The organism is Paludibaculum fermentans (assembly GCF_051172195.1).
Lineage (GTDB): Bacteria > Acidobacteriota > Terriglobia > Bryobacterales > Bryobacteraceae > Paludibaculum > Paludibaculum fermentans_A.
Map to the genome: position 1 here is coordinate 2,077,000 of NZ_JBPJAQ010000001.1, position 56,815 is coordinate 2,133,814.

Sequence of the window (56,815 nt, forward strand, 5' to 3'; positions counted from 1 at the left end):
TTTTGCAGCCCCCCACTTCCAGGTGGTCCTGGGTGGACAGTGGACCGAAAACGCCGGCTCTTACGGCCTGGCGATCGGCGCCGTCCCCTCCAAACGGGTACCCGAAGCGGCCGACCGGATCCTCGCCCGCTACACCAAAGAACGTAAGGAAGCCGAGAGTTTTCAAGCGTTTATCCGCCGTATCGGCAAGGCCGAGTGCAAGAAGATGCTGGAAGACCTGATGGTGATGCCGCTCCACAGCGAGGACACTTCGCTCTACTCGGACTGGCACGATCCGCGCGAATACACCACCGGCGACATGGGCATTGGCGAGTGCGCCGGCGAAGTCGTTTCCCCGCTCGAATTCCAGATGACCGCGAGCGAACGCGAAGTCTTTGAAGCCCAGTTGGCCTTCGAAGCCGGCGACATGCCGAAGGCTTCGAAGCTCGCCTACGACTCCATGGCGCGTGCCGCCACGGCCCTGCTGGTGTGGCACAAGTCCTTCTATATCAATAGTCCGGACGGAATCGTCGAGGCCTTCCGCAAGGAGTTCCACGACACCCAGCTGTTCTTCGACCCGTTTGCGGGCGGCAAGTTCGCCCACTACTATTTCCACGCCCATGAGCTCCTGGGCCAGGAGCGGACGCCGGAATCGGCCCACCGCCTGATCGAGGAAGCGCAGTTGTTCATCGAGGCCTGCCATAGTTGCGTGGGCCGCATGACAGCAGCTCCGGTGAAGGGATAACGAGATGGAGCACGTAAACATCAAGATTTTCGCCGAGCCGGGCACCCAACTCTCGCTGGAAGACGCCATCCCGGTGTTTCATCGTTGGATCCAGAAGCGCGACCTGCCTGAATTGCTCATCGACGTGACCGATTATTCGCACGTCATCGCGGGGCCGGGCGTGCTGCTCATCGGGCATGAGGCGAACTATAGTTTGGACAATGCCCGCAATGAGTTAGGGGTTCTCTACAACCGCAAAGCGAGGGTCGAGGGCGACAGCCTGAAGCAGGCCTACGATGCGGCGCTGGCGGCCGCCCAAAGGCTGGAGCAGGAACAGGAGTTCCAAGGCAAACTGAAGTTCCGGCACGACGAAGTTGAGGTGACGCTCAACGACAGGATGCTGCATCCGAACACAGAAGAGGGCTGGACAGCGGTCCGCGGCGAGCTCGAGCAGTTCTTCGACGGGCTGTTCGAGGCCGGGCACTACAGCGTCCAGCGGGCCACCGATCCGCGCGAACGGCTGTGGGTGCGCGCCCGCCGAACCAATTGATTTGATTGGCTTTGCGATGCGCCGCGGCGAACTGGGGCTCGCACCGCGGCGTTGACTTGGGGCTGTAGTACAACCTGTTGGGATGCAAGGAGACGGCTACCATGCTCGCCAGTCCCGCCATTTTGCCGCCCTTGCGCGGCCAACATCTTCTGGCTTTGATCGGCCATACCCCGCTGGTGCGCCTGGAGCAGTCGACAGCCGACCTGCCCGGCATCGAGATCTGGCTAAAGCTCGAGTTCGTCAATCCGGGCGGTTCCGTCAAAGACCGGCCGGCCCGCAACATCATCCTCGACGGCGAGCGTTCTGGCCGCCTCAATCCGGATAAAATCATCCTGGACGCGACCAGTGGCAATACCGGCATCGCCTACGCCATGATCGGAGCGGCGCGGGGCTACAAAGTGAAACTGTGCCTCCCTGCGAACGCCAGCGAGGAGCGCAAACGCATCCTCACCGTGCTGGGCGCCGAGCTCGTCCTGACCGATCCGGGTGAGGGTTCGGATGGCGCGTTCCGCAAGGTGCGTGAGCTGTATGCTGCTGATCCTGAACGCTATTTCTACGCCGACCAGTACAACAACGACGCCAACTGGAAGGCCCATTTTCACACCACCGGGCCCGAGATCATGGAGCAGACGCACGGCCGGCTGACGCACTTCGTTGCCCTGTTAGGCACGACCGGAACCTTTACTGGAACGTCCAGAAGACTGAAGCGAGACCTGCCGCATGTCGAGTGCTGGTCGGCCCAGCCGGCGACTCCGTTTCATGGCGTGGAGGGCACCAAACACCTGCCGGCCTCGATCGTCCCTGGGATATATGACGAGAAGGTAGCGGATGGCAACCTCTGGATCGAGACGGAGGATGCCTATGCGATGGCGCGGAAAATGGCCCGCGAAGAGGGCCTGCTGCTGGGCATCTCGGCAGCCGGTAACATAGTGGCAGCACGCAAGTTAGGACAGCGCCTGGTGCGCGAAGGCAAGCGCGGCGTGATCGTCACCATCGCCTGTGATGGCGCGTCGAAGTACCTGAGCGACGGCTTCTGGAACGAAAATGATTAAATGCCGCGAGTACCATTCCAGGAGCTGCACGAGACCCTCACCCGGGTCCTGCTGAAGCAGGGCTTTACACCAGAGCGCGCCGATCTGTGCGCCCGCATCTTCGCCGAGACCACCCGGGATGGGGTCTACACCCACGGGCTGAACCGATTCCCCCGCTTTATCAACAACATCCGGGACGGAATCGTGCGCGTGCACGAGTCGCCGGAACGGCTGGGCGCGTTCGGAGTGCTGGAGCGCTGGAACGGGCGGCGCGGTCCTGGAATACTCAATGCCCATGCTTCGATGGGCCGGGCGATCGAGATTGCTCGCGAGAACGGGGTGGGGTGTGTCGCGCTATCTCAAACAAATCATTGGATGAGAGCGGGAACGTACGGCTGGCAGGCAGCGGAAGCCGGCCTGATCGGACTGTGCTGGACGAACACAATGCCGAACCTGCCGCCCTGGGGCAGTCGCGTGCGCAAGCTGGGCAACAACCCGTTGGTGATCGCCGTGCCGAGGGCAGGTGGGCACGTGGTGCTGGACATGGCGATGTCGCAATTCTCCTATGGCACGCTCGCAGCTTATAGAAAACGCAACGAGTTATTGCCCGTGGACGGCGGCTTCGACAGCGCCGGCAAGCTGACGAGGGACCCGGCGGCGATCGAGCAGTCCTGGCGTCCGCTGCCGATCGGGTATTGGAAGGGATCAGGCTTGGCGATGGTGTTGGACCTGATGGCAGCCTTGTTATCGGGCGGCCTGGCGACGCACCAGATCAGCGATAGCATGGACAGGGAGACGGGCATCTCTCAGGTTTTCTTAGCCTTACACCCCGGAGGCCTGGCCGCGGCAGAAGAGCTGACCAGGATGGCCGACAGCATAGTGGAGTCGCTGCGGGTGGGCGAAGAGGGTGGGGTGCGCTATCCCGGAGAGCAGACCCTGCGGGTGCGCGAGGAGAACCTGAAACTGGGCGTGCCTGTGGAAGAGGAGGTATGGGCTGCGGTACGTGGCATGGATCAGGCCTGATTCATCTGCATCAGGCATGCATACTGATGCATATGCGAACCACTCTGATCATTGACGATCAGCTTCTGGAACGCGCCAGGGAACTGACAGGCATTGACGAGAAGTCCGCATTGGTGCGGGCTGGCCTGGGGGCGCTCATCGCGCGCGAGGCCGGTAAACGGTTGGCCGCGCTGGGCGGATCACAACCGAAGCTTGCCAATGTGCCCCGGCGGCGTTCCGCCTGATGATCCTCGCTGATACTTCTGTTTGGATTCAGCACTTTCGCAAGGGCGAGCCCGACTTGTCGGTCTTGCTGGCGGATGGGCTGGTGGTGATGCACCCCTTCGTGCTTGGCGAATTGGCATGTGGAAACTTCACGGACCGTAGTGCGATCCTCGCCAGCCTCGGATCCCTGTCAGCGGTGCAACTGGCAACGCACGCGGAAGTACATTATTTAATTAAAGATAGAAAACTCCCTGGACGCGGCCTGGGTTGGCTCGACGTCCACCTGCTGGCGGCATCGCTGGTTTCGCATTGCGGGTTCTGGACTCTGGATCGCCGGCTGGGGCAGGCCGCGCGGGAGCTCGGCTTAGGCCGCATGTCCGCTCAGATGCGTCAGAAACTTGAAGATCGAGATCGGGGCGCCCCACTGGATCAGGTCTATGGCGACGGTTAGTCCAAAGAGAATCAGCAGGTTGCAGGCAACGCGAATGGGAATGGATGGGACCCTCGACGTGAGAAGACCACCTGCTACCAGCCCAACCAGAACGACCACTGCATTCACGACGCTCCAATTGAACACGAGAATCGGGGTGAAGAGGTCAAACCACGGATTGATCCCAAAGTTCCACGTACCCGGCTCGCCGCCGCCACCCAGGGTCAGGAAGTCGCAAAGAGTGATCACCAGCCAAAGAAACCAGAGGCTTGCCGTTACTCTGCCAACTCTGCCTGGCCCCTTCTCTTCCGGCGACCCGCCCGAGGATTCGTCCATGGCCCAGATGCTATCGCATTTCGTGACACCACGGCAGGAATGCGGAAAGGCTCGCCGGTTGCGTGGCCGGCGAGCCTCTTTGCTGGATTGGACCGGTGAAGTTACTGGTTTTCCGGGGCGGCTTCGCGCATCTTGATCGTCATCTTCTTGCGCATGTTTTCGCCGCTGAAGTCGTTCAGCTTGTAGTCGGCCGGGACCTCGAAGAGGGCTCGGGGCTGCTCGCCGCGGACGATGTTTGTCAGCTTGTAGGTCGTTTCGCCGTTGCGCGGATCGGAGTGCTTGCGGAGGACATCGAAGCCGAGTTCGGGGGAGCTCCAGCGCTCGGTGACCATCTCCAGGGCGCGTTCATTGCCGATCTGGCCGGCCGAGATCGTGACGGTGGTGCGGATGCCTATGCATTCCACACCTTCCACCACCTGCTTGCCCAACTCTTCTGTTTTCACATTGTTGCCAGTATCCGGGCGGGCCGTGGCCAAGCCGTCGACGCGGCGTTCGAAGGTCATGAGGGCCGGGCCTTCGGCGGCGGCATCGCTGGTGATCATGGCACCGGCCACACCGGCCGCGCTGCCTGCTTCGAAGTGCACCGTGGTGGAGGCTTCGTGGGTCCGCATCATCGCTTTGCCCGCCGACATCGTGCCCGCTTTGGGCATGCTCATTTTGGTGGCGACCTTTTCAGCGGAATTCAACGTGTATGATTCGCCGCTGACGGGGTCCATGATGTTCACGAAGGTCATGCTCTTGTTCTCGGGCACCCACATGGCGTTGGCGGCGATGGTGGTTTCGGTGCGGGTGCGGCCCTCGCTGTCGCGGTACTGTTTGGTGGACTGTTTGCTCGTGATGCGGTTGCCGTCGGCAAGGACCTGGACGCTTTCCGTTACCGCCTCGGCTGAATAGGGGGCGCCCTTCATCGCCTTGCTGTGCAGGAATTGAGTGGCCACGAGAGGTCCCGGGCCATTCATGACGAAGACTTGGTCACTCCTGACGGCGGACACGCCGCCGCCGACAGCCTGTGGTTCGTCCGTGCTGATGTCGAGCTGCACGTGCTGGAGGTTCGCTGGTTCGCGCGTGTGGCGGAGTTCCTGGGCGCAGGCGAGCGAAGCGGCTGCCGTTGCCAGAATGATGAGTTTGCTGTTCATGGTCACCTCTTACATTTTCCGAAATATGGCCGTTGGGACGGCGCGGTTTTACGAGAGCTGGTTAACGAATGAAGCGGATGGCGCGGGCTACGCCGTCGTCGCCGATGAAGACCTGGGCGGGGACCGCGTTGGATTCGGCTACGATGCCGAACTGGGCGGCGGTGTCGTTGCTGACTCGGATGCGGACGACCTGGCCGCGTGTGGAAACAGGCAGTCCGGTGTAGAAGTACCAGGGCGTCAAGGGGCGAACGGAGCCGGAAATGGGCTGTTCCTCTGCCGGCTCCGGAGCCGGGCGGACGCGCGGTGGCCGGGCGTAGGCGGCGGTTGTCCGAGTGACGGCCGGGATGGGCGCGGGCTGCGAGATTTCGCGATCGGTGCCGATGGCGGGGGCTCGCGAGGGAGCCGGTTCGGGCTCAGTGATGGCGACGACGGGTGGTTGGGGCTGGGCCGCCTTGCGGGGCATGCCGAGCCAGATCCCGAGAATGAGCGCAGCCGCGGCCGCGGCCGGCCACCAGGTGGCAAGGAGGCGGCGGCGGGCCCGGGCGTGAAGTTCCGCACGGAGGGCGTTGTGCACGCGGGCGGAGGCCTGAGCTCCGCTGGTTTCGCCCGCCAGCGCCTTGAGGGCGGTTTGCAGGTTGTCGTTTTCCCCTTGCATGCCGGGCATCCTTTCTCTGAAATTCATGCGCCGCACCGTTCCTGGCTGAGCCGTTCGAGCAGCAGGCCGCGTGCCCGGTGCAGGCGGGAGCGGACAGTGCCGACGGCGACGCCGAGCAGTTCAGCGACGGCGGAATAGCTCATTTCCTCCATGTCACAGAGGACAACGGCCTCGCGGTAGTGGGCCGGCATGGCGGCCAGGGCCTGGCGGACGCGCTCGATCTGTTCGGAGCGGGCGAGACCGTCGAGGGGATCGAGTTCCGTGATCATGGAATCCTCTTCCAACTCCTCCATGGGTTTCGCGCCGAGCTGCCGGAAGAGCAGGTTGCGGGCCATTCCATAGAGGTAACTGCCCAGCGGGCCGGCGGCGGGATCGTAGCCACGGGCTCCGCGGATGAGACCGAGGAAGACCTCCTGGACGATGTCGTCGGCGAGTTCACGCGAGCTGGACATGCGTAAGGCATAACGGAAGATGCGCGGCTGGTAGCGCTCGTAGAGCAGCTCGAAGGCGAGGTCTTCACCGGCCTGCAGCCGGCGCAAGAGCGATGCTTCATTCAGAGTGCTGGAAGGGCTCAGCAACGTGTCTCCGTTTGGAATTGCCGCGGGCTGGGTGGTTAGTTCCAATTTCTTTTTGGAATTGGATGGGCACCACCAGGATAGACGGGGCTGAGGTGGGTTTCGATGGGGACTCTCGGGTGGGGGACGTTCACGCTCTGTCAACCTGGGGGCGGATGGAGGTTGGAGCAGTCTTGCGTCTCGTGACAGAGATGAACGTCCCCATGGGGATTACAATGATTGTTTATGGCTGCTGTTGCACCCGCCCTGGGCACCCCTGAACAGATCGCGAAATATGAGCCGGTGATCGGGCTCGAGGTTCACGTTCAACTTGGCACGAACACCAAGATCTTCTGCTCGTGCCCGAACGAGTTTGGCTCGGCTCCGAATACCAATGTGTGCCCGGTTTGCCTCGGCATGCCGGGGGCGCTGCCGGTGCTGAACCATCAGGCGGTGGAGCTGGCGATCCAGGCATCGTATGCGCTGCATTGCGAGGTCCGGAACAAGTCGATCTTCGCTCGGAAGAATTATTTCTACCCGGATCTGCCGAAGGGCTACCAGATTTCCCAGTTCGACAAGCCGCTCTCCGAGTTTGGCTGGGTGGATGTTGTGCTGGAAGACGGGTCGGCCAAGCGGATCGGCATCACGCGCATCCACATGGAAGACGACGCCGGGAAGAACACGCATGACGGGTATAAGGACAGCGACACCTACTCCTATGTCGATTTGAACCGGTGCGGATCGCCGTTGACGGAGATTGTTAGCGAGCCGGATATGCGGAGCTCGGAGGAGGCGTTCCAGTATCTGACGGAGCTGAAGCTGGCGCTGCAGTTTGTGGGGGTCTCCAGTTGTGACATGGAGAAGGGGCACCTGCGGTGCGATGCCAATGTGAGTGTGCGGTTGAAGGGGGTTGAGCCGTTCGGGACGAAGGTGGAGATCAAGAACCTGAACTCGTTCCGGTTCCTGCGGCAGGCGATCGATTTCGAGATTGCGCGGCAGGTGGGCGTACTGGAGTCGGGCGGGCGGATTATCCAGGAGACGCGGCTGTACAACGCCGACCTGGGGGAGACGTTCGGGATGCGCAGCAAGGAGCAGGCGCACGATTACCGCTACTTCCCGGAGCCGGACCTGGTGCCGCTGCAGATCAGCGAAGAGTGGAAGGCGCGGGTGAAGGCCGCGATGCCGGAGCTGCCGGCCGAGATGCGGAAGCGGTTCATCCAGGAGTATGGCCTGAAGAAGTACGACGCCGAGGTGTTGACGGCGACCCGGCCGGTGGCTGAGTTCTACGAGACAGCGGCGCGTGTTTCCGGGGATCCGAAGCTGGCGGCGAATTGGGTGACGAGCGATCTGTTCGGGCTGCTGAAGGCCGATGGCCGGGAGATTGAAGAGTCGCCGGTGACGGGCGAACGGCTGGGCGAGCTGGTGGCGCTGGTGGCCAAAGGGGAACTGACCGGCAAGCTGGCCAAGGAAGTTCTGCCGAAGATGTTCACGACGGGGGATTCGGCGCGAGCCATTATGGAGCGCGAGGGTCTGAAGGCGATGAACGATACGGGTGAGATTGAGCGGATCATCGATCAGATTGTGGCGGCCAATCCGAAGCAGGTGGAGCAGTACAAGGGCGGCAAGACGACGGTGATCGGGTTCTTTGTGGGGCAGGTTATGAAGGCGTCGCGCGGGCAGGCGAATCCGGCTGTGGTGACGGAGATTCTGACGAAGAAGCTGGCCTGAGGGGGTTGATGGGGCCTTCCGGTGACTCCCCCGCTCCTTTTAGTCGCGGCTCTGTTACTTAGCGGCGGATTTGGTGGTGGTGGTGAAGTGGGTGAAGGCTAGGCGGGCGAAGGCGGCTATGGCGCGCTCGCGGGTGTCCTGGGAGAGCGGGGAGTCCATCACGAACACGGCTATGGCCAGGTGTTGGCCATTGGGGAGTGTAATCAGGCCTACATCGTTCGTGGCGGCCGTCACGCCGTTGACCGTGTTCGACGTGCCGGTTTTGTGGGCTACCACGGTGCCGGGCGGCAGGTTGCCCTTGAGGCGTTTCAGCCCGGTCTCGGTTTCAGTCATCCATTGCAGGAGCAGGGCGCGGCTGGCTTTGGAGAGTCCTTTGCCTTGTTGGAAGAGCTTCAAGAGCTGGACCATTGCTTCGGGCTGGGCCCAGTTGCGGTATTGCACCTGATTGTTGCTGCCCAGGGATTTCTCGGTATCCACCACTTTGATGCCCTGGATGCCGAGGCCTTTGAGCATGTTCTGGACCTTGGAGGCGCCGCCGATGACGCGCAGCAGGACGTCGGACGCGGAGCCATCGCTCTCTGAGACCGCATAGCGCAGCAGGTCCCGGAGGCTCATATTGAAGCCGCCATCGGGGTGCATGTCGCGGATGGGGCTGCGCTGGCGGCCTCCGATGAGGTCGGCTTTTTCCACGCGGATGGACTGATCGAGGCGGAGCCTGCCCTGATCGACCTGCTGCAGCACGGCCATGGCGATGGGGAATTTGTAGACGCTTTGCATGGGGAAACGGTCGGTGGAATGAAAGTCGAGGCGTGATCCGGTCTCGACGATTTCGGCGGCCATCCCGAGCTTCCCCTCGGTTTGTCTGGCGATGTGCTCGAAGTCGGAGGGGCTCTGTAGCAACAGCAGCAACAACGGCAAACCCATGTGCATCACTCGCGAGAGTAGCATGGGGCAAGTGGCTAGTCGAATCCTACTATTGCTGTTTACAGTGGCGGTGTTCGGACAGCCTGCGCCGGAGATCCGCTGGTCGTTCGGGCCGGCTCCGGTGGTGCTGGGTGGAATTGCGAGCATTCGGGCCGGACCGGGGCAGATCTATGTCCAGGGCCGGGAGATGGGGCGATTCCTGGAGGCCAGCGGAAATCCATTGACTGGGCGGGAGTTGGCGGTGGTGGGGCCGGCGGATCTGCAGTGGTTTGCGGTGATCACGCGGGAGGACCGGATCAGTGTGGAGGAGTTGCACAAGGCGATTGTGGACGGGAGTGCGGCGGCGAACCTGATCCGGGGGCGGCAAGGGCGGGAGACGCTGGATGTGCTGGGGTACCGGTCGGCTCCGCGGTTTGATGCGGGGCGGCAGGTGCTGACGTGGAGTTTGGATACTTCGGAGAGCGGCGGGCGGGCGGTGGTCAACAAGTTTGTGTACTTTGTGGGGCGGGAGACGGTGATTGGTTTGGAGATGGTGACGGAGGCGGAGGGCTTTGAGAGCGCCCAAGGGGCGTTTGACTCTTGGGTGACGGGGTTCCGGTTTGCGGGGGGGCATGAGCCGGCGGCGCCGCGGGACTGGGGGTTGTGGGTGGTGTTGGTGGTGTCGGGGGTGTCGGCGGCGGTGGTGGTTTGGCGGTGGCGGAGGTGAACGGGTTGGCTGTTGGTTGGGGCGTTTCGGGTGGGGGACGTTCACGCTCTGTCAACCTGGGGGTGAAATGCTGTTGGGGGATCTGCGGCGTCTTGTGACAGAGATGAACGTCCCCGGGGGGCGGCGTCCTGTGACAGGGATGAACGTGGCTGGGGCTTTCCTTCGATGGGCTGGTGGGCCAATCTGACGGCATTTGTAACCCGATTGGGCTCGGGCGGCGTCAACTTCAGTACGGCCGCTGCGTGCTTTCCGCCGCGGAGGGTCTGAGGAGGTTTTTCAGAATGTCAGTTTTTTCCGCCCGCAAGGTCTTTGGACGCCTGGCTATGGTAGTGCTGGCTGGGGCACTGGCTGCTCCGGTGATGTTGGCCGATACGGTTTGCGATGCCTCGTCGCTGAAGGGCGCGTTTGCGTTCCGCCTGACCGGCACGAACTTTGATAACCAGGGGTACCTGTACTTCCACAATGTGGTGGGCCGGCTGGTGAGCGATGGCACTGGCGGGCTGACGGGCAGCAACACGTATAACTACGACGGGACGGTCTTCCGGCAGACGCTGACCGGTTCGTACACGATCAGTGACGACTGCACGGGGACGATCACAATTTCCGGAGCTTCCTCGGGAACGAGTCATTTTGATATTGTCCTGACGAACAACGGGCAGGAAGCCGAGATCGTGCAGACCGATTCGGGAGTTTCGCTGAGCGGCAGCATGAAGATGCAGAATCCGCCGGTGGCGGCGACGCCCACGACTCCGACGACGCCCACGACTCCTACCGATCCGGCCGCGCAGAAGAAGTAGCGGACGGGGTTTGTCCCGGTATGGCCCAGGTTCATGAGCCATACTGGAAGCTTATCCATGCGAGTTTTAGTCACCGGCGGGGCTGGCTTTATCGGTTCCCACCTCTGTTCCCGGCTGCTGCGGGGCGGTCATGCGGCTGCCGTGCTGGACGACCTTGACGACTACTATGATCCGGCGCTGAAGCTGCGCAATCTGGAGGAAGTAAGGGCCTGCGGGCCGGTACAGTTCCAGGCTGGGGACATTTGCGACCTGGCGGGTGTCGAGCGGCTGATGCAGGAGTTCCGGCCGGAGGCGGTGGTCCACCTGGCGGCGCGGGTTGGTGTGCGGCCCTCGTTGACAGAGCCCCTGCTGTACCAGCGGGTGAATGTGGAAGGCACGGCGGTGGTGCTGGAGTGCGCGCGGCGGTGCGGGGTGGAGCGGTTTGTGTTCGCGTCGTCGAGTTCCGTGTATGGGACGGCCAACCGGGTGCCGTTCTCGGAAGACGACACGCTTTTGCGGCCGATGTCACCCTATGCCGCGACGAAGATCGCGGGCGAGGCGTTGTGCCACTCCTACGCGCATCTCTACGGCCTGAAGACGACGTGCCTGCGGTTTTTCACGGTGTATGGACCGCGGCAGAGGCCCGACCTGGCGATCAGGCGGTTTGTGGAGAACATCTCGGCCGGGCGGCCGATTCCCGTATTTGGCGATGGGGCGACGGGGCGCGACTACACGTATGTCGATGACATTGTCGACGGGATTGTGCGGGCGCTGGGCCACGATCACGGCTTTGAGATCTACAACCTGGGGAACTCGCAGCCGGTGCTGCTGCGGGACATGATCGCGACGCTGGAGCGGGTGCTGGGGCGTGAGGCGGTGATTGACCGGCAGCCGATGCAGCCGGGCGACATGCTGGTGACGTGCGCATCGATTGAGAAAGCTCGGCGGGAGCTGGGGTATCAGCCGGCGACCGCGTTTGAGGCGGGGCTGCGGGCTACGGCCGAGTGGCTGTGCGGCGCTTCAGCAGGCTGAGCACGGGCGGCAGGAAACGTCCTGAAGACTGCAGGTAGGAGTCGTAGCCGGGCAGGCTGCCTTTGAGCAGCGCCTCTTCCTGGGCGGCTTTACGCCAGACGAACCCAATCAACGGCAGGACGAGCAGGACGCCCCAGGAGTTCAGGGCGAGCTCATAGCCCGCGACGAGCAGGATATCGCCGAGATAGATGGGGTGGCGGACGTAGCGGTAGAGGCCCTGGGCGACGAGTTCCTGCTGAGGCAGGACGGTGGCGGATTCGACGTCGGACCAGTTGCGGCCGAGCTGGATGCGGGCGGCGACGGCGACCGCGAGTCCTGCGGTAAAGAGGCACAGGCCGGCTGCCTGGAGCGGGAAGGGATCCCGGGCGATGGGCAGGATTTCAGGCAGGAAGCACTGCAGCAGCAGCCCGGCGAGGACGGCGATCTTGACGGCCTTGATGAGGCGGAAGGGCTGGCGGGGGCCGCTATCGGCGTGGCGTTTGAGCACTTCCCACACGAGTTTGTGGGCGACCATGCCCGTCAACAGGTAAGCCCGCAGCAGCATTATTCTTCAGGGCCGCCGAGTTCCTCGACCGTGACGCTGCTGGGCGCGGCCTGGCTCATGCGGCCGAGGCGAGTGGCGATGGCGTCGCCGACCATGCCGATGAGCAGGATCTGGAGGGCGGAGACGAAGGCGAGCAGGGCCGAGGCGGAGATGTTGGGCTGATGGGTGAGGTCGATGGACATCTTCACGATGCCGTAGACGAGGCAGAGCAGGACGATGGGCAGGAAGACGCGCAGGGGCCGGAAGAGCATGGCGGTGCGGAGGATGAGGACGAGGAAGCTGGCGGCGTCCCAGGGCACAATCTTGGACTTGCCCTTGCGGGGCAGGTAGTCGATGGGCAAGTAGACGACGGAGTACTTGTCGCAGTGCATCGCCAGGGTGATGGTGGTGGTGAAGCTGAACTGGTTGGGGAGGATGCCGAAGTACTGGGCGGCGATTTCGCGGCGGAAGGCGCGGAGGCCGCTATTGAGATCGGGGATCTTTGAGGTGGAGAGGTAGTTGGCGAGGCGGTTGAGGACCCACTTGGCGGGGCGGCGGACGAGCGGGATATTGACGTTGGCGCCGGTGCGGGCCCCGACGGCCATGTCGGCGCGCTCGAGCATGCGGAGGAGCTCGGGGATATAGACGGCAGGGTAAGTGCCGTCGGCGTCGATGATGACGATGAAGGAGTGTTTGGCGGCGACGATGCCGGTTTTTAGGGCGGCGCCGTAGCCGCGGTTGCTGCGATGGCGCAGGACGCGGGCTCCGGTTTTGGCCGCGGCTTCAGCGGAACCGTCGGAGGAGCCGTCGTCGACCACGAGGATTTCGCCTTCGATGGCGTTTTGCGCAAGCACTGCGCGAATCTCTTCCACCACAGCGCGGATCCCGTTGACCTCGTTGTAGCAGGGGATGATGACTGTTGCCGGATTCGCCATGGGTCAGGTACGGACAAACTGCAAAAACAGCCAGAACTGGCTGGCCAGCGGCCGGATTTCGCCCTTCATGAGGCGGGCCCAGACGTAGGAGGGCCTGAGGTAGTAAGACAGGTAAGCCTTGCGCGTCATCGCCTTGAGTTCAGGCAGGGTGAAGCGGCCTTCGATGGCTTCGGGGAAGAGGGAGCCGTCGCTGAAGCGGATGTTGGGATCGTTCTTCACCTGCTCATAGAGACGGGTGCCGGGATAGGGCGCGGCGATGTGGAAGAGGGCGTAAGTGGGGCTGAGGCGTTTGGCGAGGCTGACGATGTTGCCCATCTCGTCCTTGCCGGATTCCGGGAAGCCCATTATGAAGAAGCAGGCGGTCTCGATACCGGCCTGGTGGATGAGGCGCATGCCCTTCTCGATCTGGGGCATGGTGATGCCTTTGTCGACGATGCGCAGCACCTCTTCGCTGCCGGCTTCCACGCCGGTGTGGATGAGGCGGCAGCCGGCCTTCTTCATGAGGGCCAGGAGTTCTTCGTCGACGAGGTCGAGGCGGGTCTGGCAGCACCAGGTGAAGTCGAGTTTCTTCTCGATGAGGATCTTGCAGAACTCGACCACCTGCTTGCGGAGGACGGTGAACTCGAGGTCCATGAAGTAGGCGGTTTTGATGCCGAAGTTCTTCACGCCGTACTCGACTTCGGCTACCAGCCGTTCGACGCTCTTCTTGCGGACGCCGACGCCGTAGGTTTTGAGCAGGCAGAAGGTGCACTTGGAGGCGCAGCCGCGGGACATCTCGAAGAGGGTGAAATTGCCGCCCAGCATTTCGTAGTGGTACTGGTGCATGGGGAGCAGGTGGAAGGCCGGCATGGGGAGCTGTTCCATCTGCACGGGCTTCTGGTCCTGGTTGTGGACGACCTTCTCGCCGTCGTGCCAGGTGATGCCGCGCACCTCGCTGAAGGGCAGGCCGCCGCAGAGTTCGCGGACGGTGGTTTCGGGTTCACCGCGGAGGACGGCGCGGGCGCGGGTCTCGGCCAGCATCTCCTCGGGCTTGACGGTGCCGTGGCTGCCCATGACGAAGACTTCGGGGACGACGGCGTTGAGGGCGTGGACGGTTTTGAGGAAGGGGTGGATGTCGAGGTGGGGGCACTGCCAGCGGTCGAGGCTGGTGGAGGTGATGAACACCTTGTCGTAGCCTTTGGCGCGGGCGGCGACTTCCTGGGGGCCGAGTTGTTCGGCGTTGGCGTCGAGGATGGCGACTTCGATGCCGTCCTGTTCGAGGATGGCGCCGCAGTAGGCGAGATCGAGCGGCGTCCACGTACGGTTGTAGATGCGGCCCTTTTTCTGGACCAGGTCGACCTGGAACGGGTTCACGAGTAAGACCTTCACGGACGCCTCCCTGCGCTCAGGGCCGAGACTTCCGGCCGGACTTGTCTAAGAGTTTTCCGGACGCGCCAGATGCCTTTGATGTCATCCCAGGCGGTGCGGAGGATTTTTACGCGGCTGTCGTCGTCTTCGTTCCATTCGACCGGGATGTCGGCGATGCGGAAGCCCTGCTTTTCGGCGAGGGTGAGCATCTCGGTATCGAAGAACCAGGATTCGTCGCGGACCTGGGGCACGATGGCCTGGACGGCGGCGCGGCTCATGGCCTTGAAGCCGCATTGGGCATCGCTGAATTGGGTGCCGAGGGCGGTGCGGACGAGGAGATTGTAGATGCGCGAGACGGTCTCGCGGAAGAAAGAGCGGCGGGTTTTCGAAGCAGGCAGGAGGCGGGAGCCGGTGGCGACGTCGTAGCCGTGTTTGAGGATGGAGTCGATGAGCAGGTTCAGGTAGCGCAGCTCGGTGCTGAGGTCGACATCCATGTAGCAGACGGCGTCGGCATCGCTTTGCATCCAGGACTGGCGGAGGGCGCGGCCGCGGCCTTTCTGGCGGAGGCTCATGCAGAGCACGTCGGGATGAGCCTCGCAGAGTTCGCGGGCCACGACCCCGGTGCCGTCGATGGAGCCGTTGTCGACGATGACGATGCGCCAGTCGTAGTCGAAGCCGCTCTGCAGGTAGGCGCGGACGGTGGCGACGCTGCGCGCCAGGACATGCGCTTCGTTCAGGACGGGAATGACGATGTCGACGCGGGCCCTGCTCATCCTGTTACCTGGCCGGCCAACTGGGATTGACGGATGCGCTCGAGGGTTTCGTCGAGGCCGATGCGCGGCTGGTAGCCGGTGAGGGCGACGACTTTGCTGATGTCGGGGACGCGGCGGGCGATGTCTTCGAAGCCATGCTCGTAAGCCTGGGTATAGGGAATGTACTCGATTTCCGATTGGGACCCGGTGACGGCGAGGACGCGCTGGGCGAGTTCGGTGATGGTGATTTCGACGGTATTGCCGAGATTGATGACCTGGCCGACGGCGGCGTCGAGGGCGATGAGGCGGGTGAGCCACTCGACGACATCGCTGACATCGGTGAACGAGCGGGACTGCCGGCCGTCGCCGAACACCTGAAGGCTCTGGCCTCTCAGTGCCTGTTTAACGAAGCGCGGAACGACCATGCCGTACTCGCCGGTCTGGCGGGGTCCGATGGTGTTGAAGAGGCGGGTGACGACGGTGGGTACGCCGAATTCGCGCCAGAAGGCGAGGGCGAGGAACTCGTCGATGATTTTGCTGGCGGCATAGCTCCAGCGGCCTTTGCTGGTGGGGCCCAGGACGAGGTCGTCGTTTTCAGCGAAGGGGGCGTGTTCGCTCTTGCCGTAGACCTCGGAGGTGGAGGTGAGGAGGACCTTGGTCTTGTGGGCGGCGGCGGCGCGGAGGACGACCTGGGTGCCGTCGATGTTATTGCCGATGGTTTCGACGGGACTTTTGATGATGTTGAAGACGCCGACGGTGGCGGCGAGGTGGTAGACGGCATCGGCGGAGGCGACCATCTCAGGGAGAGCGGCGCACTGGAGTACGGATGATTCGACAAAGCGGAAGCGGCTCTCGCCGAGCAGGTGCGCGATGTTGAGGCGCGACCCGCTGGAGAGATCATCCAGCGCCGTGACGGAGTGTCCCGCGGCCAGTAGTTTCTCGGCGAGGTGCGAGCCTATAAAGCCCGCACCGCCGGTGATGAGATAGTTTGCCATTCTTCCCTGGTTCCGTACCTTCTTCGACGGGCTTCTTCGATGAAGCTGAAGTAGCGGTCGAAGTGCGCTGGCCGGGTCCAAAGCCGGACAAACGCTTCATATCCGCGAGCTCCGAGATCGGCGCTGAGGCCGGGGCTGGAGCCCATTCTGCGCACTGCCGCCAGCAGTTCCTCATTGTCGCGATAGACCATGCCGCCGCCGGAGTCCGCGACCACTTCCGGCAGGGCGCCTAAGTCTCTCACAATGACGGGCCGCTTGCGGGCGAGTGATTCGATGATGATGATGCCGAAGGTCTCGTACGTCACGGAGGGCACGATGGTGGCGACGGCGTGCGCGTAGAGGCCGGCCAGTTGCTGCTGGGATTGACCGCCGACGAAGCGGATGTGCGGGTTGCCGGCGGCCTGGGCGCGGAGTTGGGCCTCTTCGGCTCCGGTGCCGGCGACGACGAGGTCCCACTCGCGGACCTTGCTCCAGGCGTCGATGAGGGTGTGGAGGCCCTTGATGCGTTCCAGGCGTCCGACGAAGAGGAAGTAGGGGCGATCCTGCGGCCGGGGGCCGGGATTCTGCCAGTCGGCGTCCTGGCGCTCCATGAAGTAGGGGAGCTGCTCGACGGGGTAAGGGAAACCGCGCTCAGCGTGCATGCGGCCGCAGAAGCGGCTGGGGCTGAGGAACTGGTCGACGTGGCGGGCGGCCTTTTCGAGATAGCCGGTGTAGCGCCAGAGTTGGGGCGGGCGATGGCCGTGGACGGTGCACTTCAGGCAGTCGGCGGATTCGCAGGCGTGGGAGCCGTACTTCCACAGGACGTGCATGGGGCAGACGAGCCAGTGCTCGTGGGCGGTGTAGAGTTTGACGAAGTCCGGGGTGGGGGGCTCGAGTTCGAGGACGCCGGGGCCGAGCAGCGAGATGTTGTGGTAGTGGACGACGTCGAACGGCTTGGACCTGACAATTTCGTTGAGCCGCTTCATTGTGAGCAACGGGCGGCCGGTCTGGTGCGTCACCAGGGGGGAGAGCCAGCCGAACGGGCTGCGGAGTTCGTGGCGGGTGACGTTGGGGTGTTCGGCCCAGCGGACCTCGGGCTCGGCCGGATGTTGCAGGTGATAGGAGTCGATGCAGTGGACGACGTCGACGGTATGACCGGCGTCAGCAAGGGCATGCGACATGCGGTGAAGGTACACCGCATCGCCCCCGAAGCTATAGGGCGGGTAAAACGTCGTGAAATAGAGGAACCTCAAGGCGCGAGTTCCCCCTGTGACCACGATTTTCGACCCACCGACTGAGCCGCCAGCCCCCTGTGGGGAAGCTGGAGAACAGGCACCAGCACGGCCTCCTCCAATACAAACCTGTTACGGTTGAATCCAGTATTTTACCATGCGTTCGAGCGGATATCAGGCTTTGGTGCGTGGGGCAAGCCACACCGTGGCCAGAATTACTACTGATGTAAAGAAGCAAGTCCAGGGAAGCCAGGGAGAGAGGGTGGCCCAGCCCATGTAGCGGAGGCGGTCGAGCCAGGCGAGGCTGGGTCCGTTGGTGAGGAGGGCGAGGGGGGCTTTGAGGGCGTGGAGTTCGTATGACGCGGCGATGGACCAGCTATGGGCGACGCTGAGGGCAAGGACGGTCCAGCCGAGCCAGCGGGGCCAGGCCTGGAGCACCTGGAGGCTGAGCAGGAGCATGCCGGGCACGACGGGGACGAGGTAGCGCATGCCGGTATTCCATTGGAGCCAGGAGTATTGATTGGCGGCGCAGAAGAGGACGAAGGCGGCGAAGTAGGCGTAGATCCACCGGGCGAGGATGGGCGGGACGCGCCATCTGCCGGAAGAGACAAACGGGGCGGCGAAGGCGAGCAGGAGCAGAGGGCAATAGGCAAAGAGGCCCCAGGCGGGGTGGAAGAAGTTGGCCCAGGCGAGATCAGGAGAAGGCCAACTGAAGCCGCGGTAGCCCTGGGCGGTGGGGGCGGTGGGCGGCATGTAGTGCTGGGAGGGCAGCAGGGGGTTGCCGAAGGAGAGGGACTGGTAGGCGGCGAGCCCGAGGACACCGGGCAGGGTTCCGAGGGTGAAGGGGATGGCCGATCGCCAGCGGGTGGTGAGCAGGCAGAGGCCGACGATGCCGGCGAGCAGGAGTCCGGTGAAGTCGCAGAGGACGGCATAGCCGCAGAGTAAGCCGGCGAGGAGGAGGCGGTTGCGGGTCCAGGTTCGATCCCAGAGGAGCAGGGCGACGAACAGGCCGAGGTGGCCGACCAGCAGGTTGTGGTTGAGGTAGAGGGTACGGAAGAAGACGGGGGTACCGAAGGCGAGCGTGAGGGCGGCGGTGGCGGCGTACTTTGTCTCAATGCCGGCTTCGGCCAGGCGGCGGCCGAGCAGGGCGGCGGCGAGGGCGGAGACGGGGGCCATGAGTCCGGCGACAGTGAGGAAGGCGGCGACGAGGAAGTAAGCGAGCAGGCCTTTGCGGGCGGCGACCACTTCGGCGCGTTCGTCGGGGCGGATGCGCGGGGTGGGCAGGTGCTTCTCCCATTCGATGGCCTGGTGGAGGAGGGGGCGGCCCAGCAGGAGGGGGACGGCTCCGGCGAGGGAGGCCCCGGGGTTGTTGTTGATGTAGGCGCCGCCGTGGGGTCCGCGGAAGATGTCTTCGATGAAGCCGTCGAAGCGGGCGACGTTGAGGGTGCCTTCTTCGGCGAGGGAGAGGGCGGGAAACTGCTCGCGGATGATCCAGGGGGCCCAGTAGGCGGTATAGACGGTCCAGCAGGTGAAGAAGAGCCGCCAGGCGAGGGCCTTGGGGGTCATGTGGCGTTAATCCTCCACCACGAACTCTTCGAAGGTACGGCGGTGATGCTGCCAGCGCTCGCGATTGAAGTGGCCGGAGTCGTCGATGCACTCGGAGGCGGCGTAGGCCATGGCGAGGGTGTGGTGCGTGTTGTCGTGGGCGAACAGGCCCTGGCGGCCGAGGGTGAGCACGCCGTCGAGCCGTCCCACCCATTGGTCCAACTGTTCGAAGTGGCGACGGAAACCGCTCTCGTAGACCGGATAGGCCTGGCCGAGTCGGCGGGCGGTGGTGGTGAGGACGCGTCCGGTGTAGGGGATGCCGGCGCGGCTCAGCGAGTCGAGGACCAGCTTCTGAAGATCCGCGTCGGAGGCGGTCCAGACGGTGTCGGCGGGATCGCACGGGAGTTCAGCGCAGAGGACCGTGGTGCCGGCGGGCCCGTGGAGGCCGTAGTTTTTGGGTTCAGAGAGGCGGGTGATGGCGATCTCGGCGGCTGGGAAGTAGTGGGCGTCGTACTCAGTGAATTGAGGCGTGTCGAGGGTGAGGTAGATGAGGATCATGGCCCGGTAGCGGAGCGCGCCGCCGGCCTCGAGGATGGCTTCCGGGGCGGTTGGCTGGAGGAGGCGGGCCAGTTGGGGGAGGGGGATGGTGGAGAGGACGAGGCCGGGGGGCAGTGCACGTTCACCGCTGGAGTCGCGGACTTGGACGACGGCCCGGCTGTTGCCGGGGAGGGCGATGCCGGTGACTGAGGTGTTGAGGAGGATTTGCGCTCCGGCCTGTTGGGCGGCGGCGGCGTAGGCTTCGCTGATCTGTCCAAAGCCCAGGCGCGGGTAATAGAAGCGGCCCTTATTGGAAGGCGCCAGGACCTTGCGGACCATTTTGGAGAGAGAGCCGGCGGAGACGCGGCGGCGGGCCTGTTCGGCGTCGAGGCGCTGGGGGTCCATGCCCCAGATCTTGAGGGCGTAGGGGAAGTAGAAGTCTTGGCAGATGGTGGGGCCGAGGCCGGCGGCGAGGACGGAGGCGAAGTTCTCGGGGCCGTTGGGCCGGGGTTTCCAGAGGGCATCGCGAAGGACGCCGGCGGCGAAGGCGGGCGGTGCGTGGAGCAGCAGGTTGGCGGGCTTGAGGGGGAAGTGGAGCCAGCGTCCGCCGAGGTGGATGCGGCCGTGACGGGGGCGGTCGAGCAGGTCGCCACCGAGGAACGAGCGGATGTCGGCCAGGATGGCGGGGGCGCAGGAGGGATGGAGGCGATGACTGCCGAAGTCGACGCGCTGGCCGTCGAGGGTGAGGCTGCCGGCATTGCCGCCCACGGCGGGGCCGCGTTCGACGACGGTGACGGAGAAGCCGCGTCGGGCGAGCTGCCAGGCGGCGCCCAGGCCGGCGGGTCCGGCGCCGAGGACGATGACGGGCGCGCGGTGGGAAGACAAATCAGACATCCCGTCTATTGTCGCGCGGGGATCCGGTGCCGAGCAGGCCGCTGACAAGGAGGGTGCTGCGGGCGTTCGGAATTCCCGTAGAATTGGACCAAGGAGATCCAATCGATGACAACTCGTTCCATTCTGGCCGCTACGACGGCCCTGGCGTTCTCCGCTCTCACCCTGGCCGGGGCTCAGGGCGATCGGAAGGCGGCCACCGCGGAAGTCAAAGACGCGCAGGGCAAGGTAGTTGCCACCGCGAAGTTCAAGGCAGTGAAGGGCGGCGTTCAGCTTTCCGTGAAGGCGACCGGCCTTCCGGCGGGCGTCCATGCAATCCATGTGCACACGGTGGGCAAGTGTGAAGGGCCCGCGTTCACGACGGCGGGCGGCCACTTCAATCCCGCCAAGAAGCAGCACGGCATGATGAATCCGGCAGGGCACCATGCCGGCGACATGCCCAATTTCACGATCAGCGCGAAGGGTACGGGGACGTTCAAGACCGTCATCCAGGGCATCACGCTGGCGGGTGATGGCGAGACCTCGCTGTTCCATGCGGGTGGCACGTCGCTGGTGATCCACGAGAAGGAAGACGACATGAAGAGCGATCCGGCGGGCAATGCCGGCGCGCGCCTGGCCTGCGGCCTGGTTCAGTAAGAGTTTTTTTCGGGGGCCGTGCTTACGGGTGCGGCCCTTTGTTTCCTCATCCCGCCTGGCGCCCCCGCACTTTCCCGCTTGTCTCCTGTTGACTAATAATTCAGACTAATTGCGATATGCGTCCCATTTTGGCGCTGCTTTTTTGTGCGCTTCTCCACGGGCAGGATTTCGCTGAGATCTCCGGTCAGGTCGTCGATTCGGCCACCAGGCAGCCGCTCTCCGGGGCGCGTGTCGTGTTGGTGCGGATGGGGCCGGGGGCGAGCTACAGCATGCGGACCTTCGAGATGGAGCTCTCGCCCGAGTCGCCCGATCCCGCTGCGCCGGGCTTTGCTTTCCTCACTGGCGACCAGGGCCTGTTTCGCTGCAAGGTCACGGCCCCGGCGGAGTTCATGATTTTTGCCAGCCGACCCGGCTATGTGAAATGGGGCATGAGTTTCGAGACCCAGCGGAGATTTTCCGTGAAGCCGGGCGAGAATCCGGAGCCGTTGCGGATTCCGCTGGAGGCGGAGGGCGCCATCACGGGGAAGGTGGTTGATGCGGACACCGGGGCGGCGCTGCCGGGACTGTCGGTGACTGCCCTGAAGTGGCGGGTATTTAAGGGGACACGGGCGCTGATGCCGGCTGCGGAAGGCTCAACCACCACGGCCGGGGGCCTATACGAGATCAAGGGGCTGCCGCCGGGAGAGTACCACCTGCAGATCGAGTTGCCGGTACGCAAGAAGTTCAGCCCCGGCGGGGACGCTGACGAGTTCCGCGATCATCGGGAGATCGCGTATGGCCGCTCGTACTATCCCGGAGTGGAGGCACGGGAACAGTCTAGTCCCGTTACGCTGCTGCCGGGCGCCACGCTGGCGTCCACCAACTTCAAATTGACGAAGAAGCGCCTGGCCTGCATCCGCGGGCGAATCTTTTCCCTGGAGGGGGAGGAGATCCCCGGCGAAGTTCCGGTGATGTTGGGCCGGGTGGAGTATCAGGGTGACTCCGTGAGCTATCAGTCGGTCGCCCAGACGCCACTTGCCCTGGGGTCTTCGTTCCGGCTGGATGGCCTGCCGCCGGGCCGGTATTGGCTGCAGGCAGTGCTGGCCAAGGGATCGCCGCAGGGCCGGCGGGCTGCCTACCACTTCTTCGAACTCGACGACCGCAATGTCGACAATCTGGAGCTCGCGATGACGAAGGGTGTGGCGATGCGGGGGCAGGCGAAGCTGCACGAGTCGGTCGCGGGTACGTATCAGGAGGTGATGAAGCCGGAGTCACCGCCGCAGGTTTCGCTGGCGTATCGCGACCGGATGAGTAATGGCGATGAGCTGGCACCGGTGCGCTGGCAGCCGGACGGGTCGTTCGAGATCCAGGGTGTGATGGACGGGACGTACAAGGTCTATGCCCGGGCACTGCCGGCCGGGCTGGCGTTGGGCGAGGTGCGGTACAACGGCAGCCGCCAGCCTCGCGGGCTGATCACTTTGAATCGCGGCGCTATGGAACAGAAGCTGGAACTGGTGTTGTATCCCGCGACTGCTTCGATCCAGGTCTCCGTGATGGACGGGACGCGTCCGGCGAAGGATGCGCAGGTGGCGCTGCTGGCCGAGGATTACGACCAGGAGGATCCGCAGCGTGATGTGAAGACCGCGCAGACGGACGCCAATGGGCTGGCCACATTCCCGAAGCTGATCGCTGGGAAGTACCGGGTGTTGGCGTTTGGGCCGGATGCGGCGTGGCGCACCACGGGGTCGCTGCGCAATCTGGTGCGGACCGCCGCCAAGGTAGTGGATGTCGGGACCGGCGCCTCGGCGGCAGCCGATGTGAAGCTGACGGCTATCGAGTAGCCCGCGGCTAACGCTTCACCCAGTCTTTGTCGAACGCGGCGTGCTTGATGGTCTGCAGTTCTTTCTCGCCCTTGGCGTGCGGGCCGGTGAAGCTGTAGGTCGCGTGGATCTGGCCGTCGCGGGTTTGAATCACCGAGGGGTAGGAGTAGCCGCCCGTTTCCGTGTTCTCCAGGCTCTTCTTCCAGGGCCAGGTCTTGCCCTCGTCCGGTGACATCCAGACCGAGAGGCGGTTGCGGCCCTTTTCGGTGTCGTTCAGGACCATCACCCATTCGCCAGTCTTCAATGCGATGACTTCCACGCTGGAGCCGGGGTTGGGAATCTCGGAATCGGTGACGGCGCCCCAGTTCACGCCGTCGTCCTTGGACTCGCTTACGAGCACGCGCTGCGGCGGCGGGCCGTTGTCGCGCATGTACGCTACCACCGTGCCGTCCTTCTTCCTGACCAGGGAGGGTTGGACTCCGCCGAGGCTGACCAGGGGTTCGCTGGGACGCCATGTTTTGCCGCCGTCGTCGGTGATCGCCACCAGCGACAGGTTGTAGGTGTCGGAGTAGAGCGGGAGGAGGACACGGCCGGAGGGCAGCTCCAGGGGATGAATGCGCGGCATCCAGCCCAGGCGGTTCAGTAGCTTGTCCGTCGATCGGACGATGGCGGTGAAGGCCTCGTTGCGGTCGCGCTGGACGGTGACGGGCTCCACCAGCTCGCGAAGCCGGGGACCCACCTTACCGGCGAAGCCTTCGGGGATGAGGAGGATGTTGTCGGAGAGCGACCACTTGGGCATGGGCGCGCGGAAGGCGGGCTCCGAGATGCGCAATTTGAGCAGCGCGGTCTCCCAGCGATTGTCGAGGATCGCGGTCCACAGGAACCAGAGGCGCTGTTTGCTGTCGACGAACAGGATGGGGTTGGTGTCCGGGTAACCCGGTGTGTCGTCGAGCGTGAACGGAGCGTCCCACGCTTTCGCCCCCTTCTTCAGGAAGGCGGCCTGCACTTTCACGTCGTCGGCTGTGCGCTCGCCGGAGCCGATGTACCAGCAGGTCATCAGGCGGCCGTCGGCCAGTTCGACGATAGAGGACGAATGGGCGTGGAGCTTCTGGGGCGCGAAGAGGAACTGCTGCTGAAGCGCGGGCTCCGCCGCGAACGCCGCGCCGGCCAGCAGCGTGAGGACGGTCAGTTTCGTGGTCATCGATTACTCCCGGATGAAGCCGTGATAGAGGCCCATGTAGTAGGGCAGCAGGTAGACGCCGCCGTCGCCCAGGCTGCGGCCGTTGCCGCCCTGGTCGAGGGTCCACGGGTCGTGGTTCCAGTGGCCGACATAGCGTTCGTCGATGGGCAGGACTTTGCCGTTGACGCGGTAGCCGGTGGCGCGTTTGCCTTCGTCGCGAACCGGCTCCACCAGGGGAATGATGTCCTTGCGGTGGCTGTTGGAGACGCGCCAGTCGACGCGGTCGAGCGGGAGCCGCTTGAGCGTGTCGATGCTCTCGGCCTGCCAGGCGCCCTCGGGTGAGAGGTCTCGCACACCGTAAGCGTCGGTGTACTTCTGGCCCGCGGCGACGGCCGCATAGAGGAAGTTGAAGACGGGGTTGAGCTCGGGCACTTCGTTCTCCCAGTGGTTGCGGAACGACAGCAGCAGCTTCTGGCGCAGGTCGGGATCGGTCTCATATTTCAGCAGGCTGTAGAAGTTCATGAAGATCATCTCGTCGTCGCTCTGGTTGCCGGCGCCCATGCCCAGGTGCGTTTTCGTGATGAGGACGTTCATGTCGTAGGCGTGCTTCCCGATGAGGTAGCGCGACGCCTTCTCATACTTCGCGTCGCCAGTGATGTGCGAGGCGACCTTGAGATAGGCGAGGATGCTCAGCGAGTTCATGCCGCGCTCCTGCCACCAGTCGCGGTTGTTGTTGATCTCCTCGGGATTGAAGATGGACCAGCGGGTGGGTTTGCCGTCGTGGTCGACGAGCTGGAAATTGTGCTCCACCAGATGATCTGTCAGCGCGGCGACATGATCGCGGACGCGCTGTTTCTCGGCATCGGTTTTGGCCACCAGGTCGTAGTAGAGGGCGTAGAAGAAGTAGTGGCCATCCAGCTCATCGGAGCTGGTGTCGGTTTTCCAGTACCACTGGCCGTCGGCGCTTTTGGGCCAGCGCGGCGTGATCACTTTCCAGCGCTTGTCGCGGGTCTGCTGGTTGCGCAGGTCGTGTTCAGGGGAGTCGTGCAGGTTCGGGTCGGGGCCGCTGACGGGCAGGATGGATCGCGCGACGAAGCCCTTGGGGGCCGGGTGGTCGCCACCCTGGGTGACGGTGCCCAGGAAGCGCAGGGCCTCGAAAGCGGCCTTGGCGCGGCGGGCGGCGTCGGGACTGCCCGTGGCTCCAAAGGCGAAGCACTCGCCGGAGCCGTACATGGAGGTCCACAGGCCGTCGTTGTCGCTGTCGGTCTGGGTCCATTCGCTGAGGTCTCCGGGCTGTTTCAATACGACGGGGTGGACATAGCCGTAGGGCGTGCGGCGGTGGCGTTTGTCGATCGCGGCTTCGAAGAGGCGGGCCTTCCCGGCGAGGGTCATGGGCTTGCGCTCGATGACGGCGAGACCCTGGGCGGTGGCGATCCAGGCGTCTCCGTTGGCGTTGACGGCGATCGCGCGCACGTCGTCGTTGGGCAGCCAGCGCAGGCCCTGGCGGTACTCCCAGACCTGGCCGTCGAAGCGGATGGCGCCCTTGTGGGTGCCGAACCAGACCACGCCATTCTCACCGGCGGCGACGGTGGTGAAGTCGTCGTAGGGCAGGCCTTCGCGGCCGGTGTAGAGGGTCCACGTGGTGCCATCGAGGACTCCGGCGCCTTGCGGGCTGGCGAACCACAGGCGGTCTTTGGAATCGAAGGCGACTCCGCGGACATCGACGGGCGCCCAGCTTTGGGTGGCGGTTTTGGGGAAGACTCGTTGCCAGGGGCCGGCTCCGGTTTTCAGGTAGAGGCCGTCGGCGCGCGCTTCGGCGACGCGTCCATCTTTGGCTCGGGCGTTCTTTGCGGAGGCGGGCGCCTTCTCCTGGGAGGCAGCCCATTTGCCGTTACTTAGGATCACCGCGCCACTGCTGGTGAAGGCCGTGACGGCTCCGGCGGCATCGACGCGCACCGAGAGGACGTCATCGGCGGGCAGGCCTTGCGCCTTGCCGTAAAAGGTCCGGGTCTCGGCTGCAAACTGGCCGACGGTCAACGGCTGGGCCGCCGCGCTGAGCGCGAGGATGCACAGGAACACTAATCTCATTCCATCCCTTTCGTTCACGGCGCTACCGCGAACTCAAACACGTTTTCGGAGATGACCTTACCGGCGGAATCGACAATCTCCGCCTTCAATTCGTAGGGGCCGGGTTGATTGGGCGCAGCGAACTCCGCCGCACCCAGGCGGACCACCGAGTCGGCGGCCAGGGACACGGGATACTCGCCCGTCTTCCCTTCAAAACGCCAGCGGAGCTTCGCGCCGGGCACGGCGGTCCAGCGGTCGTTCACGGCCCACAGGCCGCAGCGCACCGTCTCGCCGGGCTTCCATTGGTCGCGATCGTATTCGAACAGGGCGGCGACGGGCTCGAAGCTGCGGCGTACCGTGTCATAAACCTTGGTGGGGACGCGGTTGAAGTCGATGGCGGCCATGGTGACGGAGGGCCAGATGTCGATGGCGTGGAAGTGGAGGACGCCACCGGCGCCTTGGTTCTTGCGGCGGCGCATGCGCTCCAGCGCGATCTGGAAGAGACGGGCGACATACGCCTGCGTCTGGGGGATGTACTCTTTCAGCGAGAGGGCTCCGGGATCGCCCCAGGCTTTCATGGCCTGCGGAATCTGCAGGCGGCGCCAGATCCACTCGTCTGCGTGATCCCTGATGGGCCACTGGTTGGGCATGAACTGGATGAGCGTCTCGTAGTTCGGCAGGCTGGTGGCTCCGAGCTCGGAGACGAACTGTTCCTGCATCTGCGTGTACTCCCAGAGCGTGCCGTTGTACCAGCCGTGATAGACATGCGAGTCGCCGAAGCGGCCGGTGGAGCGGATGACGGCGCGGCGCTGGGGATCGAGCGTCGAGGGCCGCGGATAGAGGTGCTTGGTGATTTCGCGGTAGTTCTCGAAATCCTCTTCGTCGCTGGTGGCCCACAACGCGATGCTGGGATGGTTGCGTGCGTAGCGGACGTGGTTGTCGTAGAGCATGGCGGCCCGCTGGGCAAAGCCGCGGTCGTGCGGATACCAAGCTTCCAGGAAGTCCTGCCAGATGAGCAGGCCCGATTCGTCCGCCAGGTCGTAGAATTCGCGATTGCTGAAGTGGCAGTGCAGCCGGATCATGTTGATGTTCATGCCGGCCATCAGCTTCACATCGCGCTCGTACTTCGCACGGTCCATCTCGGACATGTACAGGTGGTAGTAGTAATTCGTGCCGCGGATGAACATCCGCTTGCCGTTGAGGTAGAAGTCCCAACCGATCTTCTCGATCTCGCGGATGCCCACCGCCAGGCTCTGTCCATCCACAGCGCGGCCGCTGGCGTCGAGCAGGCGGATGTCGAGCGTGTAGAGATTCGGCTTGCCGTGATCGCGGGTCCACCAGAGCTGCGGCTGGGCGACGGGGATCGTCAGTGTCTGCGCGGTGCGCGCTTCTGCCTTCACCTGGATGCGCTGGGAGCCGGTGAAATTGCGCGGCGACAAGGTCAGTTCCCAGGTGTAGCCGCGATCGACGGCCGCGGCTTCCAACTGGACGCTCACCTCGGCCGCCGCGCCCTTCAACCGCGTATCCACGGCGACATCGCGGATCTGCGTCTCGGTAGAGGCCGCCAGGCGGACGCTGCGCGTGATGCCCAGAGCCGTGATGTCGTCGGGCTTCTGGTCGACGGCTCCGTAGGCGCCCTTGATGGTGTAGGGCCGGTGTTTCCAGTAGTAGTCGACTGGCGTCCAGACGCGGACGAGGAGCTCGTTCTGCCCGGGGCGCGCTTGCTCCGTCACATCGAACTCATAAGGATCGATGTAGCCTTCGTGACGGCCCACGTAGACGCCGTTCAAGTAGGTGTCGGCGTAGTAGTCGGTGGCCTCGAACTGAAGCCGCAGCCGCTTACCCTGGAAACGCTCGGGTACGGTGAAGGTGCGTTTGTACCACCACTCCTTGTAGCTGACCCATTCGGCGTCGCGGCTGTAGATCTTCGACGGGTCGAGCCACTGGACGTGGACGGAACCGGGCACCTGCACGGTCTTCCAGCCGGAAGTGGGTGGACCCTCGCCTTTCTCGACGAACGCCAGGGACCAGGAGCCGTCCAGCGGGAGAGCATCCTGCTGGAACGCTGTGGCCGGGCCGGTTCCGACGGTTGCGACGGCCATGCGTTCGGCCGGCTGCTGGATGGCGACGGCGGAGGCGGTGACCGCGCTCACCTGTACCAGCAGGGGCTGGCGCAGCATGCGGTTCTCCTGGCGGGCCGCGACCGCGGTCATGGAGCCTTGCCACTCAGGGAAGGTCACGGCAATCTCCGTAGCTCCTTCGGGCTTGCGGGCCTCGAAGCGGCGGGTACCGGCTCCGGTCCAGCGGAGAGCGGAGTCGAGGGCGACGATGCCCAGCGCTCCATAATTCTCGGCGCCCTGGTAGTAGACCATGTGACCGCCGGGCAGGGTGGGCCAGTTGCGCGGACCGACATCGCGCGGCAGGGGCTCCTCCTCACCGGGTCCGCCAGGGAATTCGTACTCAGAGCCGTCCTTGCAGCGGTCGAACGGAACGTACGGCGTGGCCGAGATCGCGGCGAACCGGAAGCCGCGCGAGGCCTTCCAGCGGAACCAGGCATTGCCGGAGGTCCAGGTGAGTTCCCAGGTTTCATTGCCCCGCGTCAGCTTCAGGCGGCCGCGCAGGGGACCGGCTTCCAGGAGCTCCACGGAGGTGAAACTGCCCTGGCCGCCCAGCGTGGTCCAGCCGGTGTTCTGGCCGCTGACTCCGGTGACGGGCGCGGGGGAGAAGCGCTCGGCTTCGGGGGTGGTTTCGTGGACATCGCCTTTCAGGGCTTCGCCGCCCTCCGGTGTCGTCTCGACAAGGTTCAGGGACTTCTGCGGACCGGTGCGGAGAGAGTAGGCCTCCACGATCGCCGCAGCTTTCAGGTCGATGACGGCGCGGAAGAACGTGTTGCCGAACTCGACGCGGTTCAGGCCCAGGCGCCGCAGCAGGATGGGATTGACGAAGGGCGCCGCCGCCTTCGCGTCGCAGCACGACACGCTGTAGACCGGCAATTCACCGGGGATCAGCGAAGCTGGGAACAGCAGTTGCCCCGCGCTCACCTGCCAGGGCAGTTCCCTGCCGTCGGCGTTGGTGACGGTGAAGCCCGCGGACTGTCCGCCCAGTTTGGCCAGAGGGACGGCCACCGCTTCATTGGTCCGGCGGTAGAGCCCTGTGGGCTCCTCCACGCGGACCGTCCACACCTGCGCGGCCTGCACCAAGCCGGCCAGCAGCAGTAAGAGACTACCCAACCGCATTGCGTTTACTCCCCGGCGAACAGCTTCTGATAGCGCCCAAACCAGTAAGGCAGCAGGAACGCGGCGCCATCGTCCTCGCCGCGGCCCTCGCCATTCGAATCAATGATGAACGGATTCGCGTTCCACTTCATCACAGGACGCTCGTCAGGCGGCAGCAGGGTGGCGGCTTCGGGCTTCTGGAAACGGTCTTTCGTGCCACTCATGACGACGTCGGCGCGGTGCGAGTTCTTCACCGTCCAGGTGATCAGGTCGATGGGCTGGCGGTAAAGGGTGCGCACGGCGCCGTGCAGATCCACAGTTCCTTGCGGCCGGCCCATGAGGTAGATGAGGGTCCACAGCGGATTGTCCTCGCGCTGGATATTGGCCCACCACTGGTCGAGCGCCGGCCGGTAGTATTTGTCCAGCAGGGCGGGGTCCTTCTCATAGAGAAACAGGCAGTAGAAAGGCAGCATCGCGAGCTCCTCGTCGGAGTAGTTGATCTCCTCGTGAAGCTCCCGGTAGCGGGCCGTCTGTTCGGCGTACTTCAGGTCGATGGCCGCCTTGCGGTACTCGCGCTCGTACTTCCCGTCGCCGGTGATGTGGGCGGCGGTCTTGAGGAAGCTCAGCAGTTCCAGGCTGTTCAGGGCCGAGTCGCCTGGCGCTTCGTCGAAGTACTGGCGGGACCACTTGCCCCAGCGCGTCGGCTTGCCGTCGAGGTCGATGAGGTAGTAGCCGTTGGCCAGGATGTGATCCATGATGCGGCGCGTGGTGGCGGCTATGCGCTGTTTCAGGGCGGGATCCGGCAGCAGATCGTAGGCGATGGCGTAGGCGTACATGTGGCCTACGATTTCGTCGGAGCTGGTGTCGCCCTTCCAGTAGTACTTGCCATCGTCCGTCCAGTGCCATTCGCCGTCGGTGGGCATGGGCTCGCCCTTCTCGATGCACGAGCGGGCCGGGAAGCCGCGCGAACCCGCCACCTGTTCCAGGAACAGCATGGCTTCGATTGCCTTCTTCGCGCGAGCCTGGGCTTCGGCCGAACCGGTGACCGCAAAGCGATAGCACTCGGCTGCGGCGTAGATACCGGTCCACAGGCCATCGTTGTCGTCATCGCGGGTGCGGCTGCTCTTGAGGTCGCCGGGCACGGTCAGGCGCGACGGGGAGACCATGCCGTGGCGGTCGTGGCGCAGGCGGACGCGCTCTTCAAACAGTGCGGCCTTCTGGAGCAGGGTCATTCGGCGGAGTTCGATGTGAGCGAGGCCGGTCGGGGTCCGCACCCACACGCCGCCCTGTGTGTCGGCGACGACGCGCTCGATCTCGTTGGAGGGCAGGTAGCGCTGGCCGGCAAAGTACTGATAGCGGTCGCGCGGGCGGGCGGCGGCGTCCCAGCGAATGAGGCCTTGCGCAGTGCCGTACCAGACGGCTCCGTCGCTGGCGGTCGCGAGATCGGTCACACCGTCCAGAGGCGCCTTCAGGGCTGGAGTCTTCAGGGCTGCGGGCGCTTCCGGGGCTCCGGCCGGATAGAAGGTCCGGAACTTCTGGGCGGTGGGCGTCAGCCGCACCGGTTCGGCGCTCCACAGCACGGCTGTGCTCAAAACAATCAACAGAAACCGCATGCAACCTCCCGAACGGGGACGAAACTGGTGGACAAATCCCAGGCTGGAGCGACACTCAAGATGAGGTGGACCCGCACCTCTGCTGTAACCGGATTTTTCTGTCCGGAAAGGCTGCGGCACCCATTGCCACACAGCTCAATATATCGTAAGCTTGTTTAAAAAGTGAAATACTGATTCAACTTTTTTATAGAGTGTTCGAAAATGCTCCAGCCGTAGAAGGAAGTTCCCATGAGCCAACTCGCCATCCTCGGCGGCGACCCGGTGCGCCGTAAACCCTTCGCTCCCTGGCCCCAATACCAGCCCTCCGACATTGCCCGCATTGTGCGGACGGTCGAGAGCCGTCATTGGGGAGGTTATCCCCTGCCCACGGCGCTGGCAAACGGTTTCTGCAAGGACTTCGCGGCGATGCATGGTGCGGAGTACGCCCTGCCGGTTGCGAACGGCACGGTTTCCCTGTCCATTGCGCTGCAGGCGGCTGGTGTGGGCTTTGGCGATGAAGTCATCGTGCCCGCTTATACCTGGGACGGCACAGCGACGGCGGTGCTGGCCATGGGCGCGGTGCCGGTTTTCGCGGACATCGATCCCGACACTTACTGTCTATGTGTGGAGTCGGTGCGGCAGGCGATCACGCCGCGGACGAAGGCGATCATCCCGGTCCACCTGGCGATGCGATTCACCAACATGGAGGATCTCATGACGCTGGCCCGCTTCCACAACCTGAAGGTGATCGAGGACGCGGCGCACGCGCACGGCGGAGCGTATCAGGGACAGGGCGCCGGGTCGATCGGGGACATGGGTTCGTTCAGCCTGCAGGAGAGTAAGCTGATGACCGCCGGCGAAGGCGGCATGCTCACCACGAACAGCCTGGAGTATTACGAGGCGATGCAGACGGTGGTGAACTGCGGCCGCGCCAGCCTCACTGACAAGTTCGGCCAGCGGTTGCTCGGTTTGAACTACCGCATGACGGACCTGCAGATTGCCTTGCTGATTGGGCAATTGGAGACGTTGCCTGCGTTGCGGGCCTTGCGCGCCGAACGGGCGCAACTCCTCAGTTCGCTGCTGCAAGGCGTGCCAGGCATTCGCGTGCTGCCGGAGCAAGCGGGGATCACTGCGCCCACTTACTACTGCTACGTGCTGCAATACCGGCCGGAACCGGGGCAGCCCGCTCCCCACCGGGACCTGTTCGTGGCCGCGCTGGAAAAGGAAGGGATCCCCTGTGACGGCCGCTTCTACGAAGCCGTCTACAAGAGCGATCTGTTCTACGCGACCCCAAAGAACTGCCCGCAACTGGCGTATGAGCGCGACACTCCGGTCGACTACTCGCAGGACCATTGCCCGGTGTCGGAGCGCGCTGCTTACGACGAGTCCATCTGGCTGTTCCAGTTCTGCCTGATCGGCGAGGAAGAGGACGTGCGTGATGTGGCGCGCGCTGTTGAGAAGGTGGCCTCCAACCTGGAGACGCTGTCGAAGCAGGACCCGGCGCTGGCCGGGGTCAAAGCCATGGGCCGGGCGCAGCGGGCCCGCTTCGAGCGTCAGAAGAACTACTAGATCCCGAGGCTCGACCAGTCCCAGGCTGGGCCCATGTCGGTCTTGTCCGGCCGGTAGTTCTGGTGCGAGGCGATGCCCTTGTAGGCGCTGAAGAAGACAGGGTCGAACTCCGTGCGTTTGGCGGCCGGCGGGATGGTCTTGGTGATGCTGAACTTGTCCGCCAGGTGATGGACGAGGTCGTGCACGGCGGTGACCTGGATGCTGGGGAATGCCGCGAAGTAGTTGATGCCGCGGTAAGTGGACTTCACGTAACGGTCCTTTTCGGACTTGGCGCACCAGCGGGTCTTGTAGTTGTTCGGCCACCAGTTCAACTGATCCTTATTGGCGGCATCCTCCTGCAGGCCGCCGACGTTGACGATCTCGATGGCTACGGCTCGGCGGTCGTTGATGGAGTTCGGATTATTGCCGGTCATGCCCAGATGCCAGGCCCATTTCTCGGGCGGGAAGAACTCATAGATCTTGCCGTCACGATCGACGACATAAGCCGTTGCGACGCGGTAGGGCTTGCCGTTCACGGGCGCCATCCAGGCGCTGAAGACGCTTTGGGCGCTGGAACTGGCCGTGAAATGGAGCATGATCAGGTCTTTGGCCGAGGTCTCGTTGGCGTACTCGGTGGTGGGCAGGCGGAAGGTGGTGCGGTCGATCACGGGCTCGTGTGCGAGGTTGGCCTCGACGGCGAGACCCTGCAGGTCGGTGGTGAGATTCGGGATGACCAGCGATTTGCCCACCGCGATCTTGTTGGGATCCCTGATGGAGTTCACCTGGGCCAACGCTTTGACGTCGACTCCGAATTGGGCGGCGATCTTGGCCAGGGTGTCGCCGGCTTTCACAACGTAGGTATTCATAGCTCCTCCTGATGCTTCGGCCGGCTGAGCCGGACAAAGCGCTATCGCTGATTGTTTGGGGCAGCGTGAGGGAAAAGCAACAGGAATCTTCCAGGCCGGCGGCCTGATCACGGGGATCCGAATTCGGGACAATGGAGTCGTGGCTCCTCGTGTTGGTTTGACCTATCGACTTGAGCAGAAAGCTGTACCCTACCGGGCCGCTTTGCAGGCCGTGGGGTTGGAAGCGGTGAATCTGACTCCGGAGGCCCCCACGTCGCTGGACGGGCTTTCGGGACTGGTGCTGACCGGCGGTTCGGACATCGAACCCTGGCGGTATGGACAGGACGACATGGCGGCGCGGAATCCGGATGGACCGCGGGACGAAATGGAATTGCGGCTGGCGGCCGAAGCGCTGGACCTGGGCATGCCGCTGTTCGCGGTCTGTCGCGGCATGCAATTGCTGAATGTGGTGCGCGGCGGGAAGCTGCTGCAGCATATCGGCGAAGGACACACGGGCGTGATGCACGGCGTGCAGGTCACCAGGGGATCGCGGTTGTACGAGATCCTGGGCTCTGAATATCAAGTGAATTCGCGGCACCACCAGGCTGCGGCAAGGTTGGGCGAAGGCCTGGTTGCGACCGCGCTTTCAGAAGATGGCCATGTGGAGGCGCTGGAATTGCCCGCGGCCCACTCTTTTGTGCTGGGCGTGCAGTGGCATCCCGAAGATCTGTACGAAACCGACTCCGGCCACCTGCGTCTGTTCGAAGCTTTCCGCGACGCCGTCATACACTGGAAGCGGTAGCTTTGGCCCGCCCTTTCTCCATTCGCCAGTTCTTCTCACGCACAGGACCCCTTGCGCAGGCTCATCCTAACTATGAGTTCCGCAAGGGGCAACTGGACATGGCCCTGGCCGTGGAATCGGCTCTGGAAGACAAGCGCCACCAGATTGTGGAGGCCGGCACGGGTACGGGCAAGACCTTGGCCTATCTGGTGCCCGCCATTCTTTCCGGCAAGCGCGTGGTGATCTCCACCGGCACCAAAAACCTGCAGGAGCAGTTGTTTTTCAAAGACATCCCGTTCCTGAACCAGTTCTTCCCGAACGGCATCAAGGCCTGCTACATGAAGGGCCGTAACAACTATGCCTGCCGGCAGAAGATCTACGATGCCGAGCGCGAACCGATCCTCAACGGGTTGGAGGAGGTGTCGGACTTCGCCATCATCCGCGAGTGGGAGAAGACGACCGAAAGCGGCGACCGTTCCTCGATTCCCAACCTGCCGGACGGGACCTCGGTGTGGTCGAAACTCGACGCGCGCAGCGACCTCTGTACCGGCCAGAAGTGCGCCTCGTTTGAGCGCTGCTTCATCACGCTGATGCATCAGCGGGCGATGGAGTCCGACATCATCATCGTGAACCACCACCTCTTTTTCGCCGACCTGGCAGTGAAAGAGGAGGAACACGCCGCGATCCTGCCTGACTACTCAGCCGTGATCTTTGACGAAGCGCACGAACTGGAGGACGTCGCCGGGCAGTACTTCGGGCTCTCCATTTCGTCTCACCAGGTGGAGGACCTGCGGCGCGACATCCTGGCCACGAGCCGGCGCAAGGAGTTCTTCACCCACGACCTGGAGCAGATCCTGACATTGCTGGTGGATCATGGCGACCGCTTTTTCGCCATGTTCCCGCAGCAGGAAGGACGGTCGGGTTTCAACGAGCACCAGAGTTTCCTGGCGCAGAACCAGGAGCAATACGGCAACTTCCTGAGCGTGCTGGAGTTGCTGGCCGCGCACCTGTCGCTGGTGAAGGATGCTCCGGAGGAACTGGTGCCGCTGCACCGCCGGACTATCACCTTGCTGGGCAACCTGCGGCTGTGGATGGCGGGTGAAGATCACCGCAATGTCTATTGGATTGAACGCCGTGGGCGGGGTGCCTATCTGCAGGCGACGCCCATCGATGTCTCGGGACTGCTGAGGGACAAGCTGTTCGCGGAGGTGTCGCCAGCGATCCTGACCTCGGCCACGCTGGCGGTGGAGGAGAAGTTCGACTATCTGCGCGAGCGACTGGGGCTGGATGGAGCTCGCGAGCTGATTGTACCCAGCCACTTCGAATATGAGAAGCAGGCGCTGCTCTACGTGCCGCACCATCTGCCGGACGTACGCGCCTTCGACTTCCTGCGGCAGGCCGGCGAAGAGGTGCGGGTGATCCTGCGGCACAGCCGCGGGCGGGCGTTTGTGCTGTTCACCAGCTATCAACAGATGAGGTTGATCCACGACCTGGTGACGCCGGACCTCGACTATCCCGTTCTCATGCAAGGGGATGCTCCGCAACGGGTGTTGATCGAGCAGTTCCGGTCGACGCCGCATTGCGTGCTGTTCGCGACCTCGTCGTTCTGGCAGGGGGTGGATGTGCAGGGCGAGGCGCTGTCGTGCGTGATCATCGACAAGCTGCCGTTCGCCGTACCCAGTGATCCTGTGGTGGAGGCCCGGGTGCGCGCCATCAAGACGGCGGGCGGGAATCCATTCTACGACTATCAGGTGCCGCAGGCGGCCATCGCGTTGAAGCAGGGCTTCGGGCGGCTGATCCGGGCCAAGACCGATCGGGGAGTGCTGGTATTGCTGGACAACCGGATCACCCGCAACCACTACGGGCAGGTGTTCTTCGATTCGCTGCCGCCTTACCGGTTTACGACGGAGCTTGGGGCGGTGGAGAAGTTCTTCGACGAAGCTGCTGTTTAGGCAGAAATACTACAAAGAGAGTTATTTGCCGATGCAGAAGGTGGAGAAGATGTGGTTGAGGATGTCGTCGGCCGTGGTTGCGCCGGTCAGGGCGTCCAGGGGACGCAGGGCGGAGTAGCAGTCCAGCAGGAGCATCTCGTGTGGAAGCCCGAAAGTCACTGCAGTTGCAGTTCTTTGCAGGGATTCCAGGCTCTCCTTCAAAAGTAGTTCATGACGCAGGCTGGTGATGAGCCCGGACTGCGGAGAGGCAAAACCGTCGGGCGCGATGAGGGCGACCAGCCGCCGCTGCAGCTCTTCGATGCCTTGACCCGTCTTGGCGGACACCGGGAGCAAGGGGAGATCCACCGGCGCAGCTTCGGGTAGATCGCATTTGTTGCCGGCGACCAAATGCAGACCCTGCCCGGCCGCCCGTTCCAGCAGTTGGCGGTCTTCGGCTTCCACACCGGCCGCCAGATCAATCACTACGATTGTAATATCGGCGTCGGCCATGGCCTGGAAGCTGCGCTCAATGCCGAGCTTCTCGACGACGTCGGAGCTGGAGCGGATGCCGGCGGTGTCGACCAGGCGCACGGGAATGCCTTCCAGGGAGAACGTCTCGGAGACGGTGTCGCGGGTGGTGCCTGGGATATCGGTGACGATGGCCCGGTCGCGCTGCAGCAAGGCATTGAAAAGACTGCTCTTGCCGACATTGGGGCGACCGGCGATGGCGAGGGTCAGGCCGTCGTGGACCAGCTTGCCGAAACGAAAGCTCTCGATCAGGCGGGTCAGGCCGACTGAGATGGGTCGGATGCGGCCCAGGATCTGGTCGCTGGAGGCGACACTGACGTCGTCTTCAGCGAAGTCGATGCCAGCCTCGAGCAGCGCGATCAGTTCGACCAGTTGGGCTTTCAGCGGGGCCAGGGCTCGCGAGACGGAACCCTCCATCTGTTGGGCGGCGATGCGTGCCTGGTGGAGAGTGGTGGCTGTGATCAGGTCGTGAACGGCCTCGGCTTGCGGTAAGTCGATGCGTCCGTTGAGATAGGCGCGTAGGGTGAACTCGCCGGGCTCGGCTGGACGGGCTCCACCGTGGAGGGCGCGGGCTACGCAGTGGCGGAGAACGACCGGGGAGCCGTGGCAGGCGATCTCGACCACGTCTTCGGCGGTGTACGAGCGGGGCGCCGCGAAATAAGTGACCACCACCTGGTCGACAGTGTTGCCGCCTTCGTCCAGAAGTTCAGCGAGCGTGGCGGTCCAGGGTTTCCACTCCGGCGCGCCGGAGAACCGAAGCAGTCCTTCGGCGACAGTCCGGGAGCCGGCGCCGGAGAGGCGTACGACTCCGAGGCCACCGGCCCCGGGTGGGGTGGAGATGGCAACGATCGTATCCCGTGTAGACACGCTACAAGTGTAGAATTAACGACGTGGTCCGCGACGCGGGCCGCGATCGCGGTCACGACCGCCGCCGCCGCCCCGCCGGTCACCGCCGCGATCGCCGCCCCGACGATCCCCACCGGGCCCGCTGGGACGCCGTGGAGGAAGGGCTGCCATGGGAGGAGGATCGGGCAGAGAAGCCATGCCTGCCGGGTAGATGACCACGTGGCGGCCCGGCCCGACGCCGGCGCTCTCGCTGCGCAGGTCCGTCTGGTCGCGCATCGCCAGGTGAATCAGCCGGCGTTCGCGGCTGCTCATCGGGTTGAAGCGGTAAGGCACCTTCGATTCGCGTACGCGTTCGGCGACCGTTAGGGCGCTGAGGCGCAGCTCTTCCTGGCGCAGCAGCCGGTAGTCGTTGGCGTCGAAACAGAGGAGAGCATGTTCGTCAGGGGCCATTTTAAGGACCTCCTGCGTCAGCTGCTCCAGAGCAAGCAACGACTCGCCCTTGTTGTTCATCAGGAATTCGAGGTCGGGCCCTGAGAACTTGACTACAAGAGTGGGTTTCTCGAAGTAGTTACCCGCCTCGTGGCCGTCCAGGATCTCATATTCGACGTCGAAGTCCGCGGCATCCAGGACAGCGTCCAGGAAGTCGGCGACATCATCGCCTACCGTTTCAACTGTGTAATTCCGGTTGCTCATGAGCCAAACCGTAGCTGCTTTCTATTTCTTCTTTGAAATGATGACCTGGGGTGTCGCAGGTTTCGCGGCCGCTTTGTTAAAGAAGTATTGCTGGGCGATGCCTACCACGTTGCCAGTGAGCCAGTATAACACCAGGCCACTGGACGCGCCGTAGAACATGAAAGTCATCATGATAGGCATCATATACATCATGAGCTTCTGCTGCTGAGGATCGGCGCCGGCGGCGGGCGTCATCTTCTGCATGCCCACCTGGGTAATCAGCATCGTGACGGGCAGAATGCGAATGAATAACGTTTCGGGCTGCGAAAGATCGGTGACCCACAGCCACTGCGCGCCGCGCAGTTCAATCGCGACGGACAGTACCTTAAAGAATGCAATGAAGAACGGCATCTGCAGCAGCAGCGGCACGCAGCCGCCCACGGGGTTGATGCCGTGCTTCTGGTACAGCGCCATCGTCTCCTCGTTCTGCTTCTGCTTGCGAGGGTCCTTCATCCCGACATCTTTGTAGCGCGCCTGGATCGCCTGCAGTTCGGGCTGCAGCTTGGCCATCTTCTGCGAACTGCGCAACTGCGAGAAGCGCATGGGCAGCATCAGCAGGTTGATGATCACGGTGGCGAAGACAATCGCCCAACCCCAGTTGTTCGTGAGATTGTCGTTGGTCCAGTGGAGGGCCAGGAAGAGCGGCTTGGCAATGAACCAGAACCAGCCCCAGTCGATCATCGTTTCCAGATTCTTATCGGTGGCGCGCAGGACGTCCGTATCCTTGGGGCCGACGAACAGCAGAGCCTCGTTGACGTCTTTGCCGCCGATGGAGATGCCGACGTGCGGTTTCTCTTCGGTGCCGGCCACCGGCACGATGTGATCCTGCCAGGTGGTCATTTCCGTGGTTGTGCCCGGCTGGGGCAGGACCACGGCCGCAAAGAACGTGTCTTCGATACCGGCGAAGTGGAACGATCCGGCGACGGTGACCGGACCCTTGGAGGCAGATCCGGAACCTTCCTCTACGAGCTTGGACTTGATGGCGTCGTAATATACGCTCTTCTGAATGTCCGGAGCGTTGTGGACGGTGCGGTCGCCAAAGCCGCCGCGCCAGGCGAGTTGATGGGCGACACCTTTGCCGCCGCTGGTCACGTCGGAGTGGAATACGGTCTTATAGGTCTTGGGGTCAATCCGGAAGCTCTTCTTTGCGCTGGTCGTGCCATCGGAGTATTCAAACTCGACGGTGGACGGATCCGGCTGCTTCACGGCAAAGAGGACGTTGTTGAGGTCGACTGCCGGCTTCTGGCCGAGGAAGATATAGCTGAAGGGCCAGCCTACCTTGGGCGCCGCGGTGGCGCTGATGAGCTCGACTGGCTTACCCTGGATGTCCTTGTATTTCTTGAGGATCCAGCTATGGACACAGGCGCCGCGATTGGTGAAGACGATGTGGTAGTTCTCGGTCTCGACGACGTGCAGTTCTTCCTTTTGCCCGATGACCGCCGCGGGTGCCGCATCGGCTTTGGCAGCCCCAGGCTTCCCGGGTTTCGCGGGCGCAGCAGCCGGCTTGGCGGCAGGCGGCTGTTCGACGGGCTTCTGGGCGGGGACAGGCTGGGCTGTCTGGGCGACCTGCTGCTTTTCGGGCGGCTTCGGAGCCTGCTTGGGCATCAGGTACTGCGTAACGAACAGCACGATCCCCATCAAGCCAAACGCCAACAGGAGACGCATCTCCATGCTGAGTTCTTTTTTCTCTCCGGTGCTCGGCTTCTTGGAAGCGCCGTTGGTATCGTCGGCCATTCGTCTCTCTTTCTCGACTGCTGCTCAGACTACGGGATCCAACCCGCCGGGGTTCCACGGATGACAGCGGACCAGCCGCCGCAAACCCATCCAGACACCGCGTGTGACGCCGTACTTCTCAACGGCTTGCATCATGTATTCACTACAGGTGGGATGGAAACGGCAGGCGGCGGGCAATAAGGGGGATATCCAGCTTTTGTAGCCGGTGAGCAGCGCGAGAATCAACCGTTGCATCGCGCGAATACCTTCTCTACATCGCTGTCCAGTTGGGATTGGGGCGCGGTCAAACTCGTACGCCGCAGATTCACCACGATGTGCCAGTGTGCACCCAGCATGGGGAGTCTGCGGCGAATTGTCTCTCGGACCCGGCGCTTCATTCGGTTGCGAACAGTCGCCTTGCCCAGTGCTCGAGGCGCCGTGAACCCGATCTTCGGTCCATCCGGCTGCGAACTCTTCCAGCAAAAGGCCACGAAACAAGGGCAGGGTACTTTGAATCCGTTGTCGTATACCTGCCGGAACTCGACCGACTTCAACAACCGCCGGCTTTTGGGCAGAGTCAGTCGGGTCCCGTCAGGACGACTGGAATTAACGCTCGTTGTAGCGGATGGCGCGTTCGTCACTGACTGTCAGCTTGTGACGGCCCCGGGCGCGGCGGCGGGCCAGCACGGCGCGGCCGTTCTTGGTCTTCATGCGAGCTCGGAAGCCATGCGCCTTCGCACGCTTAAAATTGTTCGGCTGAAATGTTCTCTTCGGCATTCTGCTACCTTTGGGTGTCCCAGCGGGCTCGGCGGGGATGGCCCGTGCTCAAGCACAAAGATATCCCTAGCCCTTGCAGGCTGAACTTCCAGTATAGGTTTAGACCGTCGCAACTGTCAAACGTGCCTCTTGCAACGCGAAAGTATTGAAGGCATAAATAGATATGATGTTTCGCCGCATTCTCGCTCTCTCCGCGCTCGCCGCCGTACCGTGTTTCCTCTCTCTGGGCGCCCAGGAGGAGAAGAAGAAGGAAGACGGCCCTCTCGTCAAAGGAGCTGCCGCCACGGAAAAGGCGGCAAAAGCCACCGCCAACGCGACCACTGATGCCGCTAAGGCGACCGGACGTACCACCAAGAAAGTAGCCGGAGCCACCGCGGATGCGACCTCCGACGCCGCCAAGGCCACCGCTTCCGGCGCCAAAAAGGCTACCACCGCCACAACGGACGCCGCCAAGGCTACTGGCCGGAAAACAAAGGAGGTTGCGGGCGCCACCGCCGATGCCACCTCGGATGCCGGGCGCGCCACCGCCTCAGGCGCCAAGAAAGCCACCAACGCCACGGGCGACGCCGCGAAGGCGACCGGGCGAAAGACCAAGGAAGTAGCCGGCGCGACCGCCGACGCCACCACCGATGCAGCCAAGGCTACGGGCCGGGGGATCAAAAAGGGCGTCAGCGCGGTAGGCAAGGGCCTGGAAAAGACAGGCGAAGGCATCGAAAAAGTCGGCAAGAAACTGCACTAAGTTTCCCGGTTCCAGGCCTTCCGCAACACGCCTGGGGCGATATCCAGCGTTTGAACCGGATAGGGGATCGAGATCCCTTCCTTTTGGAACCGCTTGAAAACACGGCGCCGCAGTGCGTCCTGGACCGCATACTGGCGTTCGAACTTGGTCACCTGCACCGAGAGTGTGAAGTCCAGCGACGAGGGTCCGAAGCCTGGGTTCAGGCGTACTGCCGGACCCGGCTCCGCCAGCAGTCCTTCCACTTCCCCTACGGCTGCGCGTGCCTCTTCCAGGAGCAATTCCGTCACCTGGTCGATGTCGCTGCTGTAGCCGACACCAACTACTATAGATGTCGACATACGTGGTTCGGGGTAAGTGAAGTTGGTCACCACTGCCTCGGCCAATTTGGCATTCGGAATGATCACCAGGTTGTTCGAGAGCGCCCGCAAGGTGGTGATGCGCCAGCGGATGTCCTCCACATAGCCTTCCTGCCCATTGTCCAGGCGGATGAAGTCGCCGCGATGAATATTGCCCGCCATGCTGACATAGAACCCGGAAAAGAGGTTGGCGAGCGTGCCCTGCATCGCCAGGCTGACCGCCAGTCCGCCCACACCGAGAGCCGTCAACGCCGGCGCCAGGTTGATCTTTAACATGTTCAGAATCAACAGGGCGGCAGGAATCAGCCAGATTACCCGGATGACGGTACGGGTCAACGTGGTGACTTGTTGGTTTGTCCCGCTACGACTCAAGTAGTACTGGAGCAGCAGGGCGGAGACGCGGGAAGCCGCCATGGTGAACGAGACGGCCACCAGGACGATCATCGCGCCGGAAGTGAACTCCTGGAACGACTTCGGGAGGTCCCGTTCGTCGAGATCGCGAATGGCGGTGATGAGGGCGGCCAGGACGGTCCAGAAGCGGACAGGCCAGGCAAGTGCGGCCACCACCTGATCGTCGATCCTGGTTTCCGTGTGGGCGGCGGCCCGGCGGATGGAGCGGAAGAGGAAATTGCTGATGAGCCAGAAGACGCAGGTGATGGTGAGCCACACCACCAGGAAGCGGCCGGCGCCATGCCACTCGGTGTAAAGGCGAAGAATCTCCTGCATACTCTCGCTCAGAACCCTAGGATTGGCGCAGGCGGTCGCTGTTCATGCCTGCTCCGGATCAATCCACGCGGCGCAGGGGCAGGCCGGCCTGGCGAAGCGCGCTCTCGACGTCGGTGAGTTTCAGGCGCGAGGCATCGTAGCCGACTTTGAGGCGATCCAGGCCGGACGACAACTGCACCAGTTGCATCCCGTACACACCGTGGAGCCCTTCAATCGCCCCCATCCAGGCATCCTGGAAAGGGGCCGTAAACTCGTAGTTAACCTCGACCTTGGTCATAGCACTATACAGAGTAGCATCGGCCCTCCGGGGCAGAGTAGCATCGGGGCAGCATCAGCCTTGCGGATGCTTCAGCTTCCAGAGCACCTGCCGCAACATGCCGGTGAGCACCGCGGCATCCTTCACTCGTAGATGCATGCGGCGCACGAGACGATGGGTCTTATCCCGCCCATTCTTCGCCATGCTGTAGTCGGTGTACTCCGACGCCTGTAGGACATTCTCCAGCAGCTCGGTAAACCGCTCCACTTCCTCTCCCTCGGCTAATTCTGCGGCCTCCGGCAGATGACGGGCGGTGGAGGGTTGTCGAATGAGTTCGTAGAGGCAGACGGCCACCGCCTGGGCCAGGTTCATGGAGTCGTGCTGGGCGCGGGTGGGGATGTGGGTGAGCCAGTGGCAGTGGCTGACGTCGCTATTGCCGAGGCCGAACTTCTCGCTGCCGAACAGCAGCGCGACGTTGGACCCACTCAGGTGGCGTCGCAGCAGCCGGGCGCCCTTCTCCAGCCGGTGCATGGGATGTTGCGGCTGGCGATGGCCCAGGCCGGTGGCGCCAACGACGAGGGTGCAGTCGGCGACAGCTTCGGCCACGGTCTCGAAGACCTTCGCGTCCTTCATCACCTGGGCGGCGCCGACTGCGCTGACCGCTTCCCGAAACGCCACCTCATACGGGTGAACCAGCCGCAGGTCGAAGAACCCGAAATTGCTCATGGCACGGGCCACAGCCCCAATATTCAAGGGGTTACGGGTGTCGATGAGGACGACTTTGAGGCGTTGATTGCGTTCCGGATCCATGTCAGGCGGGTCATGACCAGCATAGCGCCCCGCCCGGATAAGGCTCCACCAGGAGAATCTCTACTTTGCCAGCGACTTGGTCCAGGCGGCGAATAGCCCGTCCAGTTTGGCGTCGGCGGTGTCCCCGGGATGGATGACGACGCGGTAGCGGAAGCGCAGCGACTGGCCCTTTTCCAGGGTATGGCTGCCATTCTTTGTCTTGTCGTTGTAGAAGTCGTGCAGGCCGAAGGGGTTGGCGGCGAACAGGCCGTAGTCGCGGGCATGCCAGTAAGTGGGATGGCGGATGTTGGATGGGGCGTCAAAGATGGCCACGCCGACCTTCTTGCCCTCCAGGGTGCCGGAATAGTCGACCCACGGGAACTGTTTGCCCCAGATCTGCTTCATGCCCGTCTTGCCGTCAGAGCTGACGAGCTTGCCGGTGCCGCGCGTCTCGGAGAGTTCATCTCGCAAACGAATGGCGAAGAAGCCTTCTTTGGTGTCGCCGAAGGTGGCCTTGTCGAGCGCCGTGAAGTTGACGTCAAAGTCGATGATGCGGAGCACCGGGTCGGCCACGAAAGTCATCGTGCGGTCTTCGCGCAGCAGCGGCGTGCCGGTGTCGCCGATCCAGGTGAACGTGGCGCGGACGGTGCCCTGCTTCTTGCCGCCTTTGACTGATTCGATCTTGTCCAGCTTGATGGTGCCGTGGCGGCCCTTGGCGCCGGGTTCATTCATCCAGAAATCGATGCCGTTGATATCGCCGTGGGTGAACCAGAGGCCGCGGTGGTGTGGGTGGTCCTTCGTCTCACCGGCTACGGACTCCATCGGATAGCGGCGGGTAATGACCAGCCCGTCGCCCGAACGGAGCGGCGCCAGGTAGGGCTTCGGCGCATCGCCGCCGGCAAAGAATGTCGTGAACGGCTTGCCGTTGATCTCAACGTCAATCTTCCCGGGAGTCTGCGAGAACTTCACCTGCGCGCACAGGGGCAAGGCCAGGGCCAGCAGCAATATGTGGGGCTTCATCGCATTCAGTAGATCACACGGGCTGGTGGCGCTCAACCACAAGCATGCCAGTGGGATCGCGCCGGACGTTCCAGCCCGGCGGGATCAACGTGGTGGAACCGTAGTCGATGACCAGCGCAGGTCCGGCGGCCGGTTCGGCGCTGAGTTGGGCACGGCCGTAGACCGGTCCGCGAACCCACTTTCCGCCCGTATGGAAACGCCGCATCGAAGGCGGCGTGGAATCGGCGGGCGTCCTATCGCGCAGCCGTGGTTTGCGGACAGCGATACGGGCGCGGACGCGCAGCGTGACGATCTCGATCTCGCGCTGGGGGTTGGCGTAGCCGTAGGTCCTCTTGTGGAGTGTGTGGAACGGGCGGGCCGGTGCTTTGGCGTTCCAGGGGACCGTGAGTTCGTAGCTCTGGCCGAGGTAGCGGAGGTCAGCGAAGCGTTCCAACTGCGCACCGGGCATCTCGGCGAGGGCGCGCTGCTCCAAATGCTCGAACTCCTGTTCCGGATTGGCGAGGCCGAGGGCGCCGGCGGAGTAGTCGCGGATGCGGTCGGCGAGGAGCATGCCGAGGGCGGAGAGTGCTCCGGCGAGGGCGGGTACGAGGACGGTTTGTATGCCGAGATCCTCGGCCAGTTCGCAGGCGTGCAGGCCGCCACAGCCGCCGAAGGCGAGCAGGGCGAAGTCGCGCGGATCGTAGCCGCGCTCGATGGAGACGACGCGAATGGCGCGGCCCATGGTGGCATTGGCGACGCGCAGGATGCCGGCGGCGGCTTCGGTTTCCGAAAGATTCAGCTGGCCGGCGAGATCCTGGACGGCCTGGCGGGCCCGTTCCGGCTGAAGGGTCATCGCCCCGCCGACGAGCTGCCGGGCCGCGATGCGGCCGAGAACCACATGCGCATCGGTGGTGGTGGCGCGGGTCCCCGTGCCGTAGCAGGCGGGTCCGGGATCGGCGCCGGCGGATTCGGGGCCGACGCGCAGCAGGCCGCCCGAGTCGACGTAGGCAATAGATCCACCGCCGGCGCCGACGGTGTGGATCTCGAGCATCGGCAGTTTGACGGGCAGGCCGTCGACGGAGGCCTCCAACGTCTCGCGGGGGGCGCCGTCGCAGAGAGAGACGTCGGTGGAGGTGCCGCCCATATCGAAGCCGAGCACTTTGCGGAAGCCGCTGGCGCGCGCGGTTTCGGCTGCTCCGGTGACGCCGCCGGCGGGTCCGGAAAGGATCGTGCGCACGGCCTGGTCTCCGGCTTCGTCGACCGTGATGGAGCCGCCATTGGACTGGACGACCCAGACGCGGTGATGGGTGGCGCGGCCGAGCTGCGAGAGGTAGTTCCGCATCAGCGGGCCGACGTAGGCGTTGAGGGCTGTGGTGGAAGCGCGCTCGAATTCGCGAAACTCGGGGCAGATGCGATGCGAAACGGAGAGGTAGAACTCATCCCCCAGCGCCTCGGCGACAACCTGCTCATTGTCGGGAGTCCGGTAGGCGTGCAGGAAGCAGACAGCGACGCTTTGGACGCCGGCGCGGCGGAGTTTCGCCCGGAGCGCGGATAGACCGGAGGGTGCGGCTTCGATTGACCCGTCGGCGAGGGTGCGCTCCTTCACGCCAAAACAAAGTTCCGGCGGGATGAGCAGGCGTTTGGGGCCGGGCGTCAGGTTGTAGAGCTGGGCGCGATTCTGGCGGCCGATTTCCAGCAGATCCTCGAAGCCGGCGGTGGTCAGAAAGGCGGTGCGGGCGCCTTTGCGTTCCAGCAGGGCGTTGGTGGCGACGGTGGAGCCGTGAATGACGTCGCAGGGCTCGGGATTGGCGATGCGGTCGAGCCCGGCGAGGATCACCTCGTGCGGCCCTTTCGGATTGGAGCGGAGCTTGAATGCCTCCATGCGCCCATCGTCGTGAAGGACCACGAAGTCGGTGAACGTGCCGCCCGCGTCGATGCCGATTCTCACGCTACTTGGCCTTCCTGGGGAAGAGGAATTGGAGCATGGATGGGACGCGATCGGCCCAGGCGCGTTCGCTATGGTCGGCGCCTTCGGCTTCAAAGTAGGCCAGGCTGCGGCCCTCGCGCCAGCCTTTGCTGACGAGCGTCGCCTTGAGCAGGCGTACGTCGCGAATGGAGCCGAAGGGCGCGTTGCCCTCCTCCGTGCCGATGTCGAGCCACATGCGCTGGCGCTCTGGATGCTGGACGGTTTGGACCATCTTGAGAATGATGCGGTGGTCCCACCAGACCGAGGGTGACATCACGCCGAGACGGCCGAAGACCTGGGGGTGCGTGAGGCCGAGATAGAGGGTCGCCAGACCGCCGAGAGATGATCCGCAGAGGGCGGTGTGGCGGGCCTGGGGCAGGATGCGGTAGCGCTCCCTCAGCCACGGGCGGAGCTCCTGTACCAGCATCCAGGCGTGCAGGTTGGCTCCGCCGCCGCCCAGCTTGCGGGTCTTGGTGGGGGTGTATTCGTGGATGCGTTTTTCGCCGCCATGGTAGACGGCGACCATGATGACGGGCTCGATCAGACGGTTGGCGAGCAGGTCGTCAGCCGACTCTTTCACGCGCCAGTACTGCCCGGGGACGTAGGAGGTGCGGCCGTCGAAGACGTTTTGCCCGTCGTGGAAGAAGAGCACGGGGTACTGGCGGCGTGTGTCGCGGCCGTAGCCGGGCGGCAGGTAGACCACCAGCGTGCGCTGGCAGCCGAGCGCCTCGGAGTAGAAATCGTCATGTACGAGCAGTTGTCCGGGCAATACAGGCTAGCGTAGCCCTTTTGCCTTGAGGTGCTCAATCAGGGCGGCGGGATCGTCGGTAATGATGGCGTCGACACCGGCCGCAATCAACGTGTCCCAGATCTCGGGTTTGTTCGCGGTCCAGGGAACCACCTGGAGCCCGGCGGCATGCGCCTCTTTGACCTTGGCCTCGGTGACCAACAGGTAGTGCGGGGCCACGATCTCGGCATTGGCGGCTTCCTTTGAGATCTCGAGGAAGCTCTTGGGCAGGCCGCTGTAGAGGGCGGAGATCCGGATCTTGGGCGCGATCTTGCGCAATTCAACGAGGGTCCGGAAATCGAAGCTCTGGACAACCACTCGTTTTTCCAGCTTGTGCTTGTGGATGGCGGCGGCGACCATTTTGGCGAACTCGGACGGCTCCACCGAGAGTTCAGGCTTCTTGGGATCGCTCTTCATCTCGACGTTGTAGGAGAACTTGCCCTGCGAGGAGAGGGCCAGCACTTCGTCGAAGGTGGGGATCTTCGCTCCGGGCACCGGCTGCTGTTCGGGGAACTCCGGATTCTTCAGGCTGCCGCAGTCCCAGGCGCGGACTTGAGCCAGGGTGAGCTTGTGGATGGCGGTCTCGCCTTCCGGGGCTTTGCAGATCTTGGGATTCAGCTGGGGGTCGTGGGAGACGACCAGGACGCCGTCCTTCGTGACGGCGAGGTCGAGTTCCAGGAAGTCAGCGCCGGCCTTGATGGCATATTCGAAGGCGGCGACAGTGTTCTCGGGGCGCGCGGCACGGGCCCCGCGATGGCCATGAACCAGGATTTTCGGGGCAGCTTCGGCTAGCATCAGGGAGCCTAGTAACATTACGGCAAGCTTGGCAGTCATCCATCTCAGGATATATTGGGGATGATTTCAACGCCGTGAAGACCTTAACCCTATCTACCATCTTGCTCGCCGCCAGCGCGAGTGCCGTCTATGCAGGCAAGCCGTCACTGGCGGAGCCTTCCTTGTGTCCGACGCGGGCGGAAATCGCTTTCGTCTCGGGCGGCGACATCTGGACCGTACCCGCCAAGGGCGGTGAAGCGCAGTTGCTGGTGTCTAATCCTGCCACGGAGTCGAGGCCGATCTGGTCGCCCGACGGGACCAGGCTGGCCTTCCAGTCGACCCGTACGGGCGGCGGCGACATCTATGTGCTGACTGTCGCCAGCGGGCAGTTGAAACGGGTGACGTTCGACGACGGCCCTGAGAATCCGGACAACTGGTCGCGCGACGGCAAGTGGATCTATTTCCACGCGAACAAGGCCGTGCAACTGGCCGATGTCTACCGCGTCAGCGCCGAGGGCGGCACGCCGATGGAAGTGGTGGCCGACCAGATGATGACGGAGTTCCATGCGGCGCCGGTGCCCGATGGGCAGGGTGTGGCGTTCGCGGCGCGCGGCATCGGCTACAACCAGTGGTGGCGGCACGGGCACAGCCATCTCGATGAGAGCGAGATCTGGCTGTGGAAAGAGGGCGTGGCGACGCCCTTCACCAAGCTGGTGGAGATGGGCGCGCGCAACGAGTGGCCCATGTGGAGCACGGATGGCAAGTCGCTCTTCTATGTCTCCGATCGCGGCGGCGCCGAGAATCTGTGGGCCTGGCAGGGTGGCACGACGAAACAGGTGACGAAGTTCAAGGACGGGCGCGTGCTGTGGGCTTCCATCGGGTATGACGGCAAGACCATCGTGTTTGAGCGGGATTTCAACATCTGGCAGTGCGATACGAAGAATGGCCAGGCGTCGCAGGTGCCCATCACCCTGCGCGGGGCTCCCTCCGGCAGCGGCTTCTCGCGGCAACCCCTGACGTCGTTTGGCGGGCTGGCGCTTTCCCCGGACGGCAAGAAAATCGCGGTGATGGCGCACGGTGAGATCTGGGCGGCCCCTACCAAGGAAGGCGGCGACGCGACCCGGGTCACCACCACTCCATCGGCCGAGTCGGCTGCGGTGTGGGCGCCCGACAGCAAGCGCATTGCGTATCTGTCCGACCGCAGCGGCCATGCGAACCTGTATTTGTACGACTTCTCCACGCGGACCGAGAAGCAGCTCACCAAGGCGGATTTGAACGACGCGGGTCCAAAGTTTTCTCCGGACGGCAAGCAGATCGCCTTTGTCCGGGACCGCAAAGAGCTGCGCCTGTACACGCTGGAGAGCGGGCAGGAGCAGGTGCTGTCTTCTGGATCGATCACGGGGCCCATCTCCTGGTCGGGCGACGGCCAATGGATCGCATTCTCACCGGCTGGAGAGAAATCATTCCGCAACATTGCAGCAGTGCCGGCGGCGGGCGGACCGGCCAGGCCGTTGAGCTTCCTGGCGAACGTGTCGACCTTCGACGCCCTGTGGAGTCCCGATGGAAAGTACCTGATGTTCTCCACTACGCAGCGCACCGAGAACACGCAGATCGGGCGGGTGGAACTGGTGCCCAAGGCTCCGAAGTTCCGCGAAGACGAGTTCCGCGACCTGTTCAAGGAAGAGGCGAAGAAGGCCGATGCGCCCAAGCCGGATGCGGCGAAGCCTCCGGCCGGTGCGAAGCCCGAAGCGGCCAAGTCAGAGGAAAAGAAGAAGACGCCGGTAGAGATCACGTTTGAAGGGGTTCGCCAGCGCTTGTCTCTACTGCCGGTCGGGCTGGATGCGCAGGCGGTGGCGATCAGTCCGGACGGCAAGTGGCTGTTGCTGGAAGCCGAGGTGGCGGGGCAAGGCAATCTCTACCTGTGGCCGTTGGACGAGTTGGCCCGCGAGGCTCCGGTGGCAAAGCAGTTGACGTCGACGCCCGCACCCAAGGGCAATCCGCAGTGGGCTTCGGATTCGAAGACCGTGTGGTACACCGAGGGCGGTCGCGTGATGAGCATCAACATCGACACGCGGCAGTCAAAGCCGCTGGCGCTGACGGCCGAGATGGACGTCGATTTCGACAGCGAGAAGGTGCAGGTGTTCCGCCAGGCCTGGGGCGTGATGCGCGATGTTTTCTACGACGATAAGTTCCACGGTGCCGACTGGAATGCGGTGAAGGCACGGTTTGAGCCGCAGATCGAAGGGGCTCAGACCTCGGACGAAATGCGGCGGCTGATCTCGCTGATGCTGGGCGAGCTGAACGCGTCGCACTCGGGCATCTCCGCTCCGGGTCGTCCGGCGCCGGGTCCAGTGGGCAAACTGGGGCTGCGGTATGACCGCGCGGCCTACGAGACCAGCGGGCAGTTGAAGGTGTCCCAGGTGATTACGCTGGGTCCGGCGGATGTGGTGAAGATCAAGGCCGGCGACGTCATCACGGCCATTGACGGCACCGCCATCGACGGGCATGTGAACATCGACGACCTGTTGCGCGGCACGGTGAACAAGCGCGTGGAGTTGAAGGTGAGCAGCGGCACCGAGACGCGCGAGGTGGTGGTGCGGCCCATCACGACCGCGGCCGAGGGCGCGCTGCGCTACCGGCAGTGGGTGGAAGGCCGGCGGGCGTACGTCGAGAAGGTGAGCGGCGGCAAGCTGGGCTATGTCCACATGCGCGACATGGGCGACGAGTCGCTGCGGCAGCTCTACATCGATCTCGACACGGAGAATCAGACGAAGCAGGGCGTCGTGATCGATATCCGCAACAACAACGGCGGGTTCGTGAATGCCTATGCACTGGATGTCTTTGCGCGGCGGCCCTATCTGCGTATGGAGCAGCGCGGGATGCCGCAGGGGCCGGCCCGCTCAATTCTGGGCCAGAGGGCGTTGGAACTGCCCACAATTCTGGTGACGAACCAGTTCTCCCTTTCCGATGCGGAGGACTTCACGGAAGGCTACCGCACGTTGAAACTAGGCAAGGTGGTGGGCGAGCCGACGGCCGGCTGGATCATCTACACGGGCGGCGCCCAACTGCTGGACGGCAGTGTCCTGCGCACTCCAGGCACGAAGATCTTCGACCACGAGGGCAAAGTGATGGAATTGAATCCGCGGCAGGTGGACGTGCCGGTCACCAGGGCCGTGGGCGAGACCTATACCGACAAAGATACGCAGCTCGACGCAGCGGTGCGCGAGCTGTTGAGTGAGCTTAAGAAATAACCATGCCTGATACGACCAGACGCATTTTTACCAAGACCGCGATGGCGGCTACGGCGCTCAGCTACGGGCGCATTCTCGGCGCAAACGCCAAGATCCAGATGGGCTACATCGGCCTGGGCAACCGGGGCGACCAGGTGCACGACGCATTCCTCGAACACGGCGACCAGGAGACCGTGGCTGTGTGCGACCTGCGCGACGACTACATGGATTTCGCCATCAAGAAGTCGCGTGCTACGCCGAAGAAGTACACCGAGTACAAGAAGCTGCTGGAAGACAAGAACGTGGATGCCGTGGTGGTGGCGGCTCCGGATCACTGGCACGCGCTGATGTTCGTCGACGCCTGTCACGCGGGCAAGGATGTGTACTGCGAGAAACCGCTGTCCCTCACCATCTGGGAAGGACGGCGCATGGTGCAGGTGGCGGCAGAGACCAAGCGGGTGTCGCAGATCGGCATCCACCGGCGCAGTGTGGAGTCGTTGCGGCAGGCGGCGGAGTTTGTGCGCAACGGCGGCCTCGGGCACGTGACGGTGGCTAAGGGCTACCACGTGCAGAACGAGTGGCCAAACGGGATCGGCGATGCTCCGAACTCGGCTCCGCCGAATGCGGAAGCGTGGGAAAAGTGGCTGGGACCGGCTCCCAAGGTGCCGTATAACAAGAACCGCACGTTCTACAATTTCCGCTGGTTCTACGACTACTCGGGCGGCCAGATCACGAACTTCGGCGTACACTACATGGACTGGATCCGCTGGGCGCTGGGCAAGGATGCTCCGAAGTCGGTGGTGGCCATGGGCGGCAAGTATGTGATCAAAGACAATCGGGAAATCCCCGACACCGCCGAGGTGCTGTGGGACTACGGCGACACGATGGTGGTGTTCAGCCAGTACAACGCCAACGGCGCGCCGACCAACGCGAAGAACAGCGAGTTGGAGATCCGCGGCACCAAGGGCACGATGTACCTGCAGAGCGGCAAGTGGGAAGTGGTGCCGGAGAAGACCACGGAAGTGCTATTCGGGCAGCGCACGCCGCTGGACCGGAATCTGGAAAAGGGCTACGGACCTTCGAAGAAGCCGGCCATGGAGGCGGTGTCGAACGGTTCAGGTTTCGCCGAGACCTATCCACACGCCCGCAACTTCCTGGATTGCGTGAAGAGCCGCAAGAAGTGCAACTGCGACGTACTGGACGGGCATCTGTCCACCTCGGCCTGCATCCTGGGCCACATTGCCCTGCGGACCAAGGGCTATCTGGAATGGGACGCGAAGACTGAAAAGTTCACCAACAACGCGGCCGCCAACAAGCTGTTGAGCTATCAGTACCGGGCTCCTTACAAGCTGGGGTAATACGACATGACACGACGCGATTTTGTTATGGCCGCGGCAGCCTTGCCGCTGGCCGCCCAAGGGGCGAAGACCAAGCCGGTGCTGTGCATCTTCTCGAAGCACATGTCGGAATTCCAGTGGGACGAACTGGGCGCGAAGGCGAAAGAGGTAGGCTTCGACGGCGTGGATCTGACAGTGCGGCCAAAAGGGCATGTGCTGCCGGAGCGCGTCGCCGAGGATCTGCCCAAAGCCGTCGATGCCATCCGCAAACACGGCCTCAGCGTGCCGATGATCACTACGGATTTGAAGGACGCCAGCGATCCGGCGGCGAAGCCAACCTTCGAGGCCATGAAGAAGGCGGGCGTTTCGCTGTACAAGCTCGGCTACTGGAACGCGAAGAAGGGCCAGGGGGTGCTGGCGGCGGCACAGGAGAACAAGCGCAAGCTGGATGGCCTGCTGGCGTTGTCGAAACAATACGGCCTGACGGCCGGGCTGCACAACCATTCAGGGCCGTACTTCGGCTGTGCCGTGTGGGACTACCGCGAGCTCATCAAGGACGTGAATTTGCGCGAGGCCGGCTACTATTTCGATCCCGGCCACGCCACCGTGGAAGGCGGCCTCAACGGCTGGCGCGTATCGCTGGACCTGGTGCTGCCGCGGCTCAAAATGTCCGCCATCAAGGACTTCTATTGGGAGAAGTCCAAAGGCCAGTGGAAGAACCACTGGTGTCCGCTGGGCGAAGGAATGGTGAACTGGCAGGCGGTGTTCGCCGAGTACGCCAAAGCCGAGTTCAGCGGGCCGCTGTCGCTGCACCTGGAGTATCCGGGCGGCGATGACCTGCCCTCCATCCGCAAAGATCTCGAATATATGAAGCAGCAGGTGAGCGCGGCCTACGCCTAGTTCGCATCGCCGGGTTGCGGTGGTTGATAAGATGGAGGTTTCACCATGAAACTCCAGTCCTACACCATCACCCAGGGACGGGACCGCGCCCCGGCGCGCGCCCAGCTGAAGGGTATCGGCTTCACCGATGAGGACTTGAAGAAGCCCATCATCGGCATCGCCAACACCTGGATCGGAACCATGCCGTGCAATTTCCTCCTGCGCGACCTGGCGGTAGACGTAGCTCGCGGTATCCGTGAGGCCGGCGGAACGCCGATGGAGTTCAACACCATCGCGATCTCCGACGGCATCACCATGGGTACGCAGGGCATGAAAGCCTCGCTGATTTCGCGTGAGGTTGTGGCCGACTCCATTGAACTCGTCACACGCGGACACATGTTCGACGGCCTGGTCTGCCTGGTGGCCTGCGACAAGACCATTCCCGGCGCGGCGCTGGCGCTGCTGCGGCTGAACATCCCGGGCGTCATCCTCTACGGAGGCTCCATTCTGCCCGGCCGGTACAAGGGGATGGACGTCACCATTCAGGAAGTGTTCGAGGCAGTGGGTGCGAACGCAGCCGGCAAGATCACAGATCAGGAACTGCTGGACATCGAGAATGTAGCGTCGCCCGGTCCGGGCGCCTGCGGCGGCCAGTTCACAGCCAATACGATGGCGACGGTGATGGAGATCATCGGCCTCTCGCCCATGAACACGGCGATGGTGCCCCAGGTGGACGACCGCAAGCACGCTGTGGCGGCCTACTGCGGCGAAGTGATCCTGGATGCAGTGAAGAACAACCGGCTGCCGCGCGAGATCTGCACGCGGGCGGCGTTTGAGAACGCGATTGCCAGCGTGGCGGCGACGGGCGGCTCCACCAATGCGGTGCTGCACCTGCTGGCCATGGCGCGCGAGGCCGGGGTCGATCTGGTCATCGACGATTTCCAGACGGTGAGCGAGCGGACCCCCCTGCTGTTGAGCCTGAAGCCGGCCGGCCAGTATGTGGCCGCTGACGTGGACAAAGCGGGCGGCATCGGTGTTGTGGCGAAGCGGTTGGTGGACGGCAAGTTCGCTGATCCCTCCGCACTGACGATCACCGGCAAAACGCTGGGCGAGGAAGCGGCCCGGTCAGAGGAAACGCCTGGGCAGCAGGTGGTGCGCGCCCTCGACAACCCCATCAAGAAGTCCGGCGGCCTGGTGATCCTGAAGGGTACGCTGGCGCCCGAAGGCGGGGTGATCAAGGTGACAGGCATCGACCGCAAGATCCACCAGGGTCCGGCGCGCGTGTTCGATTGCGAAGAGGACGCCATGGCGGCGGTGACGCACGGCAAGATCCAGCATGGAGACGTGCTGGTGATCCGGTATGAAGGGCCCAAGGGTGGTCCGGGCATGCGCGAGATGCTGGGCGTGACCTCGGCCATCATGGGCGCCGGCTTCGGCGACACCGTGGCGCTGATGACGGACGGACGGTTCTCCGGCGCGACGCGCGGCTTCATGGTGGGGCACGTGGCTCCGGAAGCGGCGGTCGGCGGGCCCATCGCGTTTGTCGAGGAAGGCGACCCCATCACCATCGACATTGAGCACCAGAACATCTCGCTCGACGTGGACGAAGCGATCCTGGCCGAGCGTCGCGCGAAGTGGGTGGCTCCGCCGCCCGCGAGAAAGACCGGCGTCATGGCGAAGTACATCAAACTGGTGAGCTCGGCTTCTGAAGGCGCGATCACCTCCAACGTGTACTAAGCCGTGTTCAAGTTTGCGATGGATGGAAGGGCCCCCGCCGTGGGGCCCTTCCCTTTTGCCGTCAAGCTAGCTCGTATTGGAAAAAAATCGGAAACGGTAATTTTATCCGGTACTCCTTTAGCTTCCAGCAGGCGTCCGTTGGGAAGAGATTTTCCAACGGGTTGGGTGGCAGGCCTCGTGGCCGCCGGCAACGGCCCGTGCTGCTGACCAGGGGTGAACCTGCCTCTTTTAACGGAGATTCAGATGTTTCAGAATCGGCGATCCAAATTGGCTGGAAAGAGAAGCGCGCTGCGTTCGGCTGGTCTTGTCACGCTGGCGCTCTGCCTGGTGAGCCTCGCCTGGGGCGTAACCTACTATGCATCGTATACCTTGAATGGCGGTACGGCGACGCAATCGAATCAGACCTACAGTGCCAGCGCGGCCGATACATCGGCAGTGTGGGTGACGAATGGCGGCACCTTCACTCTTGAGAATCCCACCATCACCACCAGCGGCAACACGTCGTCGCAGGACAATAGCAGCTTCTATGGGCTGAATGCGGGCCTGCTGGCGGCCCAGGGGACGGTTAATATGACCGGCGGCACCATCACCACCACGGGTACGGGCGCCAATGGAGCGTTCGCCTACGGATCCGGGTCGAAGGTGATCATTACGGGTGCGGCCATCAAGGCGAGCGCCGATGGCGGCCATGCAGTGATGGCGACTGGCGGCGGGACGATGGTGATCACCAACGTCGACATGACGACCTCCGGCGGAAGCTCCAGCGCCATCGCCACCGATCGCGGCGGCGGGACCATCGTGGTTACGGGCGGCACCGTTAAGACCTCAGGCAGCAACTCCGCCGGGCTTTACTCCACCGGCTCGATCGTCGTGACGGGCACGACGTTCGAATCCACTGGCGCCGAGATGGCCGTGATCGAAGGGGCAAATTCCCTGGTCCTGACAGGTGTGAAGATGACCACCACCAAGGAAAAGTGGGGCGTCATGATCTACCAGAGCATGTCCGGCGACGCTTCCGGCACCAACGGTCGCTTCACCATGACGGGTGGTTCGTTGAACTACAAGCCCACCAGCGGGCCGCTGTTCTACGTCAACAACTCCACTGGGCACATCACGCTGGCCGGTGTCAGCCTGACCGCCAATTCAGGCGTCCTCATCAAGGCCGCGGCGGGCAGTTGGGGCAACAGCGGATCCAACGGCGGTACGGTGGTGCTGGTCGGGACCGGGCAGACCCTGGCCGGGAATCTGGTGGCCGACAGCATCAGTTCCATCACGGCGACGCTGAAGGCCAACTCGGCGCTGACCGGGCAGGTCAACGCCGAAAACACCGCCAAGTCGATCAGCCTCACCCTGGATTCCAGTAGCAGGTGGACGCTGACAGGCCACTCGTATGTCACCTCGCTGGCCGATTCGGCCGGTATCGCCGGAGCCACGGTGACGAACATCACCGGCAACGGGTTTAACGTCTACTACGACGCCAGCGCCTCGGCCAACAGTTATCTCAATGGCGGGACCTACTCGCTGGT

General features: G+C 63.6%; 51 protein-coding genes (2 of these 51 running past the window's edge). 21 read left to right on the forward strand and 30 right to left on the reverse strand.

Annotated elements, in window-relative coordinates:
* From ACR9Y2_RS08440 to ACR9Y2_RS08465, 6 genes are all read left to right on the forward strand, one after another.
* Nucleotides 1-724: the 3' portion of a nitrite/sulfite reductase gene (locus tag ACR9Y2_RS08440; protein WP_435040660.1), read on the forward strand. The gene continues 1,526 nt to the left of window position 1, outside the view; the window shows 724 of its 2,250 coding nt (coding positions 1,527-2,250); the start codon falls outside the window, past its left edge; it ends in the stop codon at nt 722-724.
* A 4-nt stretch (nt 725-728) separates the two neighbouring features.
* Nucleotides 729-1,253 (forward strand): hypothetical protein, encoded by a 525-nt coding sequence (locus ACR9Y2_RS08445; protein WP_435040661.1) that lies wholly within the window; start codon nt 729-731, stop codon nt 1,251-1,253.
* A gap of 101 nt (nt 1,254-1,354) precedes the next feature.
* Nucleotides 1,355-2,305 carry a PLP-dependent cysteine synthase family protein gene (locus ACR9Y2_RS08450; protein ID WP_435040662.1) on the forward strand — a complete coding sequence of 317 codons (951 nt, stop codon included), beginning with the start codon at nt 1,355-1,357 and terminating at the stop codon, nt 2,303-2,305.
* Nucleotides 2,306-3,307 (forward strand): 3-dehydro-L-gulonate 2-dehydrogenase, encoded by a 1,002-nt coding sequence (yiaK, locus tag ACR9Y2_RS08455; protein WP_435040663.1) that lies wholly within the window; start codon nt 2,306-2,308, stop codon nt 3,305-3,307. It abuts the gene before it with no gap.
* Nucleotides 3,308-3,339: 32 nt separating this feature from the next.
* On the forward strand, nt 3,340-3,531 hold the full coding sequence (locus ACR9Y2_RS08460; RefSeq protein WP_435040664.1) for a type II toxin-antitoxin system VapB family antitoxin: 192 nt from the start codon (nt 3,340-3,342) through the stop codon (nt 3,529-3,531).
* Nucleotides 3,531-3,962 (forward strand): type II toxin-antitoxin system VapC family toxin, encoded by a 432-nt coding sequence (locus ACR9Y2_RS08465; RefSeq protein ID WP_435040666.1) that lies wholly within the window; start codon nt 3,531-3,533, stop codon nt 3,960-3,962. The genes ACR9Y2_RS08460 and ACR9Y2_RS08465 overlap by 1 nt, the downstream gene beginning before the upstream one ends.
* 416 nt (nt 3,963-4,378) lie before the next feature.
* Here ACR9Y2_RS08465 and ACR9Y2_RS08470 read toward each other — a convergent pair whose 3' ends face one another.
* The 3 genes from ACR9Y2_RS08470 to ACR9Y2_RS08480 all read right to left on the reverse strand — a co-directional run bounded on the left by ACR9Y2_RS08470 (nt 4,379) and on the right by ACR9Y2_RS08480 (nt 6,607).
* Entirely contained in the window at nt 4,379-5,413 is a 1,035-nt protein-coding gene (locus ACR9Y2_RS08470) for a hypothetical protein (protein WP_435040667.1), read from the reverse strand.
* 61 nt (nt 5,414-5,474) lie between these two features.
* Nucleotides 5,475-6,095 (reverse strand): hypothetical protein, encoded by a 621-nt coding sequence (locus ACR9Y2_RS08475; protein ID WP_435040668.1) that lies wholly within the window; start codon nt 6,093-6,095, stop codon nt 5,475-5,477.
* On the reverse strand, nt 6,092-6,607 hold the full coding sequence (locus tag ACR9Y2_RS08480; RefSeq protein ID WP_435040669.1) for an RNA polymerase sigma factor: 516 nt from the start codon (nt 6,605-6,607) through the stop codon (nt 6,092-6,094). The genes ACR9Y2_RS08475 and ACR9Y2_RS08480 overlap by 4 nt, the downstream gene beginning before the upstream one ends.
* Nucleotides 6,608-6,868: 261 nt before the next feature.
* Here ACR9Y2_RS08480 and gatB point away from each other — a divergent pair, with 261 nt between their 5' ends.
* Entirely contained in the window at nt 6,869-8,350 is a 1,482-nt protein-coding gene (gene gatB, locus ACR9Y2_RS08485) for an Asp-tRNA(Asn)/Glu-tRNA(Gln) amidotransferase subunit GatB (RefSeq protein WP_435040670.1), read from the forward strand.
* A 54-nt stretch (nt 8,351-8,404) separates the two neighbouring features.
* Here the strand turns inward: gatB and bla are convergent, their stop codons facing one another.
* Nucleotides 8,405-9,298, reverse strand: a complete 894-nt coding sequence (gene bla / locus ACR9Y2_RS08490; protein WP_435040671.1) for a class A beta-lactamase — start codon at nt 9,296-9,298, stop codon at nt 8,405-8,407.
* 7 nt (nt 9,299-9,305) lie between these two features.
* Here bla and ACR9Y2_RS08495 point away from each other — a divergent pair, with 7 nt between their 5' ends.
* The 3 genes from ACR9Y2_RS08495 (at nt 9,306) to ACR9Y2_RS08505 (ending at nt 11,788) form a co-directional block, all read left to right on the forward strand.
* Entirely contained in the window at nt 9,306-9,980 is a 675-nt protein-coding gene (locus ACR9Y2_RS08495; protein ID WP_435040672.1) for a DUF2167 domain-containing protein, read from the forward strand.
* A 281-nt stretch (nt 9,981-10,261) separates the two neighbouring features.
* The gene (locus tag ACR9Y2_RS08500) at nt 10,262-10,777 is read left to right on the forward strand and encodes a hypothetical protein (protein ID WP_435040673.1); all 516 of its coding nucleotides are present in this window, start codon (nt 10,262-10,264) and stop codon (nt 10,775-10,777) included.
* A gap of 57 nt (nt 10,778-10,834) precedes the next feature.
* Nucleotides 10,835-11,788 carry an NAD-dependent epimerase/dehydratase family protein gene (locus tag ACR9Y2_RS08505; RefSeq protein ID WP_435040675.1) on the forward strand — a complete coding sequence of 318 codons (954 nt, stop codon included), beginning with the start codon at nt 10,835-10,837 and terminating at the stop codon, nt 11,786-11,788.
* On the opposite strand, the gene ACR9Y2_RS08510 is transcribed toward ACR9Y2_RS08505, so the two are convergent.
* The 8 genes from ACR9Y2_RS08510 to ACR9Y2_RS08545 form a co-directional block, all read right to left on the reverse strand.
* Nucleotides 11,751-12,332, reverse strand: coding sequence for a methyltransferase (locus ACR9Y2_RS08510; RefSeq protein ID WP_435040676.1), 582 nt, complete (start codon nt 12,330-12,332; stop codon nt 11,751-11,753). The two genes, ACR9Y2_RS08505 and ACR9Y2_RS08510, sit on opposite strands and share 38 nt — an antisense overlap.
* Entirely contained in the window at nt 12,332-13,246 is a 915-nt protein-coding gene (locus ACR9Y2_RS08515) for a glycosyltransferase family 2 protein (protein WP_435040678.1), read from the reverse strand. The genes ACR9Y2_RS08510 and ACR9Y2_RS08515 overlap by 1 nt, the downstream gene beginning before the upstream one ends.
* 3 nt (nt 13,247-13,249) lie before the next feature.
* Entirely contained in the window at nt 13,250-14,614 is a 1,365-nt protein-coding gene (locus ACR9Y2_RS08520; RefSeq protein WP_435040679.1) for a B12-binding domain-containing radical SAM protein, read from the reverse strand.
* Nucleotides 14,611-15,366 carry a dolichyl-phosphate beta-glucosyltransferase gene (locus ACR9Y2_RS08525; protein ID WP_435040680.1) on the reverse strand — a complete coding sequence of 252 codons (756 nt, stop codon included), beginning with the start codon at nt 15,364-15,366 and terminating at the stop codon, nt 14,611-14,613. The genes ACR9Y2_RS08520 and ACR9Y2_RS08525 overlap by 4 nt, the downstream gene beginning before the upstream one ends.
* Complete coding sequence (locus ACR9Y2_RS08530) at nt 15,363-16,340, reverse strand: NAD-dependent epimerase/dehydratase family protein (RefSeq protein WP_435040681.1); 978 nt, start codon at nt 16,338-16,340, stop codon at nt 15,363-15,365. The genes ACR9Y2_RS08525 and ACR9Y2_RS08530 overlap by 4 nt, the downstream gene beginning before the upstream one ends.
* Nucleotides 16,301-17,572 carry a glycosyltransferase family 4 protein gene (locus tag ACR9Y2_RS08535; RefSeq protein ID WP_435040682.1) on the reverse strand — a complete coding sequence of 424 codons (1,272 nt, stop codon included), beginning with the start codon at nt 17,570-17,572 and terminating at the stop codon, nt 16,301-16,303. The genes ACR9Y2_RS08530 and ACR9Y2_RS08535 overlap by 40 nt, the downstream gene beginning before the upstream one ends.
* A 153-nt stretch (nt 17,573-17,725) precedes the next feature.
* A complete protein-coding gene (locus ACR9Y2_RS08540) occupies nt 17,726-19,117 on the reverse strand; it encodes a hypothetical protein (protein WP_435040683.1) in 1,392 nt (463 codons plus the stop codon).
* A 6-nt stretch (nt 19,118-19,123) separates the two neighbouring features.
* Entirely contained in the window at nt 19,124-20,527 is a 1,404-nt protein-coding gene (locus ACR9Y2_RS08545; protein WP_435040684.1) for an FAD-dependent oxidoreductase, read from the reverse strand.
* 105 nt (nt 20,528-20,632) lie between these two features.
* Here ACR9Y2_RS08545 and ACR9Y2_RS08550 point away from each other — a divergent pair, with 105 nt between their 5' ends.
* Both ACR9Y2_RS08550 and ACR9Y2_RS08555 read left to right on the forward strand, forming a co-directional pair.
* Nucleotides 20,633-21,160 carry a superoxide dismutase family protein gene (locus ACR9Y2_RS08550; RefSeq protein WP_435040685.1) on the forward strand — a complete coding sequence of 176 codons (528 nt, stop codon included), beginning with the start codon at nt 20,633-20,635 and terminating at the stop codon, nt 21,158-21,160.
* 116 nt (nt 21,161-21,276) lie between these two features.
* Entirely contained in the window at nt 21,277-22,980 is a 1,704-nt protein-coding gene (locus ACR9Y2_RS08555) for a carboxypeptidase regulatory-like domain-containing protein (RefSeq protein ID WP_435040687.1), read from the forward strand.
* A gap of 7 nt (nt 22,981-22,987) precedes the next feature.
* Here the strand turns inward: ACR9Y2_RS08555 and ACR9Y2_RS08560 are convergent, their stop codons facing one another.
* From ACR9Y2_RS08560 to ACR9Y2_RS08575, 4 genes are read right to left on the reverse strand one after another with little or no spacing between them, the layout of a single operon-like run.
* The gene (locus ACR9Y2_RS08560) at nt 22,988-24,160 is read right to left on the reverse strand and encodes a sialidase family protein (protein ID WP_435040688.1); all 1,173 of its coding nucleotides are present in this window, start codon (nt 24,158-24,160) and stop codon (nt 22,988-22,990) included.
* A 3-nt stretch (nt 24,161-24,163) separates the two neighbouring features.
* Complete coding sequence (locus tag ACR9Y2_RS08565) at nt 24,164-26,227, reverse strand: hypothetical protein (protein ID WP_435040689.1); 2,064 nt, start codon at nt 26,225-26,227, stop codon at nt 24,164-24,166.
* Nucleotides 26,228-26,241: 14 nt separating this feature from the next.
* Nucleotides 26,242-29,442, reverse strand: a complete 3,201-nt coding sequence (locus ACR9Y2_RS08570) for a beta-mannosidase (protein ID WP_435040690.1) — start codon at nt 29,440-29,442, stop codon at nt 26,242-26,244.
* Nucleotides 29,443-29,447: 5 nt separating this feature from the next.
* Complete coding sequence (locus ACR9Y2_RS08575) at nt 29,448-31,034, reverse strand: hypothetical protein (protein WP_435040691.1); 1,587 nt, start codon at nt 31,032-31,034, stop codon at nt 29,448-29,450.
* A gap of 228 nt (nt 31,035-31,262) precedes the next feature.
* Between ACR9Y2_RS08575 and ACR9Y2_RS08580 the strand changes: the two genes are divergently transcribed.
* The gene (locus tag ACR9Y2_RS08580; protein ID WP_435040692.1) at nt 31,263-32,582 is read left to right on the forward strand and encodes a DegT/DnrJ/EryC1/StrS family aminotransferase; all 1,320 of its coding nucleotides are present in this window, start codon (nt 31,263-31,265) and stop codon (nt 32,580-32,582) included.
* Here ACR9Y2_RS08580 and ACR9Y2_RS08585 read toward each other — a convergent pair.
* The gene (locus tag ACR9Y2_RS08585) at nt 32,579-33,427 is read right to left on the reverse strand and encodes a LysM peptidoglycan-binding domain-containing protein (RefSeq protein ID WP_435040693.1); all 849 of its coding nucleotides are present in this window, start codon (nt 33,425-33,427) and stop codon (nt 32,579-32,581) included. The genes ACR9Y2_RS08580 and ACR9Y2_RS08585 overlap by 4 nt on opposite strands.
* A gap of 139 nt (nt 33,428-33,566) precedes the next feature.
* On the opposite strand from ACR9Y2_RS08585, the gene ACR9Y2_RS08590 reads away from it, so the two are divergent.
* Both ACR9Y2_RS08590 and ACR9Y2_RS08595 read left to right on the forward strand, forming a co-directional pair.
* Entirely contained in the window at nt 33,567-34,208 is a 642-nt protein-coding gene (locus ACR9Y2_RS08590; protein ID WP_435040694.1) for a gamma-glutamyl-gamma-aminobutyrate hydrolase family protein, read from the forward strand.
* 2 nt (nt 34,209-34,210) lie between these two features.
* Nucleotides 34,211-36,139 (forward strand): ATP-dependent DNA helicase, encoded by a 1,929-nt coding sequence (locus ACR9Y2_RS08595; RefSeq protein ID WP_435040695.1) that lies wholly within the window; start codon nt 34,211-34,213, stop codon nt 36,137-36,139.
* A gap of 21 nt (nt 36,140-36,160) precedes the next feature.
* Here ACR9Y2_RS08595 and mnmE read toward each other — a convergent pair whose 3' ends face one another.
* Genes mnmE through rpmH form a run of 6 tightly spaced genes read right to left on the reverse strand, consistent with a single transcriptional unit; the run spans nt 36,161 to nt 40,714 of the window.
* A complete protein-coding gene (mnmE, locus tag ACR9Y2_RS08600) occupies nt 36,161-37,513 on the reverse strand; it encodes a tRNA uridine-5-carboxymethylaminomethyl(34) synthesis GTPase MnmE (protein ID WP_435040696.1) in 1,353 nt (450 codons plus the stop codon).
* 15 nt (nt 37,514-37,528) lie between these two features.
* Nucleotides 37,529-38,185, reverse strand: coding sequence for a protein jag (locus ACR9Y2_RS08605; protein ID WP_435040697.1), 657 nt, complete (start codon nt 38,183-38,185; stop codon nt 37,529-37,531).
* Between the two features lie 21 nt (nt 38,186-38,206).
* On the reverse strand, nt 38,207-39,958 hold the full coding sequence (yidC, locus tag ACR9Y2_RS08610; protein ID WP_435040698.1) for a membrane protein insertase YidC: 1,752 nt from the start codon (nt 39,956-39,958) through the stop codon (nt 38,207-38,209).
* A 24-nt stretch (nt 39,959-39,982) separates the two neighbouring features.
* Complete coding sequence (gene yidD / locus ACR9Y2_RS08615) at nt 39,983-40,192, reverse strand: membrane protein insertion efficiency factor YidD (RefSeq protein WP_435040699.1); 210 nt, start codon at nt 40,190-40,192, stop codon at nt 39,983-39,985.
* Nucleotides 40,180-40,578 (reverse strand): ribonuclease P protein component, encoded by a 399-nt coding sequence (gene rnpA, locus ACR9Y2_RS08620; RefSeq protein ID WP_435040700.1) that lies wholly within the window; start codon nt 40,576-40,578, stop codon nt 40,180-40,182. The genes yidD and rnpA overlap by 13 nt, the downstream gene beginning before the upstream one ends.
* On the reverse strand, nt 40,544-40,714 hold the full coding sequence (gene rpmH / locus ACR9Y2_RS08625) for a 50S ribosomal protein L34 (protein WP_194447872.1): 171 nt from the start codon (nt 40,712-40,714) through the stop codon (nt 40,544-40,546). The genes rnpA and rpmH overlap by 35 nt, the downstream gene beginning before the upstream one ends.
* A gap of 163 nt (nt 40,715-40,877) precedes the next feature.
* On the opposite strand from rpmH, the gene ACR9Y2_RS08630 reads away from it, so the two are divergent.
* Nucleotides 40,878-41,453: a hypothetical protein gene (locus ACR9Y2_RS08630; protein ID WP_435040701.1), complete on the forward strand. Its 576-nt coding sequence runs from the start codon at nt 40,878-40,880 to the stop codon at nt 41,451-41,453.
* Here ACR9Y2_RS08630 and ACR9Y2_RS08635 read toward each other — a convergent pair.
* Genes ACR9Y2_RS08635 through ACR9Y2_RS08665 form a run of 7 tightly spaced genes read right to left on the reverse strand, consistent with a single transcriptional unit; the run spans nt 41,450 to nt 48,127 of the window.
* Nucleotides 41,450-42,535 carry a mechanosensitive ion channel family protein gene (locus ACR9Y2_RS08635; protein ID WP_435040702.1) on the reverse strand — a complete coding sequence of 362 codons (1,086 nt, stop codon included), beginning with the start codon at nt 42,533-42,535 and terminating at the stop codon, nt 41,450-41,452. The two genes, ACR9Y2_RS08630 and ACR9Y2_RS08635, sit on opposite strands and share 4 nt — an antisense overlap.
* 58 nt (nt 42,536-42,593) lie before the next feature.
* On the reverse strand, nt 42,594-42,812 hold the full coding sequence (locus ACR9Y2_RS08640) for a hypothetical protein (protein WP_435040703.1): 219 nt from the start codon (nt 42,810-42,812) through the stop codon (nt 42,594-42,596).
* Between the two features lie 54 nt (nt 42,813-42,866).
* A complete protein-coding gene (locus tag ACR9Y2_RS08645; RefSeq protein ID WP_435040704.1) occupies nt 42,867-43,601 on the reverse strand; it encodes an RNA methyltransferase in 735 nt (244 codons plus the stop codon).
* Nucleotides 43,602-43,661: 60 nt separating this feature from the next.
* A complete protein-coding gene (locus ACR9Y2_RS08650; protein ID WP_435040705.1) occupies nt 43,662-44,600 on the reverse strand; it encodes a PmoA family protein in 939 nt (312 codons plus the stop codon).
* A 13-nt stretch (nt 44,601-44,613) separates the two neighbouring features.
* Nucleotides 44,614-46,527: a hydantoinase/oxoprolinase family protein gene (locus ACR9Y2_RS08655; RefSeq protein ID WP_435040706.1), complete on the reverse strand. Its 1,914-nt coding sequence runs from the start codon at nt 46,525-46,527 to the stop codon at nt 44,614-44,616.
* A 1-nt stretch (nt 46,528) separates the two neighbouring features.
* Nucleotides 46,529-47,314, reverse strand: a complete 786-nt coding sequence (locus ACR9Y2_RS08660; protein ID WP_435040707.1) for an alpha/beta hydrolase — start codon at nt 47,312-47,314, stop codon at nt 46,529-46,531.
* Between the two features lie 6 nt (nt 47,315-47,320).
* Nucleotides 47,321-48,127 (reverse strand): glycerophosphodiester phosphodiesterase, encoded by an 807-nt coding sequence (locus tag ACR9Y2_RS08665; RefSeq protein WP_435040708.1) that lies wholly within the window; start codon nt 48,125-48,127, stop codon nt 47,321-47,323.
* Between the two features lie 74 nt (nt 48,128-48,201).
* Here ACR9Y2_RS08665 and ACR9Y2_RS08670 point away from each other — a divergent pair, with 74 nt between their 5' ends.
* From ACR9Y2_RS08670 to ACR9Y2_RS08690, 5 genes are all read left to right on the forward strand, one after another.
* Nucleotides 48,202-51,357 carry a S41 family peptidase gene (locus ACR9Y2_RS08670; RefSeq protein WP_435040709.1) on the forward strand — a complete coding sequence of 1,052 codons (3,156 nt, stop codon included), beginning with the start codon at nt 48,202-48,204 and terminating at the stop codon, nt 51,355-51,357.
* 2 nt (nt 51,358-51,359) lie between these two features.
* A complete protein-coding gene (locus ACR9Y2_RS08675; RefSeq protein WP_435040710.1) occupies nt 51,360-52,694 on the forward strand; it encodes a Gfo/Idh/MocA family protein in 1,335 nt (444 codons plus the stop codon).
* Between the two features lie 6 nt (nt 52,695-52,700).
* Nucleotides 52,701-53,573 (forward strand): sugar phosphate isomerase/epimerase family protein, encoded by an 873-nt coding sequence (locus ACR9Y2_RS08680; protein WP_435040711.1) that lies wholly within the window; start codon nt 52,701-52,703, stop codon nt 53,571-53,573.
* Between the two features lie 45 nt (nt 53,574-53,618).
* Nucleotides 53,619-55,289, forward strand: a complete 1,671-nt coding sequence (gene ilvD, locus ACR9Y2_RS08685) for a dihydroxy-acid dehydratase (RefSeq protein WP_435040713.1) — start codon at nt 53,619-53,621, stop codon at nt 55,287-55,289.
* Between the two features lie 267 nt (nt 55,290-55,556).
* Nucleotides 55,557-56,815 carry the 5' end (the start) of a beta strand repeat-containing protein gene (locus ACR9Y2_RS08690; RefSeq protein WP_435040714.1) on the forward strand. 1,714 nt of this gene lie beyond the right edge of the window, so 1,259 of the gene's 2,973 nt are visible here — the first part of the coding sequence; it begins with the start codon at nt 55,557-55,559; its stop codon lies beyond the right edge, outside the window.

Coding starts and splice junctions, on each gene's coding strand:
- ACR9Y2_RS08445 (WP_435040661.1), top strand. CDS start 729: ATGGAGCACGTAAACATCAAGATTTTCGCCGAGCCGGGCACCCAACTC.
- ACR9Y2_RS08450 (WP_435040662.1), top strand. CDS start 1,355: ATGCTCGCCAGTCCCGCCATTTTGCCGCCCTTGCGCGGCCAACATCTT.
- yiaK (WP_435040663.1), top strand. CDS start 2,306: ATGCCGCGAGTACCATTCCAGGAGCTGCACGAGACCCTCACCCGGGTC.
- ACR9Y2_RS08460 (WP_435040664.1), top strand. CDS start 3,340: ATGCGAACCACTCTGATCATTGACGATCAGCTTCTGGAACGCGCCAGG.
- ACR9Y2_RS08465 (WP_435040666.1), top strand. CDS start 3,531: ATGATCCTCGCTGATACTTCTGTTTGGATTCAGCACTTTCGCAAGGGC.
- ACR9Y2_RS08470 (WP_435040667.1), bottom strand. CDS start 5,413: ATGAACAGCAAACTCATCATTCTGGCAACGGCAGCCGCTTCGCTCGCC.
- ACR9Y2_RS08475 (WP_435040668.1), bottom strand. CDS start 6,095: ATGAATTTCAGAGAAAGGATGCCCGGCATGCAAGGGGAAAACGACAAC.
- gatB (WP_435040670.1), top strand. CDS start 6,869: ATGGCTGCTGTTGCACCCGCCCTGGGCACCCCTGAACAGATCGCGAAA.
- bla (WP_435040671.1), bottom strand. CDS start 9,298: ATGCTACTCTCGCGAGTGATGCACATGGGTTTGCCGTTGTTGCTGCTG.
- ACR9Y2_RS08500 (WP_435040673.1), top strand. CDS start 10,262: ATGTCAGTTTTTTCCGCCCGCAAGGTCTTTGGACGCCTGGCTATGGTA.
- ACR9Y2_RS08505 (WP_435040675.1), top strand. CDS start 10,835: ATGCGAGTTTTAGTCACCGGCGGGGCTGGCTTTATCGGTTCCCACCTC.
- ACR9Y2_RS08510 (WP_435040676.1), bottom strand. CDS start 12,332: ATGCTGCTGCGGGCTTACCTGTTGACGGGCATGGTCGCCCACAAACTC.
- ACR9Y2_RS08515 (WP_435040678.1), bottom strand. CDS start 13,246: ATGGCGAATCCGGCAACAGTCATCATCCCCTGCTACAACGAGGTCAAC.
- ACR9Y2_RS08525 (WP_435040680.1), bottom strand. CDS start 15,366: ATGAGCAGGGCCCGCGTCGACATCGTCATTCCCGTCCTGAACGAAGCG.
- ACR9Y2_RS08530 (WP_435040681.1), bottom strand. CDS start 16,340: ATGGCAAACTATCTCATCACCGGCGGTGCGGGCTTTATAGGCTCGCAC.
- ACR9Y2_RS08540 (WP_435040683.1), bottom strand. CDS start 19,117: ATGACCCCCAAGGCCCTCGCCTGGCGGCTCTTCTTCACCTGCTGGACC.
- ACR9Y2_RS08545 (WP_435040684.1), bottom strand. CDS start 20,527: ATGTCTGATTTGTCTTCCCACCGCGCGCCCGTCATCGTCCTCGGCGCC.
- ACR9Y2_RS08550 (WP_435040685.1), top strand. CDS start 20,633: ATGACAACTCGTTCCATTCTGGCCGCTACGACGGCCCTGGCGTTCTCC.
- ACR9Y2_RS08555 (WP_435040687.1), top strand. CDS start 21,277: ATGCGTCCCATTTTGGCGCTGCTTTTTTGTGCGCTTCTCCACGGGCAG.
- ACR9Y2_RS08560 (WP_435040688.1), bottom strand. CDS start 24,160: ATGACCACGAAACTGACCGTCCTCACGCTGCTGGCCGGCGCGGCGTTC.
- ACR9Y2_RS08565 (WP_435040689.1), bottom strand. CDS start 26,227: ATGAGATTAGTGTTCCTGTGCATCCTCGCGCTCAGCGCGGCGGCCCAG.
- ACR9Y2_RS08570 (WP_435040690.1), bottom strand. CDS start 29,442: ATGCGGTTGGGTAGTCTCTTACTGCTGCTGGCCGGCTTGGTGCAGGCC.
- ACR9Y2_RS08575 (WP_435040691.1), bottom strand. CDS start 31,034: ATGCGGTTTCTGTTGATTGTTTTGAGCACAGCCGTGCTGTGGAGCGCC.
- ACR9Y2_RS08580 (WP_435040692.1), top strand. CDS start 31,263: ATGAGCCAACTCGCCATCCTCGGCGGCGACCCGGTGCGCCGTAAACCC.
- ACR9Y2_RS08585 (WP_435040693.1), bottom strand. CDS start 33,427: ATGAATACCTACGTTGTGAAAGCCGGCGACACCCTGGCCAAGATCGCC.
- ACR9Y2_RS08605 (WP_435040697.1), bottom strand. CDS start 38,185: ATGAGCAACCGGAATTACACAGTTGAAACGGTAGGCGATGATGTCGCC.
- yidC (WP_435040698.1), bottom strand. CDS start 39,958: ATGGCCGACGATACCAACGGCGCTTCCAAGAAGCCGAGCACCGGAGAG.
- yidD (WP_435040699.1), bottom strand. CDS start 40,192: ATGCAACGGTTGATTCTCGCGCTGCTCACCGGCTACAAAAGCTGGATA.
- rpmH (WP_194447872.1), bottom strand. CDS start 40,714: ATGCCGAAGAGAACATTTCAGCCGAACAATTTTAAGCGTGCGAAGGCG.
- ACR9Y2_RS08630 (WP_435040701.1), top strand. CDS start 40,878: ATGATGTTTCGCCGCATTCTCGCTCTCTCCGCGCTCGCCGCCGTACCG.
- ACR9Y2_RS08635 (WP_435040702.1), bottom strand. CDS start 42,535: ATGCAGGAGATTCTTCGCCTTTACACCGAGTGGCATGGCGCCGGCCGC.
- ACR9Y2_RS08640 (WP_435040703.1), bottom strand. CDS start 42,812: ATGACCAAGGTCGAGGTTAACTACGAGTTTACGGCCCCTTTCCAGGAT.
- ACR9Y2_RS08645 (WP_435040704.1), bottom strand. CDS start 43,601: ATGGATCCGGAACGCAATCAACGCCTCAAAGTCGTCCTCATCGACACC.
- ACR9Y2_RS08650 (WP_435040705.1), bottom strand. CDS start 44,600: ATGAAGCCCCACATATTGCTGCTGGCCCTGGCCTTGCCCCTGTGCGCG.
- ACR9Y2_RS08665 (WP_435040708.1), bottom strand. CDS start 48,127: ATGCTAGCCGAAGCTGCCCCGAAAATCCTGGTTCATGGCCATCGCGGG.
- ACR9Y2_RS08675 (WP_435040710.1), top strand. CDS start 51,360: ATGCCTGATACGACCAGACGCATTTTTACCAAGACCGCGATGGCGGCT.
- ACR9Y2_RS08680 (WP_435040711.1), top strand. CDS start 52,701: ATGACACGACGCGATTTTGTTATGGCCGCGGCAGCCTTGCCGCTGGCC.
- ilvD (WP_435040713.1), top strand. CDS start 53,619: ATGAAACTCCAGTCCTACACCATCACCCAGGGACGGGACCGCGCCCCG.